This window comes from Arthrobacter sp. GAS37 (assembly GCF_044908325.1).
Lineage (GTDB): Bacteria > Actinomycetota > Actinomycetes > Actinomycetales > Micrococcaceae > Arthrobacter > Arthrobacter ramosus.
This window is the reverse complement of sequence record NZ_JBIYDB010000012.1, coordinates 1-55,866: the sequence shown is the minus strand read 5'-3', so window position 1 is coordinate 55,866 and position 55,866 is coordinate 1. Positions and strand designations below refer to the sequence as shown.

The 55,866-nt window shown below is 64.6% G+C and carries 54 protein-coding genes (1 of these 54 only partly in view); 32 read left to right on the top strand and 22 right to left on the bottom strand.

Going from position 1 to position 55,866, the window contains the following annotated elements; genetic code table 11:
• A protein-coding gene (locus ABH924_RS12040) for a hypothetical protein (protein ID WP_404499075.1) crosses the window boundary here: on the top strand, positions 1–598 show its 3' portion. The gene continues 86 nt to the left of window position 1, outside the view; the window shows 598 of its 684 coding nt (coding positions 87–684); its start codon lies beyond the left edge, outside the window; the stop codon is at positions 596–598.
• Positions 599–990: 392 nt separating this feature from the next.
• On the top strand, positions 991–1,443 hold the full coding sequence (locus tag ABH924_RS12035; RefSeq protein WP_404499073.1) for an Hsp20/alpha crystallin family protein: 453 nt from the start codon (positions 991–993) through the stop codon (positions 1,441–1,443).
• A 19-nt stretch (positions 1,444–1,462) separates the two neighbouring features.
• Here the strand turns inward: ABH924_RS12035 and ABH924_RS12030 are convergent, their stop codons facing one another.
• Positions 1,463–2,947, bottom strand: a complete 1,485-nt coding sequence (locus ABH924_RS12030) for an MFS transporter (RefSeq protein WP_404499071.1) — start codon at positions 2,945–2,947, stop codon at positions 1,463–1,465.
• Between the two features lie 103 nt (positions 2,948–3,050).
• Here ABH924_RS12030 and ABH924_RS12025 point away from each other — a divergent pair, with 103 nt between their 5' ends.
• The gene (locus tag ABH924_RS12025) at positions 3,051–3,278 is read left to right on the top strand and encodes a hypothetical protein (RefSeq protein ID WP_234753686.1); all 228 of its coding nucleotides are present in this window, start codon (positions 3,051–3,053) and stop codon (positions 3,276–3,278) included.
• Positions 3,279–3,287: 9 nt separating this feature from the next.
• On the opposite strand, the gene ABH924_RS12020 is transcribed toward ABH924_RS12025, so the two are convergent.
• From ABH924_RS12020 to rhaI, 4 genes are read right to left on the bottom strand one after another with little or no spacing between them, the layout of a single operon-like run.
• Complete coding sequence (locus ABH924_RS12020) at positions 3,288–3,689, bottom strand: hypothetical protein (protein ID WP_234753687.1); 402 nt, start codon at positions 3,687–3,689, stop codon at positions 3,288–3,290.
• Positions 3,652–5,241 (bottom strand): rhamnulokinase family protein, encoded by a 1,590-nt coding sequence (locus tag ABH924_RS12015; RefSeq protein WP_404499069.1) that lies wholly within the window; start codon positions 5,239–5,241, stop codon positions 3,652–3,654. The genes ABH924_RS12020 and ABH924_RS12015 overlap by 38 nt, the downstream gene beginning before the upstream one ends.
• Positions 5,238–7,277, bottom strand: coding sequence for a bifunctional aldolase/short-chain dehydrogenase (locus ABH924_RS12010; protein ID WP_404499067.1), 2,040 nt, complete (start codon positions 7,275–7,277; stop codon positions 5,238–5,240). Before ABH924_RS12010 ends, ABH924_RS12015 begins: the two co-directional genes overlap by 4 nt.
• A gap of 3 nt (positions 7,278–7,280) precedes the next feature.
• Positions 7,281–8,447, bottom strand: coding sequence for an L-rhamnose isomerase (rhaI, locus tag ABH924_RS12005; RefSeq protein ID WP_404499065.1), 1,167 nt, complete (start codon positions 8,445–8,447; stop codon positions 7,281–7,283).
• A gap of 198 nt (positions 8,448–8,645) precedes the next feature.
• Between rhaI and ABH924_RS12000 the strand changes: the two genes are divergently transcribed.
• The gene (locus ABH924_RS12000; RefSeq protein WP_404499063.1) at positions 8,646–9,662 is read left to right on the top strand and encodes a LacI family DNA-binding transcriptional regulator; all 1,017 of its coding nucleotides are present in this window, start codon (positions 8,646–8,648) and stop codon (positions 9,660–9,662) included.
• Here the strand turns inward: ABH924_RS12000 and ABH924_RS11995 are convergent.
• Complete coding sequence (locus tag ABH924_RS11995) at positions 9,659–10,294, bottom strand: TetR/AcrR family transcriptional regulator (protein WP_404499061.1); 636 nt, start codon at positions 10,292–10,294, stop codon at positions 9,659–9,661. The two genes, ABH924_RS12000 and ABH924_RS11995, sit on opposite strands and share 4 nt — an antisense overlap.
• Before the next feature lie 134 nt (positions 10,295–10,428).
• On the opposite strand from ABH924_RS11995, the gene ABH924_RS11990 reads away from it, so the two are divergent.
• The 4 genes from ABH924_RS11990 to ABH924_RS11975 are packed head-to-tail and all read left to right on the top strand — an operon-like array spanning position 10,429 to position 15,877.
• A complete protein-coding gene (locus tag ABH924_RS11990) occupies positions 10,429–12,345 on the top strand; it encodes a primary-amine oxidase (protein WP_404499175.1) in 1,917 nt (638 codons plus the stop codon).
• Positions 12,342–13,856, top strand: coding sequence for an APC family permease (locus ABH924_RS11985; protein WP_404499059.1), 1,515 nt, complete (start codon positions 12,342–12,344; stop codon positions 13,854–13,856). The genes ABH924_RS11990 and ABH924_RS11985 overlap by 4 nt, the downstream gene beginning before the upstream one ends.
• A 27-nt stretch (positions 13,857–13,883) precedes the next feature.
• A complete protein-coding gene (locus tag ABH924_RS11980) occupies positions 13,884–14,414 on the top strand; it encodes a hypothetical protein (RefSeq protein WP_404499057.1) in 531 nt (176 codons plus the stop codon).
• A gap of 53 nt (positions 14,415–14,467) precedes the next feature.
• Positions 14,468–15,877, top strand: a complete 1,410-nt coding sequence (locus tag ABH924_RS11975; protein ID WP_404499055.1) for an aldehyde dehydrogenase family protein — start codon at positions 14,468–14,470, stop codon at positions 15,875–15,877.
• A gap of 59 nt (positions 15,878–15,936) precedes the next feature.
• Here ABH924_RS11975 and ABH924_RS11970 read toward each other — a convergent pair whose 3' ends face one another.
• Positions 15,937–17,088, bottom strand: coding sequence for a low temperature requirement protein A (locus ABH924_RS11970; RefSeq protein ID WP_404499053.1), 1,152 nt, complete (start codon positions 17,086–17,088; stop codon positions 15,937–15,939).
• Position 17,089: 1 nt separating this feature from the next.
• Entirely contained in the window at positions 17,090–17,560 is a 471-nt protein-coding gene (locus tag ABH924_RS11965; protein WP_404499051.1) for an META domain-containing protein, read from the bottom strand.
• Between the two features lie 275 nt (positions 17,561–17,835).
• On the opposite strand from ABH924_RS11965, the gene ABH924_RS11960 reads away from it, so the two are divergent.
• Positions 17,836–18,060: a hypothetical protein gene (locus ABH924_RS11960; protein WP_234753697.1), complete on the top strand. Its 225-nt coding sequence runs from the start codon at positions 17,836–17,838 to the stop codon at positions 18,058–18,060.
• Positions 18,061–18,168: 108 nt separating this feature from the next.
• Positions 18,169–18,435 carry a hypothetical protein gene (locus ABH924_RS11955; RefSeq protein ID WP_404499048.1) on the top strand — a complete coding sequence of 89 codons (267 nt, stop codon included), beginning with the start codon at positions 18,169–18,171 and terminating at the stop codon, positions 18,433–18,435.
• 608 nt (positions 18,436–19,043) lie between these two features.
• Here ABH924_RS11955 and araA read toward each other — a convergent pair.
• The 4 genes from araA to ABH924_RS11935 form a co-directional block, all read right to left on the bottom strand.
• Complete coding sequence (gene araA / locus ABH924_RS11950) at positions 19,044–20,564, bottom strand: L-arabinose isomerase (RefSeq protein ID WP_404499046.1); 1,521 nt, start codon at positions 20,562–20,564, stop codon at positions 19,044–19,046.
• 35 nt (positions 20,565–20,599) lie between these two features.
• Positions 20,600–21,304, bottom strand: coding sequence for an L-ribulose-5-phosphate 4-epimerase (locus tag ABH924_RS11945; protein WP_404499044.1), 705 nt, complete (start codon positions 21,302–21,304; stop codon positions 20,600–20,602).
• Positions 21,301–23,025 carry a ribulokinase gene (gene araB, locus ABH924_RS11940; protein ID WP_404499042.1) on the bottom strand — a complete coding sequence of 575 codons (1,725 nt, stop codon included), beginning with the start codon at positions 23,023–23,025 and terminating at the stop codon, positions 21,301–21,303. Before araB ends, ABH924_RS11945 begins: the two co-directional genes overlap by 4 nt.
• A 120-nt stretch (positions 23,026–23,145) precedes the next feature.
• On the bottom strand, positions 23,146–24,156 hold the full coding sequence (locus ABH924_RS11935; protein ID WP_404499040.1) for a LacI family DNA-binding transcriptional regulator: 1,011 nt from the start codon (positions 24,154–24,156) through the stop codon (positions 23,146–23,148).
• Positions 24,157–24,294: 138 nt separating this feature from the next.
• Here ABH924_RS11935 and ABH924_RS11930 point away from each other — a divergent pair, with 138 nt between their 5' ends.
• The 3 genes from ABH924_RS11930 (at position 24,295) to ABH924_RS11920 (ending at position 26,835) form a co-directional block, all read left to right on the top strand.
• Complete coding sequence (locus ABH924_RS11930; protein WP_404499038.1) at positions 24,295–25,350, top strand: zinc-dependent alcohol dehydrogenase family protein; 1,056 nt, start codon at positions 24,295–24,297, stop codon at positions 25,348–25,350.
• Between the two features lie 114 nt (positions 25,351–25,464).
• On the top strand, positions 25,465–25,821 hold the full coding sequence (locus ABH924_RS11925; protein ID WP_404499036.1) for a trehalase-like domain-containing protein: 357 nt from the start codon (positions 25,465–25,467) through the stop codon (positions 25,819–25,821).
• A 15-nt stretch (positions 25,822–25,836) separates the two neighbouring features.
• Positions 25,837–26,835: a zinc-dependent alcohol dehydrogenase family protein gene (locus tag ABH924_RS11920; RefSeq protein ID WP_404499034.1), complete on the top strand. Its 999-nt coding sequence runs from the start codon at positions 25,837–25,839 to the stop codon at positions 26,833–26,835.
• Positions 26,836–26,974: 139 nt separating this feature from the next.
• Here ABH924_RS11920 and ABH924_RS11915 read toward each other — a convergent pair whose 3' ends face one another.
• Positions 26,975–27,337 (bottom strand): SPW repeat protein, encoded by a 363-nt coding sequence (locus ABH924_RS11915; protein WP_404499032.1) that lies wholly within the window; start codon positions 27,335–27,337, stop codon positions 26,975–26,977.
• A 179-nt stretch (positions 27,338–27,516) separates the two neighbouring features.
• Positions 27,517–27,912: a hypothetical protein gene (locus ABH924_RS11910; RefSeq protein ID WP_404499030.1), complete on the bottom strand. Its 396-nt coding sequence runs from the start codon at positions 27,910–27,912 to the stop codon at positions 27,517–27,519.
• Positions 27,913–27,967: 55 nt separating this feature from the next.
• Here ABH924_RS11910 and ABH924_RS11905 point away from each other — a divergent pair, with 55 nt between their 5' ends.
• From ABH924_RS11905 to ABH924_RS11895, 3 genes are read left to right on the top strand one after another with little or no spacing between them, the layout of a single operon-like run.
• A complete protein-coding gene (locus ABH924_RS11905; protein WP_404499028.1) occupies positions 27,968–28,972 on the top strand; it encodes a sugar ABC transporter substrate-binding protein in 1,005 nt (334 codons plus the stop codon).
• An 8-nt stretch (positions 28,973–28,980) separates the two neighbouring features.
• Positions 28,981–31,098 (top strand): ATP-binding cassette domain-containing protein, encoded by a 2,118-nt coding sequence (locus ABH924_RS11900; protein WP_404499026.1) that lies wholly within the window; start codon positions 28,981–28,983, stop codon positions 31,096–31,098.
• Positions 31,099–31,108: 10 nt separating this feature from the next.
• Entirely contained in the window at positions 31,109–31,984 is an 876-nt protein-coding gene (locus ABH924_RS11895; RefSeq protein ID WP_404499024.1) for an SDR family oxidoreductase, read from the top strand.
• Positions 31,985–32,038: 54 nt separating this feature from the next.
• Here ABH924_RS11895 and ABH924_RS11890 read toward each other — a convergent pair whose 3' ends face one another.
• Positions 32,039–34,534 carry an ATP-dependent Clp protease ATP-binding subunit gene (locus ABH924_RS11890; RefSeq protein ID WP_404499023.1) on the bottom strand — a complete coding sequence of 832 codons (2,496 nt, stop codon included), beginning with the start codon at positions 34,532–34,534 and terminating at the stop codon, positions 32,039–32,041.
• 171 nt (positions 34,535–34,705) lie between these two features.
• Here ABH924_RS11890 and ABH924_RS11885 point away from each other — a divergent pair, with 171 nt between their 5' ends.
• From ABH924_RS11885 to ABH924_RS11865, 5 genes are all read left to right on the top strand, one after another.
• Positions 34,706–35,170, top strand: coding sequence for a GatB/YqeY domain-containing protein (locus ABH924_RS11885; RefSeq protein ID WP_404499021.1), 465 nt, complete (start codon positions 34,706–34,708; stop codon positions 35,168–35,170).
• Between the two features lie 28 nt (positions 35,171–35,198).
• Positions 35,199–36,062: an HNH endonuclease gene (locus ABH924_RS11880; protein WP_404499019.1), complete on the top strand. Its 864-nt coding sequence runs from the start codon at positions 35,199–35,201 to the stop codon at positions 36,060–36,062.
• Between the two features lie 185 nt (positions 36,063–36,247).
• Positions 36,248–36,619, top strand: a complete 372-nt coding sequence (locus ABH924_RS11875) for a YegP family protein (RefSeq protein ID WP_404499017.1) — start codon at positions 36,248–36,250, stop codon at positions 36,617–36,619.
• 114 nt (positions 36,620–36,733) lie between these two features.
• Positions 36,734–38,326 carry an AMP-binding protein gene (locus tag ABH924_RS11870; RefSeq protein WP_404499015.1) on the top strand — a complete coding sequence of 531 codons (1,593 nt, stop codon included), beginning with the start codon at positions 36,734–36,736 and terminating at the stop codon, positions 38,324–38,326.
• 2 nt (positions 38,327–38,328) lie between these two features.
• Complete coding sequence (locus ABH924_RS11865) at positions 38,329–38,526, top strand: hypothetical protein (protein WP_404499013.1); 198 nt, start codon at positions 38,329–38,331, stop codon at positions 38,524–38,526.
• A gap of 285 nt (positions 38,527–38,811) precedes the next feature.
• On the opposite strand, the gene ABH924_RS11860 is transcribed toward ABH924_RS11865, so the two are convergent.
• Positions 38,812–38,988 (bottom strand): CsbD family protein, encoded by a 177-nt coding sequence (locus ABH924_RS11860; RefSeq protein ID WP_236818202.1) that lies wholly within the window; start codon positions 38,986–38,988, stop codon positions 38,812–38,814.
• 145 nt (positions 38,989–39,133) lie between these two features.
• Between ABH924_RS11860 and ABH924_RS11855 the strand changes: the two genes are divergently transcribed.
• A complete protein-coding gene (locus tag ABH924_RS11855; protein WP_404499011.1) occupies positions 39,134–40,105 on the top strand; it encodes a magnesium transporter CorA family protein in 972 nt (323 codons plus the stop codon).
• Positions 40,106–40,138: 33 nt separating this feature from the next.
• On the opposite strand, the gene ABH924_RS11850 is transcribed toward ABH924_RS11855, so the two are convergent.
• Entirely contained in the window at positions 40,139–40,270 is a 132-nt protein-coding gene (locus ABH924_RS11850; RefSeq protein WP_404499009.1) for a phosphodiester glycosidase family protein, read from the bottom strand.
• 97 nt (positions 40,271–40,367) lie between these two features.
• Here ABH924_RS11850 and ABH924_RS11845 point away from each other — a divergent pair, with 97 nt between their 5' ends.
• Positions 40,368–40,541 (top strand): hypothetical protein, encoded by a 174-nt coding sequence (locus tag ABH924_RS11845; RefSeq protein ID WP_404499007.1) that lies wholly within the window; start codon positions 40,368–40,370, stop codon positions 40,539–40,541.
• Between the two features lie 1,126 nt (positions 40,542–41,667).
• The gene (locus tag ABH924_RS11840; protein WP_404499005.1) at positions 41,668–42,252 is read left to right on the top strand and encodes a histidine phosphatase family protein; all 585 of its coding nucleotides are present in this window, start codon (positions 41,668–41,670) and stop codon (positions 42,250–42,252) included.
• 47 nt (positions 42,253–42,299) lie between these two features.
• On the opposite strand, the gene ABH924_RS11835 is transcribed toward ABH924_RS11840, so the two are convergent.
• The 5 genes from ABH924_RS11835 to ABH924_RS11815 form a co-directional block, all read right to left on the bottom strand.
• Positions 42,300–43,415, bottom strand: coding sequence for an AI-2E family transporter (locus ABH924_RS11835; RefSeq protein ID WP_404499003.1), 1,116 nt, complete (start codon positions 43,413–43,415; stop codon positions 42,300–42,302).
• A 66-nt stretch (positions 43,416–43,481) separates the two neighbouring features.
• Entirely contained in the window at positions 43,482–43,934 is a 453-nt protein-coding gene (locus ABH924_RS11830; RefSeq protein WP_234753722.1) for a DUF1003 domain-containing protein, read from the bottom strand.
• A 49-nt stretch (positions 43,935–43,983) separates the two neighbouring features.
• Positions 43,984–45,153 (bottom strand): glutamate--cysteine ligase, encoded by a 1,170-nt coding sequence (locus tag ABH924_RS11825; RefSeq protein ID WP_404499001.1) that lies wholly within the window; start codon positions 45,151–45,153, stop codon positions 43,984–43,986.
• A 99-nt stretch (positions 45,154–45,252) separates the two neighbouring features.
• Entirely contained in the window at positions 45,253–45,456 is a 204-nt protein-coding gene (locus ABH924_RS11820; protein WP_234753724.1) for a hypothetical protein, read from the bottom strand.
• Between the two features lie 94 nt (positions 45,457–45,550).
• Positions 45,551–46,156 (bottom strand): DUF1326 domain-containing protein, encoded by a 606-nt coding sequence (locus ABH924_RS11815; RefSeq protein ID WP_234753725.1) that lies wholly within the window; start codon positions 46,154–46,156, stop codon positions 45,551–45,553.
• Between the two features lie 291 nt (positions 46,157–46,447).
• On the opposite strand from ABH924_RS11815, the gene ABH924_RS11810 reads away from it, so the two are divergent.
• From ABH924_RS11810 to ABH924_RS11775, 8 genes are all read left to right on the top strand, one after another.
• The gene (locus ABH924_RS11810) at positions 46,448–47,326 is read left to right on the top strand and encodes a xanthine dehydrogenase family protein subunit M (RefSeq protein WP_234753726.1); all 879 of its coding nucleotides are present in this window, start codon (positions 46,448–46,450) and stop codon (positions 47,324–47,326) included.
• A gap of 5 nt (positions 47,327–47,331) precedes the next feature.
• Positions 47,332–47,856, top strand: coding sequence for a (2Fe-2S)-binding protein (locus ABH924_RS11805; RefSeq protein WP_404498998.1), 525 nt, complete (start codon positions 47,332–47,334; stop codon positions 47,854–47,856).
• On the top strand, positions 47,853–50,246 hold the full coding sequence (locus ABH924_RS11800) for an aerobic carbon-monoxide dehydrogenase large subunit (RefSeq protein ID WP_404498996.1): 2,394 nt from the start codon (positions 47,853–47,855) through the stop codon (positions 50,244–50,246). The genes ABH924_RS11805 and ABH924_RS11800 overlap by 4 nt, the downstream gene beginning before the upstream one ends.
• 1 nt (position 50,247) lies before the next feature.
• Complete coding sequence (locus ABH924_RS11795; RefSeq protein WP_404498994.1) at positions 50,248–51,189, top strand: XdhC family protein; 942 nt, start codon at positions 50,248–50,250, stop codon at positions 51,187–51,189.
• Positions 51,173–52,117: an AAA family ATPase gene (locus tag ABH924_RS11790; protein WP_404498992.1), complete on the top strand. Its 945-nt coding sequence runs from the start codon at positions 51,173–51,175 to the stop codon at positions 52,115–52,117. The genes ABH924_RS11795 and ABH924_RS11790 overlap by 17 nt, the downstream gene beginning before the upstream one ends.
• The gene (locus ABH924_RS11785) at positions 52,110–53,354 is read left to right on the top strand and encodes a VWA domain-containing protein (RefSeq protein WP_404498990.1); all 1,245 of its coding nucleotides are present in this window, start codon (positions 52,110–52,112) and stop codon (positions 53,352–53,354) included. Before ABH924_RS11790 ends, ABH924_RS11785 begins: the two co-directional genes overlap by 8 nt.
• Positions 53,355–53,458: 104 nt before the next feature.
• A complete protein-coding gene (locus ABH924_RS11780) occupies positions 53,459–54,982 on the top strand; it encodes an aldehyde dehydrogenase family protein (RefSeq protein ID WP_404498988.1) in 1,524 nt (507 codons plus the stop codon).
• An 81-nt stretch (positions 54,983–55,063) separates the two neighbouring features.
• Positions 55,064–55,651, top strand: a complete 588-nt coding sequence (locus ABH924_RS11775; protein WP_404499173.1) for an adenylate kinase — start codon at positions 55,064–55,066, stop codon at positions 55,649–55,651.
• The last annotated feature ends 215 nt before the right edge of the window (positions 55,652–55,866 follow it).

Genomic DNA, 55,866 nt, shown 5'->3' with positions numbered 1-55,866 from the left:
GTCCAGGGCCAGCGAACGGCGGCACCGCCGTCGGGTGGAGCTCTATCAGCTCCAGAACCGCGCGGCGCAAGCGGAGCAAGCCAGCCAGACGGAAGTCCTGCGGCTGCAAGAGGCACACGACGCCGTGAACCGGCGATGGCTCGAATACGAACTCGACGTCGGAAAACTCATCGATTTTCCGGTCATGTCGGATGTCCGCGAACCGCTCACCGTAGCGTTTCTTCGCGCCAAACGGGAGGCTGACGGCTTGCGTCCGGCAACTCCGGGAGAAATCACGACGGCGGTCCGGCTGGCGGAGTATCGCGCGGCCGTCCGCAGCTTCGAACTGGCGTTCGATGTGGCAGAGCGGGAAGCCAGACGCATCAAGGACAGCAATTTCACCGAGCCCGAGCGCCAGCGGCTGGCGACCGCCAGAAAGCTGCTCAGGATTGCTTCGGATAATGCAGCGACGCCGGCAGAGCGGCAGACAGCGTACAAGCGCGCCCGGCGCGAATTGGACGGTCTGATCGTCCTGCCCGAAGCCACCATCGCAGCGTTGGAGGAGAAGATCGCCGGAATGCTCGACGCGCCAAAGGCTCCGGACTTCCATCAGAGCTGACAGGCGCCGTTCTCAGTGTTTGACACGATGAATGATCACGTACTTGTGATGCTTCCTGTGTCGGGTCTTGGAACGACGTGGAGTCAGTCCTAGAGGGGGTAAACCAAGGGCTTTCCGCTTGGCTGACAACCGAATATTTGCGTAGATCAGAAAAACGAAGAAGCCCAGTGCTGGGATGATCAGCACGAATATCCACGGTAAATTGCCCACGGCGCGCCTCCTATGCTCAGTTTCCGACCGAGCCTGGCGGACGTCAAGATTGCCCGATTCGGTCGTTGTTACCCAACTCCGCTGAGACCAAGGGCTATCCACGGGACCACGCTAGGCGTAGCTTTCTTCTCATCCCGGCAAGTCTGAATTGACCCGCAGCCGGCACCTATCAGGAGGACATCATGGACAACTTTCTCCGTCGCGGCGGACTCGAAGTCCCCGAGCCCGTCCGACGCTTCCTTCAAGGCGAATCCGACCCGTCGCTCCGCATTGAGCAATACCAAGAGGGGGAAACGCTCGTCGTCAGAGTGGATCTGCCGGGAATCGACCCCGAGTCCGACGTCGACATCAGCGTCGCCGACGACACCCTGCATATCGAGGCGCGGCGCGAGGAGGATGCCGAACGCATGGACAAGAAGGGCTACCGGAGCGAGCTCCGCTACGGCGAACGGTCCCGCAGCATTCCGTTGCCCCGCGGAGTGAGCCAGGACGGCATTGTCGCGACGTACGAGGATGGCGTCCTCGAAATCCGTATCCAGGTCCCCGAACAGTCAGAGCCGCAGACCACGAAAATCCGTGTGGTCCGCAAGGGGGGCCGCGAAGCCAACCAGTCTCCGGAGGAGCCAGGGAACTAGCTCAGCCGCGGACGAAAGCCTAAGGGGCCCCGCCCCGCCCGTTTGCTCGCCGCACTTTTTGGAGCCGCGGGGCGGGCCCCTTGTCCTGGGGAGCGGTAGCGTCCAGGGCCGTGGCGGGCATCGCGAGGACAGCGACGACGGTGAGCGCGGCGCTCACAAGCACGGCGAGAAATACTGCTGCAGAGGCAAATACAACTGCCTGCGAGCTCTTCCCGCCACCGGGGCTGCCAGCGTAGATCGCGTTGGCCACGGCTCCGAAAACTGCTACGCCAAGCGAACTGCCGATGGATCGTGCGAAGAGGTTGGTTCCCGTCACGACTCCGCGCTCGTGCCATTCGACGCTGGATTGGGCTGCGATCAGGCTAGGGGTTGCAAGAAGCCCGAGTCCGAGCCCGGCGACAAAGCAGCTGCTTGCGACGAGCACGAGGTTCGGCGTGTATGCCGTGATGGCGAGGGCCGCCGAACCGATGACGGTGACCGTGATCCCGATCAGCGCGGTTGCCCGGAAGCCGATCCGAAGGTAGAAGCGGCCCGACTGCGAGGCGCTGATCGGCCAGCCGATTGTCAGGGCGGCCAGGGATAGGCCCGCAGTGAGTGGCGACACCGAAAGGGCGCCTTGAAGGAAGGTCGGAACGTACGAGGTGAGGCCAAGCACGATTGCTCCGGCCCCGAAGGAGATCAGTGCGGTCGTGGCGAGAAGGCGTCTCGAAACGACCCACGGCGGAAGAACAGGTTCAGCCGCTCGTCTCTCGACCACGACGAAGGCAACTAGCAAAACCGAACCAATGGCGAACACTGCGATGCTGATCGGAGAGTCCCAGGCCCATGCCTGGCCACCTTCCAGGGCGCCGAGGATGGTCAAGGTTAACGTGACCGTGAGAAGAGCGGCTCCAAGATAATCGACGCGGTGCCTTACCCGTTCGATGTTCTCCTGGAACCTTTGAACCAGCATCCACGCAGCCACGATGCAGAGCGGAACGTTGACCAGGAAGATTCCGCGCCAAACTCCAAGCGAGGAGAACACCCCGCCCAGAGTTGGGCCGACAACCGACGACGTCGCCCAGACGCTGGCGAGGTAGCCTTGCACCTTCGCGCGCTCGGCCAGGGTGTAGATATCGCCGGCGATGGTAATGGCCACAGGCAGGACCGCGCCGGCACCCAAGCCCTGCACCACGCGGAAGGCAATGAGCGCAGGCATGCTCCACGCCAACCCGCAAAGGATCGATCCGAACAGGAAGAGTCCAATGCCAGTGAGAATGATCGGCTTCCGACCCGCCATGTCGGAGAGCTTCGCGTAGACCGGAACCGAGACGGCCTGCGCGAGCAGGTAGGCGGAGAAGAGCCACGGGAACGAGGCGAACCCGCCGATTTCATGGACGATCGACGGCACCGCGGTGGCCACGATGGTGGCATCGATCGCGACGAGGCCGCTCGAGAGCATCAGGGCTATGAGTATCGGGCCCCGTTTGGAACGGAAGCCTACGCCGTCACTTTGAGTTGCCATGTTTGGCCTGTCTTTCCCCTAGACCCCGGCGTATCCTAATTACGTTCCCGGCACGGGCCTCGGCCGGCACTATTCTCTGAACCCACTCAGTTAGGCGTCATCCATGGAGATGAACATCAGGGACCACTGGGACATGCTCAGCCCCGAAACGCAGCATTGGCTAACCGACAACCCCGGATGCGTGGTCCTACCGCGAACGATCACGGAAATAATCCATCAGGAAACCGGCATCACTCCGGATGCCGACCGGCACAGCCAAGTCAGCCTCTCTCCCGAGGATCTGAGCTTCATCCTGGCCAAGGCCGAAGGGGGCCCGGTCCGGCCGAAGTGATCGACCCGGTCATTCGTCGCCGTCGTCATCCGCTGGCGCCGGTGGATTTACTGCCCCACGTAGCGGTCCCACTGCCCCGTCCGTGCCGTAGTCGCCTTCGGCGTACTGTCCGATTTCCGACTCCGCTGTACGCCCCGGAACGGCTCCCGCGTCGCCGAGGTCGGCTTCTGCGTAGCGCCCGGATTCCTTGGCCTTCTTACCCAACGGTTCGGGCAAGCCGCCTTGACTACCAGCTGCGCCGTAGTCGCCTTCGCTGTATTGGCCTTCTTCGTCTTCGGAGTGCCGCCCGGGCTCCGTTCCCGTCTTGCCGTAGTCTCCCTCGACGTACCGGCCCCGGAGTTCCGGTTCCTCGGGAGTTCCGCTCTTCTCTTCGTCAGTGGGTTCTTCGACGCCGCTGCTGCTGTCGGTCATGATCTTGCCTTTCCCGCAACCAACTTTGCGTCTCTTCGGCGCCTTCTAAGTCTAGCGAAGGGCTTTGCGGCACAACAGGCGTTGTTAGCCTCTGGAGGCTCTTCGGCTCGTAGCTCTCAAGCTGGACGCTGGCCCTCAGGAGTGCCCGGAGTTCGGACAGGCCTCCGGTAACGGCTCCTGCGGCCCGGGCCTGAACCAGTACGTTCCCGAGCGCCGTGGCTTCCACGGGGCCGGCAACAACCGTCTTGCCAGTGGCATCAGCGGTGAGCTGGCACAGCAGCCTGTTCTGCGAGCCGCCGCCGACGATGTGGATCACCGACGTCTGCTTCCCGGAGAGTTCTTCGGCGCGCGCCAGGGTCCTGGCGTAGGCGGCCGCGAGGCTGTCCAGGATGCAGCGCACGACGGCGGCTGGCCGGTCCGGGAGGACGGCACCGCCGGCGCGCACCGCGGATCGGATGCGGTCCGGCATGTTGTCCGGGGCGATGAACGCCGGGTCGTCGGCGTTGATTTGGGGGCCGCCGGCGGGAAGAGCCGCCGCGGACTCCAGGAGCGGGGTTAGTTCCTGTCGATGCCCTTCGGCGGCCCAGGTGCGTTGGCATTCGCTGAGCAACCACAGGCCACCGACGTTGCGCAGGTACCTGATGGTGCCGTCGACGCCCCGCTCGTTGGTGAAGTTGGCCAAGCGGCTTGCTTCATCGAGGACCGGGCTGTCCAATTCCACACCCACGAGGGACCAGGTGCCGGAGGAAATGTAGGCGAAATCTTCTTGCCGGGCGGGAACGGCTGCCACGGCCGAGGCGGTGTCGTGCGATCCCACGGCAACCACAGCAGTCTCCGCCGGCAACCCTGTCCGGGCCGCGATCTCCGGCAGGAGCGTGCCTGCGGTCTCGCCTGGCTGGATGATGGCCGGGAACAGGTTTTTGGGTAAGCCGAGTGCCTTGAAGAATTCGCTGGCCCACTCCCCCGCGACGGCGTCAAAAAGCCCGGTGGTGGAAGCATTCGTGGCCTCGGTACGGCGTTGCCCGCTCAGCTTGAACGCAATCAAGTCCGGGATGAGCAACGCCTGGACGCCGCGCAGTTCACGTTCAGTGGCGAGCTGGTAGAGCGTATTGAACTGAAGGAACTGCAGTCCGGTGGTGGCATAGAGCCGTGCCGGATCCAGCGCCTTGTGGACGTCCGCGACGGCGGTGCGGCCGCGCTCGTCGCGGTAGCTGAACGGCTGGGTACGCAGGGCACCGGAGGCATCCACGAGTCCGTAGTCGACAGCCCACGTATCGATGCCGATGCTGGTGATCCGCTCCCCGCTTGCGGCGGCCGTTTCAGCGGCCGCCGCAAGTCCCTTGAGCACCTCGTCGAACAGGGCGTCGAAGTCCCAGTGGAGTCCGCCGTCGAGCTCTAGGAGGCCGTTGGGGAAACGGTGCACTGTTTCGAGCGAGACTGATTTTCCGGACGCAGGCCGCCCGCCGGTGACCCGGCCGAGCATGACGCGGCCCGAGGACGCTCCGATATCGACCGCGGCGAAAACGCCGCCGGCATTGGCCTGTCCGTTCATCGCAGGAAGGCCGCTGCGACGCCCGCGTCCACCGGGATGTGCAGGCCCGTGGTGTGCGAGAGTTCGTTGCTGGTGAGCACGGCGGCCGCGTTGGCCACGTGCTCGGGCAGGACTTCGCGCTTGAGCAGGGTGCGCTGGGCGTAGTACTTGCCCAGCTCCTGCTCGTCCACGCCGTAGACGGCGGCGCGCTTGGCGCCCCAACCGCCGGCGAAGATCCCGGAGCCGCGGACCACGCCGTCGGGGTTGATGCCGTTGACGCGGATGCCGTACTCGCCCAGTTCCGCGGCCAGCAGGCGAACCTGGTGGGCCTGGTCTGCCTTGGTGGCGGAGTAGGCGATGTTGTTCGGACCCGCGAACACCGAGTTCTTCGAGGAAATGTAGACGATGTCCCCGCCCATGCCCTGGTCGATCATGACCTTCGCCGCGGCCTTGGAGACCAGGAAGGAGCCCTTGGCCATGACGTTGTGCTGCAGGTCCCAGTCCTTTTCCGTGGTTTCCAGGAGCGGCTTGGAGATGGACAGGCCGGCGTTGTTCACCACCAGGTCCAGTCCGCCGAAGGCGAGGACGGCGGCGTCGATGGCTCCCTGCACCTGGGCTTCGTCGGTGACGTCTGCCTGGATCCCGATGGCGACGTCCGCGCCGCCGAGTTCGGCGGCGACAGCCTGCGCGTTGTCCAGGTTGAGGTCCGCGATGACCACGCAGGCCCCCTCCGCGGCGAGGCGGGTCGCGATCGCCTTGCCGATGCCCGACGCCGCGCCGGTCACCAAGGCGATGCGCGTGGCGTGGGACTTGGGCTTGGGCATCCGTGCGAGCTTGGCTTCCTCGAGGGCCCAGTACTCGATCCGGAACTTCTCGGATTCCTCGATGGGCGCGTAGGAGGAAATAGCCTCGGCGCCGCGCATCACGTTGATCGCGTTCAGGTAGAACTCTCCGGCGACCCGTGCGGTCTGCTTGTCCTTGCCGTAGGAGAACATCCCGACACCGGGGACCAGGACGATGGCAGGGTCCGCGCCGCGCAAGGCCGGGCTGTCTTCCTGGGCATGGCTGTCATAGTAGGCCTGGTAATCCTCGCGGTACGCGGCGTGGAGTTCCTTCAGGCGTGCGATGCTTTCCTCGATGCCGGCGTCGGCGGGCAGGTCCAGGACGAGGGGCTTGACCTTGGTGCGCAGGAAGTGGTCCGGGCAGGAGGTGCCCAGCGCCCCAAGGCGGGGATGCTCGGCGCCTTCGAGGAATTCCAGGACACGCGGATCGTCGCTGAAGTGGCCCACCTGCGGCTTGTCGGCCGACGCGAGGCCGCGGATAGCGGGAGCCAAAGCGGCTGCCTTGGCGCGACGCTCGGCTTCCGGCAGCGCGGCGTAGCCGGGGAGTTTGGCGCCGAAAGGTGCAGCCTTGCCGTTCTCCGCGATGTAGCGTTCGGCCTGCTCGATGATCCAGAGCGAGTTGACTTCGGTTTCCTCGCTCGTTTCGCCCCATGCGGTGATGCCGTGTCCGCCCAGGATGGTGCCGATGGCCTGCAGGTTGGCTTCCTTGACCGCTGCGATGTCCAGTCCCAGCTGGAATCCGGGCCGTCGCCAGGGAACCCACACGACCCTATTACCGAAGATCTTGGACGTCAGCGCTTCGCCGTCCACCGCCGTCGCGATCGCGATGCCCGAGTCCGGGTGCAGGTGGTCCACGTGCGCGGCGTCGACGAGTCCGTGCATGGCGGTATCGATCGAGGGCGCGGCGCCGCCCTTGCCATGCAGGCAGTAATCGAAGGCAGCCACCATGTCGTCTTCGCGCTCGACGCCGGGGTAAACGGACTTGAGTGCCTGCAGCCGGTCCAGGCGCAGCACAGCCAGGTTAGCCGCCTTCAGCGTGCCCAGGTCCCCGCCGGAACCCTTGACCCACAACAGCTCGACGTCCTCCCCGGTGACCGGGTCCGTCTCCGTGCCCTTCGCCGAGGTGTTCCCTCCGGCGAAGTTCGTGTTCCGCTTGTCCGCACCGAGGCGGTTGGAACGGGTGATCAGTTCCTCAACAGTCTTGTTGTTGCTCATGCTCTATGCGCCCCATCCGGCTTGCTGGCCGCCCACGCGGTCCTCGTTGATTTTCTTCTGGTAGCCGCTGGCCTTGAACGCCGTCATCGGATCCGCGGGCAGGCCACGCGATTCGCGCCACTCGGCCAGGACCGGCCGGACATCGGTATAGAAGGCGTCGTTGAAAATGCCGTTGGCGGCCAGGACATCGCCTTCGCGTTGCGCTTCAGTGAGCGCGTCCGTGTCGATGAGCAGCGCGCGGGCCGTCATTTCCTGGACGTTGAGCACGGACCGTATCTGGCCCGGGATCTTCTCCTCCAGGTTGTGGCATTGGTCCAGCATGAGGGCGACGCCGGACTCTTTACCGAATCCGCCGCCGCGGATGACCTCGTGCATGATGCGGAACAACTGGAAAGGATCCGCAGCACCGACGATCAGGTCGTCGTCGGCGTAGAAGCGCGAGTTGAAGTCGAAGGAACCAAGCTTGCCGAGGCGCAACAGCTGCATGACGATGAACTCGATGTTGGTGCCGGGTGCATGGTGGCCGGTGTCCAGGCAGACGAATGCCTTCTCCCCCAGCGCGAGGGTCTGCGCGTAAGAAGTACCCCAGTCCGGAACGTCGGTGTGGTAAAAAGTCGGCTCGAAGAACTTGTATTCCAGCACCAGGCGCTGGGTTTCGCCGAGTCCCGCGTAGATCTCCTGCAGCGATTCCGCGAGGCGGTCCTGGCGGCCGCGCATGTCGTCCTGGCCGGGATAGTTGGTGCCGTCGGCCAGCCAGATCTTCAGGTCCCGGGAGCCGCTGGCATGCATGATCCCGATGCATTCCAGGTGATGATCGATCGCCCGGCGGCGCACAGCTGCGTCAGAGGACGTCAGGGAGCCGTACTTGTACGCGTCGTCCTGGAACGTATTGGAGTTGATGGTCCCCAGCCCGACGCCAAGGTCCTCCGCGTACTCGCGGAGTGCGGAGTAATCGTCCACCTTGTCCCACGGGATGTGCAGTGCCACGGTCGGTGCAAGGCCCGTTAGTTCGTGGACTTTCGCGGCGTCGGCCAGCTTCTCTTGGATGGTCCGCGGGGTGCCGGGCGTGCCGAACACCTTGAATCGCGTGCCCGAGTTGCCGTAGGCCCACGAGGGAACCTCGATGGCCAATTCCCCGAGGCGGCCCAGGGCCGTTTCCGTGGTGTTCATGATTGTTCCTTCTGTTGCCTGTGCGTCGTCTTCGAACAGTGGCGTTCAATTTTTTTCTTGAATCGATTCATTCAAGAACCCACTCACACGGTAGAGCCTGCTTCGGTGGCGTGTCAACAGGCAAACCCCGGGATCGACAGTCGAACCACGTAATATTGATGAAACGGTTTGATTCGATTCATCAATGGGAGGTTCAGCGTGCCAAGCGGCCCGGGAGCAAAGCTGACAGACGTCGCTGCCCTTGCGAGAGTTTCGGTCGGCACAGTGTCGAATGTCCTCAACCGGCCGGACCAAGTGTCGTTCGACAAGAGGACCCGCGTTCTTGCCGCCATCGAGGAGCTGGGATTCGTGCGCAACGAATCAGCCCGCTCGCTGCGGTCCGGATCCACCAGGAGCCTCGGCATGCTGGTGTTGGATGTGCGCAACCCCTTCTTTACAGATGTCGCTTTGGGCGCCGAGAACGTCGCCGAAGACCACAAGCACTCCTTGATCCTGGCCAACAGCGCCGAAGACGCGGGCCGCGAGCAGGCCTATCTGGACCTGTTCGAGCAGCAACGTGTCCAAGGAGTTTTGATCACTCCCTTCGGACAAGTTCTTCAACGGCTCGAAAGAATGCGCGACCGGGGCATCCCCTCAGTGCTCGTCGACAGGCTCGCGAGCACGGATCAGTTCTGCTCGGTCTCAGTGGACGATGTCGCCGGCGGCGCCACTGCCCTGGAGCATCTCCTCAGCGCCGGTGCGGTACGCCCGGCATTCGTCGGCGGCCCCTTCACGCTGCAGCAGGTCGAGGACCGCTACCGGGGCGCAGCCGACGCGGCAGCGCGTGCGGGAGTCCCGCTTCAACTATTCGAAACGCCGGATCTGAAATTCGAGCGCGGGCGCCGGATTGGCGATCTCATGGGGAATCTGCAGCCCGACAAGCGCCCGGACGCCGTGTTTGCCGCCAACGATCAATTGGCCCTGGGGCTCTTGCAATCCTTCGCTGCGAACGGGCTACGCGTGCCCGAGGACATTGCCATCGTCGGTTTCGACGACATCGACTTCGCCTCCCAGTCGAGCATCCCGCTCAGCTCCATCAGTCAGCCGAGGCAGCTGATAGGCGAGCGTGCCGCCCAGCTCCTCTTCGAGGAAATCGACGACGAACCCGGCCACGTGCACAGCCAAGTGGTGTTCACGCCGGAACTCGTGGCGAGGCAGAGCACAGTCCGCCGCTAAGCGGAACCTTTCGAACCTGCCGTTGGCACGAGAGCGCCCTTTTCGGATGAAATGAGCGATATATAGGTCTCCAGTTGGGACCGCAACTGATCCGCCGAGTGGTGTTCCGGCGTCAGTGTGGCCGTGATTTGGGCACCGAGCGCGAACGTCATGATCACGCCAACGATGTCGTCGTCGTTCAGTCCCTCCTTCAGTTCGCCAAGCTCCCTGGCTTCACGGAGCTTGTCGAACAGGGCCTCACGCCATTGCTCCATCGAGGAATCATGCAAGGCGGCCTTCGCCGGGTCCGTCAGTGCGCGCTGCCAGAAGGCGATCGCGATTCGCGCCTCGTTGAGCCTTTCGGCATCGAGCGGCAAAATTTCATGGCAATAGCTGCGCAAGGCAGACAGGCCCCGCTGGCCGGCAGTGGAGTCGCTCATGCGGGTATTCGTCTGGTTGAAGACGTGGCCGAAAGCAAACGTCAAGAGATCGTCCTTTGTAGGGAAATACGGCTTGAGCGCGCCGTTGGCAAAGCCTGCTTCCGTTGCTATCTCGCGCATGGTGGCTCCCTCGATCCCCCTGCTGGCGATGATCCGCCACGTGGCTTCGACAAGTTCCACCCGGCGCTTGTCGTGGTCTACGATCTTCGGCACGCTTTCCCCAAATCTTTTTTTCTACAACCGTTGTGACTCAGATTACACGATGCTATTCTCTACACACATAGAAAATAAATCGCCACTCACAAAGGCCTTCCATGAGCACAACTTCCTCTCCAGAAATCGCCGAAATGGCTGCGTTTGCCGGACTGTCTCCATATGCCTTGACCAGTGCCGAAGACATCACGGCCGTCAGGGGCATTTTGGCCGACGCCGGACTCTTCGACGAATCCATCCGGATCGCCTACCTTGGCCTGCTTGAGCCACCGCGGAATGCGGAGGCTGTGGACCGCAGGTTCAGGGCGTTCCTGCATAGCGTTTCATCCGGTGCGGCACAGGACGTCACGGTCTCTGTGACACATCAGGAAGTCGTCTCCAAGGTCGAACTCGACACCTCTGTGACGGGCGAGCTTCCCGTCATCGAAGAAGAATTCGAGGTGGTTGAAGAGATCCTCGCCCAGGACGAGCGATGGCTCAAGGCCTTGGCCGACCGGAATCTCGATGTCAGCAAAGTCAGGGTCGCTCCCCTGTCAGCCGGGGTCTTCGAGTACCCGGAAGAGAAAGGCCGCCGGATTCTGCGCGGCTTGGCTTTCGTCCAGCAATTCCCCGAGGACAGCGCCTGGGCGCATCCCGTGGATGGGCTGGTCGCCTACGTCGACGTCGTGAGCAAGACCGTCGACCAGGTCCTGGATTTCGGGGCCGTCCCGGTGCCGGCAGAACACGGCAATTTTACGGACCCTGAGCTGACCGGAGCGATGCGCACCACCCAGAAGCCGATCCACATCACCCAGCCGGAAGGTCCGAGCTTCACGGTCCACAATGGAAACCACGTCGAGTGGGAGAAGTGGAGCCTGGACATCGGCTTCGATGTGCGGGAAGGCGTAGTCCTCCACAATGTAGCGTTCGACGACGGCGATCGCCGTCGCAGCATCCTCAAGCGCGCCTCGATCGCCGAAATGGTGGTCCCGTACGGCGACCCCTCCCCCGTGCGCTCCTGGCAGAACTACTTCGATACCGGCGAATACCTGGTGGGCCAATACGCCAACTCGCTTGAGCTCGGCTGCGATTGCCTCGGCGAGATCACCTACCTCAGCCCGGTAGTCAGCGATTCGTTCGGCCGGCCACGGGAAATCCGCAACGGAATCTGCATGCACGAAGAGGATTGGAGCATCCTCGCCAAGCACAGCGACCTCTGGAGCGGAGTGAACTACACGCGCCGGAACCGCAGGCTCGTCATCAGTTTCTTCACCACCATCGGCAACTACGACTACGGCTTCTACTGGTACCTCTACCTCGACGGCACCATCGAGTTCGAAGCCAAGGCCACCGGCGTCGTCTTCACGAGCGCCTACCCCGGAAAAGGCTACCCGTACGCCTCGGAGCTCGCCCCCGGCCTTGGGGCACCCTTCCACCAGCACCTTTTCAGTGCCCGCCTGGACTTCGCCATCGACGGCCTGAGCAACAGGGTCGAGGAAGAGGACGCCGTTCGCGTACCCATGGGAGAAGGCAACGAGCGCGGCAACGCCTTCGCGCGCCGTCGGACTGTGCTCAAGAGCGAATCGGAGGCTGTGCGGGAGTCCGACATGGCGGCTGGACGGGCCTGGATCATTTCCAATCCCGAATCACTCAACCGCCTGGGCGACCCTGTGGGGTACAAACTCCATGGACAAGGGCACCCCATGCTCCTGGCCGACCCCGAATCTTCCATCGCCCAACGTGCAGCCTTCGCTACGAAGGACCTGTGGGTGACACGCTACGACGAGAATGAGCGCTACCCCAGCGGCGACTTCGTCAACCAGCACTGCGGAGGAGCCGGATTGCCGTCCTACATTGCCCGCAACCGGGACATCGACGGACAAGACATCGTCGTGTGGCACACCTTCGGGCTGACACACTTCCCCCGCCCCGAGGACTGGCCGATCATGCCCGTCGACACGGTGGGATTCAAACTGCGCCCCGAAGGCTTCTTCGATCGGAGCCCCGTCCTCGACGTCCCGCCGTCGAAACCCGCCGAAGGCGGCCACTGCCACATGGAGGCCCAGAAATGAGTTTAACAACCGGGAAAGAAACCACTGAGGTGGGCCACACGCACCACCATCGACGCCGCCTCGGCGTCCCCGCGGTGACTTTCATGATCATCGCCGCGTCGGCTCCGCTCACCGTCCTCGCCGGCGGGGTCACGACGACGTTTGCCGTCACCGGGGTCACCGGCGTGCCGCTGTCCTTCCTGCTGCTCGGCGGAACCCTCGCCGTGTTCGCCGTCGGCTACGCGGCAATGAGCCGATACGTCGTCAACGCCGGCGCCTTCTATTCCTACGTGGCGCAGGGTATCTCCCGGCCGGTCGGCGTCGGGGTTTCCATGGTGGCTTTGATGGCCTACAACCTGATGCAAGTCGGCATCTATGGCCTCTTCGGCTTCACTGTCTCGAGCCTGATCAACGAACGCTTCGGCGCCACTGTCCCGTGGTGGATTCCGGTTCTGGTCTGCATCGCCGTCGTCGCATTCCTCGGCGTGAACCGGGTGGACCTGTCGGCGAAGGTCCTCGGAGTGCTCGTCGGCCTGGAGTTCCTCGTGGTGATCGTCTACGACGTCGTGTCCTTCGTCGTGGCACCCGAGGGAGTCAGCGGAGCGCCGCTCACTCCGCAGAGCCTGTTTGTACCGGGCGTAGGGGCGGTCCTCTCCTTCGGCATCGCGGCGTTCATGGGGTTCGAGTCGGCCGCGATCTACAGCGAGGAAAGCAAGGACCCGAAGCACACCGTCGCCCGGGCCACATACACCGCCGTCGCCATCATCGCCGTGTTCTACGCTGTTTCCTCCTGGGCCATGGCCGTTGGCACAGGACCGTCCGCGGTGGTCGACGCTTCCGCAAAACAAGGACCGGACCTGATGTTCGGCTTCCTCAGTGACCACGCCGGTGTACTTCTCGCCGACCTGGCCCGCCTGCTTTTCGTCACCAGCCTGTTCGCAGCCCTCGTCAGCTTCCACAATGCCGCAGCGCGTTACTTCTTCTCCCTCGGCCGGGAGCAAGTCCTTCCCCGAAAGCTGGGTGCTGTACGGCGGCACAGCGGCGCCCCCTACGCCGGGTCGATCGCCCAGACGGTGATCGCCGTCGTGGTCACAGTAGCGTTCGCCATTGCGGGGACCGGATCGTCGCTGGGTGATCTCTACCCTGTCCTGACCATGTTCACGTGGCTGACGAACGACGGCGCGATGGGACTTGTCCTCTTGATGACCGTTGTTTCGCTGGCCGTCATTGGATTCTTCCGCAAGAACAGGCATGACGCCGGAATCTGGACCCGCGTGATCGCCCCTGCCCTGGGGTTCGTGCTCTTGGCGGCGATCTTCGTTCTGATCGTGGTCAACTTCAACGTGCTGCTGGGCCAAAACGAGACCAACGCCCTGACATTCATCCTGCCGGCCACGATCATAGTGCCCGGATTGGTGGGGGTCGCTTGGGCATTCCGGCTCCGCCGGAGCAACCCCGCCGTGTATCGGCGGATCGGACACGGCGAAGAGGGGCCGGCGGCCGTCCACCTCGGGGACGACGAAGACTTGTAGCGCCGGGACTGATGATCGGTGAACAACATGCACACAATCCTTTCGATGGTCATGCTGGCCTGCTGCGCCTTGGGGATCTGGAGCCCGATGCGCGAAGGCCTGTTCAGGAACCTCAGCCAGTGGGGACCGATGGCACTCATGCTGGTGGCGATGGCGGATACGACCGTCGGGCCGGGCATTGTTCCGGGCGTCGTGTGGGGCCTGCTGCTGCTTCTCACTTCACCGTTACCGCTCGTGCTCCTGCCCAAGGATCGGCGCGGCGGCATGGAAATACACCGCTCCTTGTCCATGGTGGCCATGTTCGCCATCCTCGTCACGACCCTTCCCTCCGCCGCCTCATCGAGTTCAGTACACCCAACACACGGGCATTCAGGACTTGGCGGAGCGAACCCGGTCCTGGCAGTTGCCCTCGCGGCATCGGTCATCGCCTACTCGATCGTCTTGGCGGCCCGAGCGCTTCGACGAAACGGCCGTGGACACGGTCGTCACCCGTCCGCATCGCTTGAGGCCATCTCTTCGGCTGGCGCCTTGGGCGCAATGATCCTGATGGCCGTCTGACCCCAAGTACCTTGTCCTTCGAAACCAATACCAACTCAGAGTGGAGTAAACCCTTGGAAAGCTACGACGCCCTCCTGGCTTCAATCACCCCGACCACCGGCGAAACCCGGACCATCCTCGACCCTGCCACCGGCACCGCTGTCGGCGAGGCTCCCGTTCACACCGTCGAGGACCTTGAACGCGCCATCGCCGCCGCCCAAGCGGCCCAGCCTGCGTGGGCTGCGCTGGGCCACGACGCCCGGTCCGCCGCGCTCCTCAAGGCCGCCGACGCCGTCGAACGCTCCGCCGAAGAACTCGCCCACCTGCTCTCCCGCGAGCAAGGCAAGCCGCTCAACGGCCCCAACGCCCGCTTCGAAGTCGGCGCCTGCGCCGCCTGGCTGCGCGCCACCGCCGGCACGCCCCTGGACCCGGAAACCGTGGTGGACGACGGCGAAACCCGCGCCGAACTGCACTACCGGCCCATCGGCGTCGTCGGCGCCATCGGCCCCTGGAACTGGCCCATGATGATCACCATCTGGCAGATTGCCCCCGCCCTGCGCATGGGCAACGCCGTCGTCGTCAAACCCTCCGAATACACACCCCTGTCCGTCCTCGCCCTGGCGGCCGTTATCAACGAAGAACTCCCCGAAGGCCTCCTGACCGTGGTGTCCGGCGGCCGCGACGTAGGCGCACGGCTGGCCGAACACCGCGCGATCGGCAAGGTCATGTTCACCGGCTCCACCGCCACCGGCAAGGCGATCATCCGCTCCAGCGCGGACACGGTCAAGCGCCTCACCCTCGAACTCGGCGGGAACGACGCCGGCATCGTCCTGCCCGACGCCGACCCCAAGGCCATCGCCGAAGGCCTCTTCTGGGGCGCCTTCATCAACACCGGCCAGACCTGCGCCGCGCTCAAGCGCCTCTACGTCCATGACTCCCTCTATGAGGCAGTGTGCTCCGAGCTCACCGCCGTTGCCGCCGCGATGCCCATGGGGGTTGGCCTGGACGAGGCGAACGTGCTGGGCCCGCTTCAGAACCGGGCGCAGTACGACATCGTCGCCCGCCTCGTGGACGCCGCCCGCGATTCCGGCGCCCGGATCCTGCTCGGCGGCAACCCCGACGACGGCCAGCCCGGCTACTTCTACCCCACCACCCTCGTGGCCGACATCGACAACGACAACCCGCTCGTGGCCGAGGAACAGTTCGGCCCGGCCCTGCCCATCATCCGCTACAGCACGGTCGACGAGGCCATCGCCAAGGCGAACGCGCTCGACGTCGGACTCGGCGCCTCCGTCTGGTCCTCCGATCCCGCGGGCGCCCGCGATGTCGCCGCGCGGCTCGAGGCCGGCACGGTCTGGATCAACAAGCACGGCGCCGTCGACCCGCGTATCCCCTTCGGCGGCGCCAAGCAATCCGGCTACGGCCTCGAATTCGGCGTCGAAGGCCTCAAAGCCCTCGGCGTGCCGCAGATCATCAACGGGTAGGCCAGACCCAACTGGATCGCAGTTGTTGTCGTTTTGAGGCCCCAGAACGACAACAACTGTCAGCCAGTTGGGGTTTTGCGGCGTCGCCTTTGAATCTCGACGTAGGCAGTGACAAGGAGCAGGACAATCACGGCGAGGGCCAAAACGGCAGCGCCGGGAACCGCAGCGCTCACCGGTATGAGCAAGATGGCGATCACCACTGTGGGCACAGCCCATGGCAGTACTGCGCGCAGAGGCTGACCGTAGCGAAGCGACACGATCGCATTGCACGCATAGAAGAGGGCCAGGCCTCCGCCGAGCGAAATCCCGGAACCGAGCGGCAAGTGCTCGAAGGGTGCTGGAATGGCGGGGGGGGGGGGCCCCCCCCCCCCCCCCCCCCCCCCCCCCGCCCCCACCACCAGAAGGAACGGCATGAACAAGGTGGTCTGAAGTATCCCGGCAAAATCGGACCGGGCTTGTAAGCGCTCGAGCCCCGCGGCGATGGTCCCGGTGCCGTACTGGAAGAACGCCCAGCCGAGCAAGGCAACAACGAGGAATCCTAGCCCGCCGACCAGTCCGGCGCCCGGCCCCCAATCATTAGACACCTCAGTAACGATCGTGAATATGGACTCGCCGAGGACAATGATGACGAACAAACCAAGCCGCTCGGAAGCGTGCTCGATGTTGATGCCACCGATGCCCCGGTCAGGCCAAAGTCGGGCGCTAACCGCCACCATGCCAACCTCGACGACGATCGCGGCAGCCCACAGAATGACAGCGATGTGGAGCGGCAAGGAGGCCGAGATGAGCCAGAGGACGGCCGTGCCGCCGTTGTAGATCCAAATGCGCCACGGAGTTTCGGAGGAATTTTCGCGGTGCTGGTACAGCCACAAGATCAGCAGGACAAGGCGTATGGCGGCATTGGCCAGCGAAAAGGCCCAGGCCCGTTCGCCAAAGGCCCCGGGCGCCGCGGCGGCCATGACGCTCGCCGCTGCCATGGCAGCGAGCATCGCGATGCCGAGCGCCCGGGACGACAAACCGGGCAGCAGGTTGACGACGGAAACAATGTTCACCCAAGCCCACCACGCCGGAAAGAAAAGCAGGACGAAGGTACCGAATTCTGCCCATCCAGGATCGCCGTGGAGACCCCGCGCAAGTTGCCCGACGAAGGCCACAAAGACGAGGCCGAAGAACAGTTCCATCCAGTGCACGCGGCGAGGGTCACGGGCCACCTTACTTGCCTTTGAAAGTGAGCGTGTCGGTGCCGCTCTTCCAGTTGAGCGTGCCTTGGCTGAATGACATTTCAATAGGCCTGTTCAGGAAATCCACAAACCACTGTTGCTGCGTCCCGGCATCGCTGATGCACCCCATGGCGCCGATCCCAAGTTCCCCCACTACCAAGGTGTTCCCCGTGATTGTGGCCGGTCCGCTGACCGGGGAGCAGGGAGTTTTCGCGGTGACGTAGAGGGAGCCATTCACGGAACTCAATTGCACCGTGAGTCCCCCTGATGCCGCCCAGGGCAGCTCAACGCCGTCGGCTGTTCCGGCGATACTGACGTACGCCCGGCAGGGAGCCGATGGCAGGAATGCTGCGCAAGTCTCCCGCGGAGGCGTAGTCGTCACGCGGGACGCGCGGACGGTCTCAGGAGGCGTGGGTCCGGCTGTTCCCTGCTCGCGCCCTTGCGTGGACGCACACGAAGTCATGGCCGTTCCAATGAGAAGCAGGAGAATCAGCTTTCGTTGCAAACAACTTTTGCGCTTCATTGTGCCCCCCTGGTAGATGAACGCTTCAGCGGTGCCCCGCGGCTGTCAGGAGTCTATGCCCGGGCTGAGGCAAAAGGCCCGCCATTACTCCAGTTCCTCTCGCTGCGCCTCTGCGACGGCACCCACAAGGCCTGAGATAATGGCATTTGTAATGCATGAATACGCTTTGCAAACAGCGTCCTACGGGCAGGAAAAGTTGGGGGCAAGTAAAGGCAATGGATTCGGAACCCGCACAGCCAGAGGTCAACCCGCGATTCAGCAACACCCGGAAACAGAATACCGAGCTTGCTATCCAACAACTCCGGGACGGCGGGTTCACCACCATTCAGATAGATGAATTCGTCGAGACGCTGCACCGTATGGAGGCCGACGAGTCGATACTAGCGCCCCTGACAAATGCCCTGTTCGCCATGAACGTCTCAGTCCAGTGGCTGATGTAGCGACGATTCTCCCCCTCACCTGCCTCCCGTCTCCTGGACGGCACTGAACCTCGGCTGACTTTGTTGAATTGCTCAGAAGCCAAGCGACATCCCGGTCCGAAGACCGGGATGTCGCGCTTCTTTGCAGCACTGCGGACTGAACCTCTTTTGGCGGCCGCCGCCTGGTGGGACGATTTTGATATGAGCGAAAACGAAGACCAAAAGCTCGCGTCCCCGGCTACCGGCCATTACCTTCCCAGGGAAAAAGGCATTCCCGCGGAGGAATATGAACACCCGACCACTCACCAGATGCGCATCATAGGTCAGCGGCGGACCGAAGCGGAAGCCAAGCTTGAGCGGCAACAGCGCGAGGCTCGGAGCAAATTCCACGAATAAGGAGACCGCTTAGGCAGCCGGCGCCGAGTCGCAGTCTTCGCCTGGTGCCCGCCTGGTGACTGGAACTCTCGGACGTTCAGTGGGCCAAGACGTGAGCCGAGACCAGGGACCCGATCGTGCGTCCAACGCAGCGAGCGGAAGCACGCTGTGGATAATGTAGTCGCACGCCGCCGGGCCTATCATCACCAGATCCTCGCACAGCTCTCCGCGGTGTCCGGGAGCGATGCCGGCCGCCCGAAGGCTGGCCCTAAACGTCCTGGCTCTCACGGGTTCCGCAGCTTTAAGTCCGCACCAGCTGATGTACAGACCGTACAGTTCTTCGAAGCTGAGGCCGTCCTCTCCGGAATTCCGGGAGACGCACTCATTGAGGAAATTATCCAGCGGTACTTTCGTCATCGTTGCCCCCTGCGCCTTGGCAGCTCAACGGCTGCGTTTCCATAGCTACAGCTAACAATGTGATCCAAAACAAGGAACCTACCTGAATACACAGAAACTTAAGGGCGTCGGTTGCCCTTGTCAACTAGATATTCAGGCTTGATGGCGCGGCAGGACCGCATCCCGCCCATGGGGGTATGGGCTTCCCTCGGCGAGCCGGAATTCCTCGCCGTTCACAGTCCGCCGGCGAGTTTGTAGTAGGCGGCGTTCCAGGCCAGTTCCTTCTTGAACTGTTTGATGGTGGTGCCGTCGTCGATGGTGAGCAGTTCGGTCCGGGCGATCTCGGAGAAATCCTCAAGCACGTCCATGCCCACCTGCGTGGAGAGCACGGTGTGGTGGGCGGCGCCCGCGGTGAGCCACGCGGCGGCGGAGGTGGCGAAGTCGGGCTTGGGCTCCCACAGGGCCCGGGCGACGGGGAGGTTGGGCAGCGGTTCTGGGAGGTCGACGACGTCGACGGCGTTCGCGACGAGGCGGAAGCGGTCGCGCATGTCTGAGAGTGCGACGACGACTCCGGGCCCGGCGTCGGTGTCGAAGACCATGCGGACGGGGTCTTCCTTGCCGCCGATGCCCAGCGGGTGGATTTCCACGCGCGGCGTGGCCGCGGTCAGGGAGGGGCAGACCTCGAGCATGTGCGCGCCGAGGATCTTCTCCTGCCCCGGGGTCAAGTGGTAGGTGTAGTCCTCCATGAGGGAAGCGCCGCCCGGCAGCCCGGCGCCCATGACCTTCGCGGCCCGGACCAGGATCGCGGTCTTCCAGTCGCCTTCGGCGCCGAAGCCGTAGCCGTCGGCCATGAGCCGCTGCACGGCCATCCCGGGAAGCTGCCGCAGCGCGCCCAGGTCCTCGAACGACGTCGTGAACGCGGCCGAGCCGTTCGCTTCCAGGAAGGACCGCAGACCGAGTTCGATCCGGGCGCTGTAGCGCAGCGAGTCGTGCCGGGCACCGCCGGCGCTCAGTTCGGGGGCGACCTCGTAGAGGCGCTCGTACTCCGCGACCAAAGCGTCGACGTCGGACTCCGGCGCGCCGTGGACGGCGTCAGCGAGTTCGTTCACGGACCAGGTGTTGACCGAGACGCCGAAGCGCAGCTCGGCTTCGGTCTTGTCCCCTTCGGTGACGGCGACGTTGCGCATGTTGTCCCCGAAACGGGTCAGCTTCAGGGACCTGACGGCGGCCCAGCCCGCCGCGGCGCGCTGCCAGGCACCCACCTGGCGCGTGACCTCGGGGTTGGAGACGTGCCCGACGACCGTCTTGCGCGGCACGCCGAGGCGGGACTGGATGTAGCCGAATTCGCGGTCGCCGTGGGCCGCCTGGTTCAGGTTCATGAAATCGAAGTCGATGTCCGCCCACGGCAACTCGACGTTGGCCTGGGTGTGCAGGTGCAAGAGGGGCTTGCGGAGCAGGTCCAGGCCCTGGATCCACATTTTGGCGGGGCTGAAGGTGTGCATCCAGGCGGTCACGCCGATCACGGCGTCATCGGAGTTCGCCTCGAGCGCGGTGCGGCGGATCGCGTCCGCATCCGTCAGCACGGGCTTCCAAACGAGCTTGACGGGAACAGCGGAGGACGCGTTCAGAGCGGCGGCGATCTCCTGCGACTGGGCGGCGACCTGCTTCAGGACGTCCTCGCCGTAAAGGTGCTGGCTGCCGGTCAGGAACCAGACTTCGTAGTGGTCGAGGGAGGTGTTGTTGGCGATGGGCATGGGTTTCTCCTTGAAAAGTTCATTGGTGCCGCTGGTCAGCGGCCGTACACGTTCTGGTAGCGGTCGTAGAGGGACTCGATCTGGCCGGCGTCGATGGGAAGCGGCTCACCGAGCTGCCGGGAAATATGGACCGTACGGGCCACTTCCTCGCACATCACAGCGGCCTTGACGGCGGAGCGGGCATCCTTGCCGATGGTGAACGGGCCGTGGTTCTGCATGAGCACCGCCGGTGAATGGGAGGCACGGAGCGTGTCAACAATGCCGCGGCCGATCGAATCGTCCCCGATCAGCGCGAACGGGCCCACCGGGATGGTGCCGCCGAATTCGTCCCCCATCATGGTCAGCACGCACGGGATCGGCTCCCCGCGCGCGGCCCAGGCCGTGGCGTAGGTGGAGTGCGTGTGGACGACGCCGCCGACGTCGGGCATGTTCCGGTAAACATAGGCGTGGGCGGCGGTGTCCGACGACGGCGACAGCGTCGGGTTGCCCCATTCACCGTCGATATCGCCCGCCACGGGAACCCCATGGAGGTTGGTGACCACCATGGACCCGGGCGTCAGCGCATCGTAGGGAACCCCGGACGGTTTGATCACCATCAGCTCATGGCCGGGGACGCGCGCAGAGACATTGCCCGCGGTCCAGACCACGAGTTCGTACCGTGTCAGTTCCGTGTGCAGCGCGCAGACCTCCCTGCGGATCCGCACGATGGCTTCAACGGTGTTTACCGTCGTCGCGCTCATGCGGATGCACCAACGGCAAGGAGTGTTTTGCTGGCATTGCGTTGGATTTTCTTGAGCCGGTGCATGACCTCGTTTGCTCCCCTGCCGAAGTAATCGTGGAGGGTGCGGTATTCGCGGAAGAGTTCCTCGTAGGCGGCGACGTTTTCCGGGATCGGCGTGTAGACCGCGCCCGGTTCGGATCCCATGGCGGCGGCGGCCTCCCGGATGTCCGGATACTCCCCCGCGGCGACGGCGGCGTGGATGGCCGAACCCAACGCGGGGCCCTGGGAGGAGCCGATCGTCGAGAGCTGCAGGCCGGTGATGTCGGCGTAGATCTGCATTAGCAGCGTGTTCTTCAGGAGCCCTCCGGCCACGATGAATTCCTTCACCGGGACGCCCGAGTCGCGGAAAGCGTCCACGATGGTGCGGGTGCCGAAGGCCGTGGCCTCCAGCAGCGCCCGGTAGATGTCCTCCGGGCGCGTTGCCAACGTCTGGCCGACCATAACACCGGAGAGTTCGTGGTCCACCAGGACGGAGCGGTTGCCCGAGTGCCAGTCCAGGGCGATCAGCCCGTGTTCGCCGATCTTCTGGGTGGCGGCGAGTTCGGTGAGGTATTCGTGGATGCCCAGGCCTGCCGCCTCGGCAGTTGCGTGGTATTCGGGCGGGACGCCGTACCGGGTGAACCAGCCGAAGATGTCGCCGACCCCGGACTGGCCGGCTTCGTAGCCCCAGAGCCCGTCCACGATCCCGCCGTCGACCACCCCGCACATGCCCGGCACTTCGCGCAGGACCTCGGCGTTCATGACGTGGCAGGTGGAGGTGCCCATGATCGCGACGAGCTGTCCCGGTTCGACGGCCCGGGCCGCCGGGGCCGTGACGTGGGCGTCCACGTTCCCGACGGCGGCGGCGATGCCCTCCGGCAGGCCCGTCCACGCGGCCGCTTCGGCCGTCAGGTAACCGGCGGCATCGCCCAGCCGGCCGATCGTGTGTTCGAGCTTGCTGCTGACGAAGTCCTTGAAGTCCGGGTTCAGGGCGGCGAGGAACTCCTCGGACGGGTATGCGCCGTCCTGGTAGATGCCCTTGTACCCTGCGGTGCAGGCATTGCGGACGTAGTTTCCGCACAGTTGCCAGACGATCCAGTCCGCGGCCTCGACCCAGTGGTCCATCGCGGCGTACGCGTCCGGGTCCTCCTCCAGGAGCTGGAGGCCCTTGGCGAACTCCCATTCGGAAGAAATGAGCCCGCCGTAGCGCGGCAGCCACGACTCACCCCGCTCGGCGGCGAGTGCATTGATGCGGTCCGCCTGGCCTTGGGCCGCGTGATGGCGCCACAGTTTGACGTAGGCGTGCGGCCGGTTGGCGAAGCCGGGGAGTTCGCTCAGCGGGGTGCCGGCTGCCGTGACCGGCACCATGGTGCAGGCCGTGAAGTCGGTCGCGATCCCGACGACGGCGGCCGGATCGATCCCGGCCTCGCGCACCGCTGCGGGAACCGCGTGACGCAACACGTCCCTGTAGTCTTCGGGCACCTGCAGCGCCCATTCCCCCGGAATCCGGGCAGCCGTTCCATCAGGTACATCCGCCAGATCGGCCGGCAAAGCCCCGGTGATGACCGCGTGCGGATAGTCGAACACGCCGCTGCCCAGTTCCTTGCCGTCCCGGACCCGCACCACCACGGCCCGGCCCGAGAGCGTGCCGTAGTCCACGCCGATGACATAGTGTTCGTTGCCGTCCGCTGCGACGTCCATGAAAAATCCTCCAATAACCAGCCCGCAGCCTTGCGGACTGGTTCAATTGTGAGCGCTAACAATTCCGGCGTCAAGGTGTGGTCGTCAAGGGCCGGCTGGCCCGCGTGAATCAAAAGGTGCTCAGGCGCGGGCGGAAGTGCTTCGGCGGACCACCAGCTCAGGCTCCACTACGGTGGTGCCGATGTTTTCCCCGTCCTCGATGCCGCTCAGCATGAGGTCCATGCAGCGCCGCCCGAGTTCTTCGAAGTCCTGGCGCACCGTGGTCAACGGCGGCGTGAAATAGCCCGATTCGGGCTGGTCATCGAAACCCACCACTGAAACGTCCTCAGGCACCCGGACGCCGGCCTCGTTGAACGCACGCAGCAGGCCCAAGGCCATCTGGTCATTCCCTACAAAAAGCGCAGTGGCAGTCTTTTCGCCGGCGAGCTTCCTGCCGATGTCGTATCCGCTGCCCGCGCTCCAGTCCCCCTCCACGAGCAAGTCATCCTCAAGCCCGGCAGCGCGCAGGGCCGCGCTCCACCCTTCGGCCCTGGCCACACCGTCGATCCAGTCCTGCGGGCCGGCCACGTGCCCGATCCGGCGATGTCCCTGCTCAATCAGATGCCTGACGGCCAATTCCGCGCCGCGCCTCTGGTCCACCATGGCTCCCCCCACGGAAGCTCCGCCCAAAGAACCCACGGCCACCACGGGAACCCCGGGGTTCACTTCGGCCAACGCCAGCAGGGTTTCCGAATGCGGCACGATCACCACGATCCCGTCCACGGACTGGTCCAGGAAATGCCGGACCGCATCAAGAATCGCCTCCCGGCTGACCGCCCTCAAAGCTGCGATGCTGACGAAATACCCGGCATCCTTCGCGGCCTGTTCAACCCCTAGCAGCGTATTTGCCGGGCCGTATTGCGCCAGCTCGCTTGCCAAGACGCCGATGGTCTGTGAACGGCGGGTCACGAGGCTCCGCGCAGCAGTATTGCGCCGGTAGCCCAGCTCGGCGATGGCCGCCTCGACGCGCTCCCGGGTGCCCTTGCTGACGTTGGGGTGGTCGTTGATCACCCGGGACACAGTCTGGTGCGAGACTCCCGCCCGTTCCGCCACGTCCTCAAGCCGTGGCAAGCGCCCGCTGGTATTTGTCATGGAGCTATTCTGCTCGACGCGGAGGTCAAGCGGCGAGCTGCCGCGCCTCACCCGGCTGAGCTACCGGTCAGTACAAGACCACGGTCATGCCGGGGATAGACTCGATCCAAGCCCACCAACCACCATTTGAGGAGCCCCATGCGCGCCACCATCATCCACGGCCCAGGCGACATCCGCGTTGAAGACCGTAACTACCCCACGGTCCAGCTGCCCACAGACGTCATTGTCAAAGTCACCGCCTCCTGCGTCTGCGGATCGGACCTGTGGCCGTACCGCGGCGTGAAGCCTACTCACCAGCCTTCGGCCATCGGACATGAATTCATCGGCACGGTGGAAAGCAAGGGCGACGACATCACAGCCTTGGCGGTCGGCGACTTCGTCATCGCTCCCTTCCTGGTCAGCTGCGGCGCCTGCCCGCAATGCTTGAACGGCGTCACGGTGGCCTGCGATCATTTGGCAGGTTGGGGCGGCAAAGATGACAGCGGGCACGCGATCGACGGCGGCCAGGGCCAGGCCGTGCGGGTACCACTCGCAGAGTCCACCCTCGTCAAAGTTCCTGGGGTCACGGAACCCGACGACGCTCTCCGGGCGAGCTTGCTGACGCTCTCCGACGTGATGGCGACCGGCCACCACGCCGCCCTTGCGGCGAAGGTCGGCCCCGGCAGGACCGTCGTCGTCGTCGGCGACGGCGCAGTGGGGCTCTGCGGCGTGCTCGCAGCGAAGCGGCTCGGAGCCGAACGAATCATCGCGATGTCCCGGCACGCCGACCGCCAGGCGATTGCCCTCGAGTTCGGGGCCACGGACATCGTCGCCGAGCGTGGCGGCGACGGCGTAGCCAAGGTCCGCGAGTTGCTTGGAGGCGTTTTGGCCGACTCCGTCCTGGAGTGCGTCGGGACCAAGGAGTCCATGGATCAGGCACTGCACAGCGTCCGCCCGGGCGGCGCCCTCGGCTTTGTTGGTGTCCCGACGGGCGGAGCCGAAGCCCCGCTGCGCTACTTGTTCGACACGAACATTTCGATTGCCGGCGGAATGGCTCCGGCCCGCACGTACATCCCGGAACTGCTCGCGGACGTGCTTGACGGCAAGATCAATCCGGGCCGGGTCTTCGACACCGTGATGCCGCTCGAGGAAGCGCCCGAGGCCTACCGCGCCATGGACGAACGGCGCTCCATCAAGGTCCTGCTCACCCCCTGAGGGCACGGACTGAACCCGGAGATTCAGGCCGGATGGGTGGACTGTGGCGTGGGCGCGGGAACGGCGAGAGAATCCATATAGGAAGCCTGGCCTGAACCCAAAGGAGTGAACAAAATGATCACTGGTGCCGAAGCGCGCCCGGTGGTTAATCACGAGGGGTATTTGCCCATCGAGGATCATGGACTTATCGGCGACGGGTCCACGTGCGCTTTGGTGGGGCGCGACGGGGCAATTACCTGGCTTTGCCTGCCGGAATTCGACAGTCCCCCGTTCCTGGCCGGGATCCTTGACGCGGATTCGGGCGGCCGTTTTGAAATAGCCACTGTCCATACTCTGGCATCTTCCCAGCGCTACACCGAGGATTCCTGCGTGCTGGTCACGTCCCTTGTGTCCGATCGTGGCGTGCTGCAGGTGACGGACGGACTCACGCTGCGTGCGAACGCCGGCTCCACCGCGCAGAATCAGCGCTAGCTGCGAGGCAACCCGATGCGTGCATGGTGGGTCCGGGAACCAGGCTCGATTGAATCCCGGCCGCTTTTTTGGGGCGAACGGCCCGATCCGCAACCGGGGCGGCGGGAGCTCCTGGTCGGCGTCCGAACGTGTGGTGTCTGCCGCACGGATCTGCATCTGGCCGAGGGCGATCTCGCACCTCGCAGGCCGAACGTTGTACCCGGCCACGAAGCGGTGGGAATAGTCAGCGAAACCGGTGAAGGGTGTGTGAGGTTCCGGCGCGGTGACAGGGTCGGAGTGGCCTGGCTAGGGGGAACCTGCGGGAGCTGCCAGTATTGCCGCCGTGGCGACGAGAATCTCTGCCTCTCCCCCACCTTCACCGGATGGGACAGGGACGGCGGCTATGCCGAACAACTCACGGTGTCGGAGGATTTCGCCTACGCCATCCCGCAGCAATTTTCGGACGAGCAGGCGGCCCCTCTATTGTGCTCCGGCATCATCGGGTACCGGGCGCTCAAACGGGCCGAGCTTCCGCCAGGTGGCCGGCTGGGCATCTATGGTTTCGGAGGATCTGCCCATCTCACGGCGCAGATGGCGCGCCACCAGGGGGCCGAGGTCTACGTGATGACCCGTTCGGAGGCGGCCCGCGAACTGGCGCGTGAACTGGGCGCCGTGTTTGTGGGAGACGCGTACGATTCCCCGCCGGACCGGCTCGACTCGGCGATACTTTTTGCCCCCGTCGGGGACCTCGTTCCTGTTGCCCTCAAAGCGCTGGACCGTGGCGGGACCCTCGCCATTGCAGGCATCCACGTGAGCGACATACCGCCCTTGAACTATGCCGCCGATCTCTTCAATGAGCGTCAGCTCCGTAGTGTTACCGCCAATACGCGGGCGGACGGCGAAGAGTTCTGGTCCCTGGCAGCGGAGATTCCGCTGGCTCCCACCACGATGGCGTATCCATTGATCGAGGCCGATAGGGCGTTACAGGATTTGGCCGCCGGGCGCATCACAGGGGCAGCCGTCCTGAAAGCCTGAGCTGCGTATTTCACGGGTCACGGTCGGGATGGCGGAGCAAACGATACCGGAGCAAGAGACGGCGATCGGCGGGTCCGATGACGGCCCGCCGGTCGGTATTACCGCTGTTCAGCGTTTCAACACGTCAGCGCTCAGCACGTCAGTGCGAAGGGCTGACCATGTGATGCCGGTGTTCCTCGGTGCTGGGCTTGATCGCCATCGCGGTGACGACGAGCGCCACCAGGCCAGTGATCCAGGATGTCCAGGCGACTCCGGCTTGCGTGGAGTAAGAGCCTAGCCACGGAGAAAGGAACAGCAAGGCACCGAAGGCTGCCTGCACCCACTCCATAACCGGCGTTCCGGGCATGGCCAGATTGATGACACCGCTAACGATCAGCAAAGCGCCGAACACGACCATCAGGGCAGCCGACGAGCCGGCCGCCATGGTCCAGATGACCGACAAAGCAGCATAGAGACCGGCGACAACCGTGACCCAATCCTGCCATCGCGTCCATTTCTTCATTGAACCCACCTCTGTTATGTGGACTGCATCCCGGGGCATCGAGCATGTACTCCGGTATTGATGTAACAAAATCCGCACGCAGCTACTTCCCGAAGAACGCATGTGGGATTGGTCTGCCGTCGTCGAATCCTGCCGCGCACGAAGCCTTGCTAAGAGCGGACTTCCGGTCTACAACGTAGTCATAGAGCAACATCGACGAACATGTCCGGCGTCGCCGGCACGTCCGTCCAGAGAGGACCCCGTGATATCGAGTCGCTGGTCGTAAAGTCGCCAGTCAGCTCGGTGCTGACATATCGACGTCCGTTGGTGAGAACCGCCGTGGCCTCCGGCGTGGACCTGCGTCCGGCGCCAACGCCCAGGTTCCGGCCCGACCCCGCCAGGTCGCTTGCAGTCGAAACCAACGGAAGGAAAGAAATGTTAAACATGAGGGTCCCGGCACGAGGCGCCGGAACCGCCTTCATTGCAACCCTCGCTATCACGGCACTCGCCGCCTGCTCGAGCACGAGCACATCGCCTTCGCCGAGCGCCACGAGTTCCGGAGGAGCCGTACCGCAGATCTCTGCGGATGCGTTCACGGCCGATTTCTCGGCGATGAAACAGCTCACGTCGCTCGCTTCACAAGGCAAAGGGATGGTCGGCGTTCTGTTGCCGGACACCACCACTTCCGCGCGATACGTCACTTTCGATGCCCCGTACCTGAAGAAGGCCTTCGAAACCGCGGGTCTGGACTCATCCAAGTTCAAGATCGACAATGCGCAGGGCAGCGCAAGCACGATGCAGACGCAGGCCGAAGCTGACATCACGGCCGGAGCATCCGTGCTGCTTGTCGACGCCCTCGACTCCGGTTCGGGCGCAGCGATCGAGGCGGCGGCCAGCGCGCGCGGCGTCAAAGTGATCGACTATGACCGGCTCGTCAAAGGCGGGGCAAAGGATCGCACCTACGTGAGCTTCGACAACGTCAAGGTTGGTCAGCTGATTGGCCAGGGCGAGATCACGTGCATCGCAGACTGGAAAGTCACCAAACCTAACATCCTGATCATGGATGGCGATCCGACCGACAACAACGCGAAGCTGTTCGCCGAAGGCTATAACGGCGTACTCAAGACGCACTTCGACAATGGCGAATACGTCAACGTAGGAGAGCCGGCAGGTACCTGGACACCGTCAGTGGCACAGACGACGTTCGCCCAGCAGTACACCGCCCACCCGAACATCAACGCGGTGGTCACGCCTAACGACGACAACGCCAATGCTGTGATCGCCTACCTGCAGAGCAAGCAAATTCCTGCCAAGACTTTCCCGACGACGGGGCAGGATGCGTCCTTGTCCGGCCTGCAGAACATCCTGAAGGGGTTCCAGTGCGGAACGGTGTACAAGCCGATCTACTTTGAAGCCCAGGCGGCCGCCGCAGCAGCGCTCTACCTGCGGGCCGGCGTGACCGTTCCGTCAACCCTCGTAAACGGCAAGACCACAGACGACACCGCGAAGTCCGACGTCGGATCGGTCCTGCTGACCCCGCTGTGGGTGACCACGAAGAACATGGCGGACACGGTGGTCAAGGACGGTGCCGTGACGAGTTCTTCGCTGTGCATCTCGCAGGTGAAGGACGCGTGCACTGCGGCAGGTATCCAGTAGTTCGAACAATGAGTGAGTTGATAACCCCGGACCCGGTCGGCGCCGGTCCCCTGCTCCGGCTGGAGGCCATCGACAAGAACTTCGGGCCGGTGCAGGCACTCGTCGACATCACCCTTGAGGTGCCGACCGGCAAAGTAACTGCGCTTGCCGGCGACAACGGCGCGGGCAAATCGGTATTGATCAAATGCGTCGCCGGCATTCACACCCCCGACGACGGGCAGCTGTTTTGGGAAAACAAGCCAGTACGGTTGAACTCGCCGCACGAGGCCGCTGCGCTCGGCATTGAGACCGTGTACCAGGACCTGGCCCTGTGCGACAACCTCGACATCGTGCAGAACCTGTTCCTCGGCCGCGAACGCCTGCGCCGTTTTCTCCTCGATGAAGAGAGCATGGAGATCACGGCCCGGGAGACGCTCGCGAGCCTGGCCGTGACCACCGTGCGATCCATCCGGCAACCCGTCGCATCGCTGTCCGGCGGGCAACGCCAGTCCGTGTCGATCGCGAAGTCGGTGCTGTGGAACTCCAAGCTCGTCATTATGGACGAACCGACGGCAGCTCTCGGCGTCGCACAGACCGAGGTTGTCCTTCATCTCATTCGCCAGCTCGCAGACCGCGGCGTTGCCGTCATCGTCATCTCGCACAACATGAACGACGTGTTCGAGGTCGCAGACCGCATTGCCGTGCTCAGGCTCGGGCGGCTTGTTGACGTTCGGCCCGCCACGGAAATGGACCGGCAGATCGTGGTCGACCTGATGACCACGGGGTTCTCCGATCGGGCAAGGCCGGAGCTCGCGCCGTCACCGCCGTCGAAACGCCCGCTCACTGCCGCCAAGGGGCCGCTCCCCTCCGCGGCAGTTGCCCTCCAGGACGAGCCGACCACCGCAGCCGCGGCGCGGAAGGCCGCACTGGCGTTGAACCCGGACATCACCGCGACGTCGCTGCCCGAATACTTCCGTGCGGCCCTGGCGCGGGTCCGGGGCGGCGAGAGCGGAGTGCTGCCGGTTCTCGCGGGCCTGTTGCTGATCTCTGTACTGTTCCAATCGCTCAACCCGAACTTCCTGACGCCCGGCAACATGGTGAACCTCCTCATCCAGGGTTCAGTTTTCATGCTGCTGGCCATGGGCCAGGTCTTCGTGCTCCTGCTCGGCGAAATCGACTTGTCCATCGGGTACGTCGGCGGTGTGGGAGGCGTCATCATGGCCGAACTCGTCCAGGAGTCGACAGGCTGGCCGTGGTGGGCGGCGATCGCCGTCGGGCTGATTAGCTGCGCCGGGATCGGGTTGCTTCATGGCACGATCATCACCCGTCTCGGACTCCCGTCGTTCGTCGTGACACTTGGCGGCCAGCTCGGCTGGCTTGGCGTGATGCTCATCATCCTCGGCAGCGGCGGCGTCGTGCCCATCAACGACAACGTCATCAACAACATCGCGAGCGGCAACCTCAGCCCGGTCACCAGCTGGATCCTGATGCTCGTCGTCGTCGGAGCATTCAGCACCTGGACGTGGCTGCGGGACGCCCGTCGGCGCAACACCGGACTTGTCGCGCCGCCCGCCAGTGTGAGCGCCCTGAAGATCGCAGCGGTGCTCGCCGCGGGTGTGGCCATCGTGTGGCTCTGCAATACGGACCGCGGCACCCTGGTCGAAATCAGCGGCGTGCCGTGGGTGCTTCTCGTGGTGCTCGGAGTCCTCGCCGTCTGGACGTTGCTGCTCGGGCGAACCCGGTTCGGCCGCTACGTCTACGCTATTGGCGGCAACGCCGAGGCCGCACGGCGGGGCGGCGTGAACCTTGCGCGCATTCGCACCCTCGCCTTCATGCTCGCCTCGTTCACCGCAGGGATCGGCGGAATCGTCTACGCGTCGCGGCTCCGTTCCGTCTCGACGTCGTACGACGGCGGCACGCTGGTGCTTTACGCCGTGGCGGCCGCGGTAATCGGCGGGACCAGCCTGTTCGGCGGCCGCGGCAAGGTGCTGCACGGGGTCCTGGGCGGGCTCGTGATCGCCACGATCGATAACGGCATGGGCCTGCAGGGCTACAGCGCACCCGCCAAGTACGTCGTCACGGCGCTGGTTCTCGTCGCGGCCGTGACGATCGACGCCGTCGCGCGCCGCGGGCGCTCACGGACGTAAGGAGGCAACTATGACGGACTCCGGACCAGTGCTTGTGGTCGGCGGCACCGGGATGCTGGGCAGCCAGGTGGTGTCCAGGCTGCTACGGGGAGGAAAACAAGTCCGCGCCTTGGTGCGGCCCGGTTCGGATGCGAGCCGCCTCGAGGAGCTAGGGGCCACGATCGCCCGTGGCGACATGATGGATCCCGGGTCGCTTGTGCACGCCATGGACGGCGTCGACGCTGTGATCACCTCAGCAGCGGGATACACTCACCATCGGGAGGGAGACAGCCCCGTCATCGACACGGTGGGCAACACCAACCTCGTCGATGCAGCCAGCCGCGCAGGTGTCCGCAGATTCGTCCTCACCAGCATCCTCACTTGCGATCAAACACCGGATGTTCCGCACTTCTGGCACAAGAAACTGACCGAGGATCGCCTGGAAGAACTCGGGGTCCCGTTCGTGGCGCTGCGTCCGGGCGCTTTCCTTGAGCAGATCACTCGCTTCGGCGACCCCTTCAGCGAGGGGCGGCTCACGTCGTTCGGGTCTCCGGGCGTTCCCCTGACGTACGTGCTTGCCAGTGACCTCGCCGGGTATCTTGCGGCAGCAGTCGACGCGAGCGGAGTAGAAGGGCAGCGTATCGACATCGGTTGGGACCGGCCGGTAAGCATGCAGGACATCGCCGATATCTCCGCCCGGATGCTCAGCCGACCGATCCAGCTCGTCGTCAGCCCGATCAGCCCGGTCAACCCGATGGCGAAGGACCTTGGGGCGATGATCGACTGGTTCGGGACCGGCCGCTACGTCGCCGATACCTCACGACAACGCGAAGTCTTCGGCCCACCGCCAACAGCGGAGGACGCCGTCGCGCGCCTGCTCACCAGCCTTGGGCACACGCTTGACTAAGCCGGGCCCGACGGCGACCGGACGGGGCCGCCTGTTAACCCGCCTTAGCCCGGGCTAACTCACGGCGGGCAGCGCGTCGGGGATGCGGGGCTTGGCGTTTCCGGCAAAGGTGAACTTGGCGTCGTCGCCTTCGCCGTCCACGTCGACCACCACGATGTCACCCGGGTGCAGTTCGCCGAAGAGGATCTTCTCGGAGAGCTGGTCCTCGATCTCGCGCTGGATGGTGCGGCGGAGCGGCCGGGCACCCATGGCCGGGTTGTAGCCACGGGTGGCCAAAAGGACCTTGGCGGCGTCCGTGAGCTCGATACCCATGTCCTTGTCTGCCAGATGCTGTTCCAAGCGAGCGATCATCAGGTCCACGATCTCGATGATCTCGTCCTGCGTGAGTTGCGGGAAGACAATGACGTCGTCAACGCGGTTGAGGAACTCGGGACGGAATTGCTGCTTGAGCTCTTCGGTGACGCGGGCCCGCATCCGGTTGTACCCGGTGGTGGTGTCCGTGCCGGATTGGAAGCCGGTCGCCACGCTCTTGGAGATGTCGCGGGTGCCCAGGTTGGTGGTCATGATGATTACCGTGTTCTTGAAGTCCACCACGCGGCCATGGCTGTCCGTCAGGCGGCCGTCCTCGAGAATCTGGAGCAGGGAGTTGAACAAGTCGGAGTGGGCCTTCTCCACTTCGTCGAACAGCACCACGGAGAACGGACGGCGGCGGACCTTCTCGGTCAACTGCCCGCCCTCGTCATAACCGACGTAGCCCGGAGGGGCACCGAAGAGACGCGAAACCGTGTGCTTCTCGGAGTACTCGGACATGTCCAGCGTGATGAGGGCGTCCTCATCAGCGAAGAGGAATTCCGCCAACGCCCTGGCGAGCTCGGTCTTGCCGACGCCGGTGGGGCCGGCGAAGATGAACGAACCACCGGGACGCTTGGGGTCCTTCAGGCCAGCCCGTGTGCGGCGGATTGCACGCGACACTGAATTAATCGCCTCATTCTGCCCGATAACGCGCTTGTGCAGTTCCTCCTCCATCTTGAGGAGGCGGCTGGATTCTTCCTCGGTGAGTTTGAAGACCGGGATGCCGGTGGAATTCGCGAGAACTTCGGCAATCAGCTCCTCGTCTACCTCGGAGTTGCTGTCCGTGCCGCCGGATTTCCATCTGAGCTCCCTTTCCCTGCGCTCGGCGACAAGTTTCTGCTCCTTCATGCGCAGCGAGGCGGCGCCCTCGAAGTCCTGGGCGTCGATGGCGGATTCCTTCTCCATCTTCACCTCGGCGATGCGTGCATCCATCGCTTTGAGCTCCGGCGGACGGGTCATGCGGCGGATGCGAAGCCGGGCACCTGCTTCGTCGATCAGGTCGATCGCCTTGTCCGGCAGGAAGCGGTCCGATACGTAACGCTCCGAGAGGCTCGCCGCGGCCGCCAGCGCGCCGTCGGTGATGGTCACCCGGTGGTGCGCCTCGTAACGGTCACGCAGGCCCTTGAGGATCTCAACGGTGTGGGCCACCGAGGGTTCCTGGACCTGGATCGGCTGGAAGCGGCGCTCCAACGCGGCGTCTTTCTCGATGTGCTTGCGGTACTCGTCCAAAGTGGTGGCCCCGATGGTCTGGAGTTCACCACGCGCCAGCAACGGCTTGAGGATGGATGCGGCATCGATGGCGCCCTCGGCAGCGCCGGCACCCACGAGCGTGTGGATTTCGTCGATGAAGAGGATGATGTCCCCGCGGGTCCGGATTTCCTTGAGGACCTTCTTCAGGCGCTCTTCGAAGTCGCCACGGTAACGGGAACCGGCCACCACTGAGCCCAAATCGAGCGTGTAGAGCTGCTTGTCCTTCAGGGTCTCCGGCACGTTGCCGCGGACAATCGCCTGGGCGAGGCCCTCGACGACGGCGGTCTTGCCGACGCCGGGCTCACCGATCAGCACGGGGTTGTTCTTGGTCCTGCGGGAGAGGACCTGCATGACGCGTTCCATCTCCAGCTCGCGGCCGATCACGGGATCGAGCTTGTTTTCCCGCGCGGCCTGGGTAAGGTTGCGGCCGAACTGGTCCAGCACCACCGAACCGGCGGGAGCAACCTCGGCCTGGCTCGGTCCGGCGACCATTCCGCTGGGGTCCTTGCCCTCATACCCCGAGAGCAAATGGATGACCTGCTGGCGGACCCGGCCGAGGTCGGCGCCAAGCTTGACCAGGACCTGCGCGGCAACGCCTTCACCCTCCCGGATGAGGCCGAGCAGGATGTGCTCGGTACCGATGTAGTTGTGGCCGAGCTGCAGCGCTTCCCGGAGTGCAAGCTCAAGGACCTTCTTGGCGCGAGGGGTGAAGGGGATGTGGCCGGACGGGGCTTGCCGGCCCTGGCCGATGATCTCCTGCACCTGTTCCCGGACGCCGTCGAGCGAGATGCTCATTGACTCCAGCGCCTTGGCGGCAACCCCCTCACCCTCCTGGATCAGTCCCAAAAGGATGTGCTCGGTGCCGATGTAGTTATGGTTGAGCATGCGTGCCTCTTCTTGGGCAAGCACAACAACGCGACGGGCACGGTCCGTAAATCTTTCAAACATTTCGCCACACTCCTGGCAGCCGCTTACCTTGATGCTACGTCGCTAAGGGCCTTCTTGGGGGATCGCCGGAGGCAGAATTTTAGATACCAGGCCGGCCGGCCGCATGGCTGTTCTTCACAGACGGTCGAGACCGTGAAGAATGAAAATAACCACCAAGTAGAGGGAATTACCATGAGCACCCTGAAGCAACGGCTTCATGCCGATGTCGTAGTCCACATGAAGGACCGCAACAAGACCGCGCTCACGACGGTCCGCAACGTCCTGGGCGAAATCGAGACGCGTGAGAAGTCCGGCAAGGCACCCATTGAGCTGGACGACACTCAAGTGACGGCGCTGCTGCAGAAGGAAGCCGCCAAGCGCAGGGACACGGCCCGCATTTACACGGAGGCCGGCGAGTCCGAGCGCGCTGCGGCGGAAATTGCCGAAGCAGAAGTCATCGAGGCGTACCTGCCTGAAATGCTGACCCCCGCCGAAGTCGAGGACATCGTCGACGAGGCAATCGCCGCATTGAAGGCCAGTGGCCAAGAACTTACGATCAGGCAGATGGGCGCCGTGATGAAGCCCGTCACCGCAAAGGTCGCTGGCCGCTTCGACGGTAAGGCCGTCAGCGAAATCGTCCGGACCCGACTCGCATAGAATCGCCGGAACGCAGGGAGGAGCAGCCATGGCAGCCATCATCCTGGGATGGAATCCACGGCTTTGGAACGACTGGAACTTCGAGGCTGTGATCGAGCAGGTCGCCGAAACGGGTCAATTCCTGGAGCGGTGGAACGTCGGCCAACACCGGAAGATCCAGCCAGGCAACCAAGCATGGCTTTTCCTGCAAGGCGGAGGCCCACACGGACGCGGGCTGATCGGACACGGCGTCGTCATGTCCGAAACGTATGAAGCGCCACAACGCACCGAGCCGAAGAGTATTGCGCGGTACGTGAGCGTGGCCTTCGATGCCTTGCTCCCCCTCGGCGGCCAGATCCCGACGAGTGTCCTCTCCAGCGAAGTGCCGGACGTGGCGTGGAATACCTTCCGCGGTTCCGGACGGCCCATTCCGAAAGAATCAGAACCGGGCCTTCAACGCGTGTGGCGGGAGCACGGACCAGCGGTCTCCGAGCCGTGCCAGACCGTTCCAGGAACCTACCCGGAAGGAGCCGTCAGCCGGATTGAAACGAACCGCTACGAGCGGGACCTTGAAGCCCGCCGGATTTGCCTGGCTTTCCACGGGACGTCTTGTGCCGTGTGCACTTTCTCCTTCGAAGTAAGCTACGGGGACATCGGCAAAGACTTCATCCACGTCCACCACGTGGTTCCCGTTTCACAGCTCGGCAGCGACTACCGTTTGGATCCCATAGCGGACCTCGTGCCGCTGTGTGCGAACTGTCACGCCATGGCACACCGGGGGGTGGGCACTCCTCGCACCGTGGCGGAATTGCGGCGGGCCATCGCCGCCGCCGGACACTTGCCCGGCCAAATTCTCGACGACAAGGCATTGGCAGCCCAGGACGCCGCACACCGAATCCTCGAGCAGCGGTAACCATGCACTAGCCAGCCAAGGTTCTTCCCCGTATTTTAGTTAACTACACCGTGTGGCGAGCACCACACACGCTGTGAGTCAGATGATCCATTTGCCGGAATAAACCACCGGGGCGCAATGCCGCGCCCCGGACCCGGCGAGACCTACCGGGCGTCACGCGCCGCCCGCTGTTCAGGAGGATACGCATGACCGGGATTTTTGAACTGTTCATCGACGAGGACACGAGCTTCAGATTCAGGCTCAAAGCGCCGGACGGAACCGTGGTAGCCGTCTCCAGGTCCTTTCCCGACAAGCCCGCCGCGGTGTGCGGCATCAGTGACGTCCGAGAATATGCGGGAATGGGCCTGATTACCGATCTGTGCCCGGAGGTCCCGCACCGCGGACCATCACCCACACCTCCGGTTCCCGCTGGACGTCAAACCAGTCCTTCCGCGATGCCGCCGCTTCCAGTCCCGCCGCGGCACCATAATCCGCTCCCCCAAAGAGATCGAACCGGCCGCCCTTGGCACACTCCCGCCTTGGTCGACGCATCGTGCACCGGTTTGGTTGAGGCGTAGACCCTTCTACTGGAGGGGCATCCGGCAGCGGAGGCCCTTGTCCCGGCCCGACGCCGCCGGGTGTAATGGACCCACGACGGCGACTCCCCGCCGTCGTGCGCCGAAGGAGCCGCAATGTTCACCAGCCCGTACGCTGATGTCGAGATCCCCGAAGTCACGATTTATGAGTATCTGTTCGGTGGGCTGAGCGTCGAGGATCTTGACCGGATCGCACTCGTGGACGGCACGTCCGGCGCGGAAATGACCTACCGGCAACTCGTCAGCCGAATTGACGCCACCGCAGGCTGGCTCGCGAGCCACGAGGCGGGCCCCGGGACTACTGTGGGCCTTTTCTGCCCCAACGTGCCGGCGTTCGCCGTCGTCTTCCACGGGGTCCTCCGCGCAGGCGCGGCCGTCACCACAGTCAACGCGCTGTATACCGCCGATGAAGTCGGGAGCCAGCTCAGCGACGCGGGCGCCTCCTGGCTTTTCACCGTCTCGTCCTTCCTTGAGCGTGCGGAGGCCGCAGCCCTGGCTGCCGGCATCTCGCCGGAACGGCTTGTGGTGCTCGACGGCGGCGACCCCGCTACCGCCGCGGGGCATCCCTCGCTCGCGGATGTCCTCGAAGCGGGCCTTCCCGCGCCGACGCTCAGCGTCGATCCGCACGCCGCCGCCGTCGTACCCTACTCCTCGGGCACGAGCGGCACGCCGAAAGGGGTCCTGTTGAGCCAGTACAACCTCGTGGCGAACGTCGCGCAGTCGAGCGCCTTCTTCCGAGTGACTCCCGACGACGTGCTGCTCGCCGTCCTGCCCTTCTTCCACATCTACGGCCTGACCGTGCTGCTCAACCTCGCCCTCGGCGAGCGGGCCCGGCTCGTCACAATGCCGAAGTTCGACCTCGCCGAATTCCTCCGCATTACGCAGGACCACCGCTGTACTTATCTGTTCATCGCGCCGCCCATCGCCGTCGCGCTGGCGAAGCATCCGCTGGTGGACCAATACGACCTCTCGTCCGTCCGCGCCGTTCTTTCGGGAGCAGCGCCCCTCGACGGCGAACTCGGGCACGCCGTTGCGAACCGGCTCAGGTGCACGATGCTCCAGGGCTACGGCATGACCGAGCTGAGCCCCGTATCCCACGCCATCCCGCGCGACGGCGCCGAGCGCGTCCCTCTCGACTCGGTGGGCTACACCGTGCCGAACACGGAATGCAAGCTCCTTGACCCCGCCACGGACGAAGAGATCGAAGTTCCGGCCGAAGGGCCGAGCGCTCCCGGACAGCTCCTCGTCCGCGGCCCGCAGGTCATGCTGGGGTACCTGAACCGGCCCGACGCAACCGCTGCGACGATCGACCCGGATGGCTTCCTCCGCACCGGCGACATCGCGACCGTCACGGCCGCGGGGATCGTGACGATCGTCGACCGGCTCAAAGAGCTGATCAAGTACAAGGGCTACCAGATCGCGCCTGCCGAGCTCGAAGCGCTCCTGCTTACCCACCCCCGGATTGCGGACGCCGCGGTCATCGGCATCCACGCGGACGACGGCGAAGAGGTACCGAAGGCGTTCGTCGTCCGGCAGCCGGGGGCCGAGCTCGGGGACGGGGATGTCATGGAGTTCGTCGCCGGACGGGTGGCGCCGTTCAAGCGCGTGCGATCGGTGGAGTTCGTCGATGTGATTCCCAAGTCGGCGTCGGGGAAGATCCTTCGGCGGGAGCTGCGCGCGAGGGCCTGAGGATGCACATCGGCGCCCTGGCGCTGTCCCTGGCTACGCTTGGCCCCGCGAAGCCGGCGGCACGCGCAGGCTCCCGTACCTCTGCGACAACGCTGGCATCCAGTTCAGCCAAGATCCCGACGGCGGCCTGCCTTGGCGCGCGCGATGACGCCACTTTCAGATGGTGCGCAGCCCGCGCCCGGAGCGTCTCGGGACTGTAGCTCCGCAGGTCCTCCGGGGGCACCTGGGCGTAGTATCCGGCCAGGAAGGTTTCGCTGGGCTCAAGGGAACCCACTGATTTCCCCTGCTCCGCCGGCACCGATTCGCGTGTCATGTCAGCGCGCCTCCCCTGCGGGTGCCACTCGCAAACTGGGGTTGACGATCCAGCCCCCGCGCCTCCTTCATCATGGCTGGCCGCACCGACCCCGTCCAGTGCTGGAAAAAGTATCGGAACATGACGCGGGCGCGGGCCGAATGGCCCGCGCCCTGCTATCGGCGCCTGCGGACTAGTGCTTCCTGAAGGCGCCCTTGATCTTTTCGCCTGCCAGCTTCAGATCGGCCCTGACCTGACGGGACTTGCCCTCAGCCTTCAGCCGGTCATTGCCGGTGGCCTCGCCGGCCGCTTCCGTGGCCTTGCCGTGGAGTTTCCCGGCAGCGTGATGAAACCTCTCACCCCAACCCATGATGGCTCTCCTTAGTCGGCGGCCCGCGGCAGGACACCGCAAGGCCGCACTTAATTGTAGGGACGGAACTACAGCAAAGGCACGCCCCGGCAGCGAAACCTTGCCGCTCAGGAAGCACGGATACGCGTCCCGTACCATGGGCCGGATGGTGTTCATACGGCTATACCGCGAAGGCAAACTCGAACGCGACGATGTCAGGGTCCACGAGATCGAAGCCCTGGGCCGCCAGGATGACGTGGTGCTGTGGATCGACTACACGAACCCGACGGCGGATGACCTGCTCGGCGTTGAAACCGTGTACGGGCTTCATCGACTCGCCGTCGAGGACGCCGTCCACGACTTTCAGCGGCCCAAACTGGACCGATACCCGAACCATCTGTTCCTCTCGGCCTACCAGGCGGCGTTAAAGCCTGGCACCGGGGAACTGACCGTCGTCGAGATCTCGGCATTCGTGACCCACAATGCCCTGGTGACCGTGCACGGGCCCGAGTTCGACACCGACAAGCTGACGGCGCACTGGGACGCCGAAACCGATCTGGCCCAACACGGGGTGCCTTTCCTCTTCTGGGGCCTGCTGGACATGATCGTCGACGGGCACTTCGACGCCGTCCAGGAACTCGATGGCTACATCGACGCCCTCGAAGAGTCGCTTTTCGAGGACCACTCCCCCGACCACGAGCTGCAGCGGAAGACCTTCGAACTCCGCAAGAACCTCGTCCGGCTCCGCCGCGTCGTCCTGCCCATGCGTGAAGTCCTCAACACCCTCCTCCGGCGGGAAGACCTGGTCGGCTGCAGCCCGGCGATGCAGCCCTTCCTGCAGGACGTCTACGACCACGTGCTGCGCGCCTCGGAATGGACGGAATCGCTCCGCGACCTGGTCACCACCATCCTGGAAACCCACATCAGCATCCAGGGGAACCAGATGAACCTCGTCATGAAGAAGGTCACCAGCTGGGCTGCGATCATCGCGGTCCCTACAGCCGTGACCGGCTTCTTCGGGCAGAATGTGCCCTTCTTCGGCTTCCAGAGCGATTACGGCCTCTGGCTGTCCAGCGCCCTCATGGCCGGCGGTTCAATATTCCTGTACCTGGCGTTCAAGAAGCGGGACTGGATCTAGCTGGTACTCCCTGGCGCATGGAGGGCCCCTGTCCTACTGCTCGTCCTTTCGGGCCGGAAGCACCAAGAGCGCGTCCCCGACCGCGCGTTCCGATCCGCCCGACGGGCTGTTCTGCACCTTCCCTTCGGCAACGGCTGTTGTTGAGCCGCCGCCGTCCAGGTTCATGGCCTGAACCGAGCAGTCCGGCGTCGATTTTCAGCTTCGTGCCGACAGGAGCGAGTGCGCGGAGCCGTGCGACGTCAGTTCCGGTGGCCTGGATGGTGTGTCCGCCCGCAGGGACGGCCGCGCCACGGGTTTCGGCGATGGAGCTAACGGCGTCGTGGCTGTCCACCATCACTTCAAGGCCCGGACCGGCAGGCGTGGACTGCCCGAACTCCGGCGTGAACGTGACGAGCTCGTTGGAGTTCGTGCAGGTGACGTCCTGGAGCGGAGCTGAGGTAGGCAGGTCGTTGGCGCCGCCGCAGTTGCGGATCAGGCCAGGTACCCGGTTGATGCCGTCCAAAGGCGCTTCCCCGGAGGAAGAGGATATTTTCCCCGCCCAGGTCAGTCGCTGGATGCTGGTGGCATTTTTCTTTCCGTCAATGACGAGGGCCGGGCGGTCCGCTACGGCTTCGCTGAGAGTCTTGCCTCCGTAGACCCCGGCCCCGGCAGGGTCGCCTTCGGCACCGGCCTTCGGGTCGAAGACGAAGAAGCCTGCGTTCACAGCGGCGAGGGCGTGGGCGTCGGAGGCCAGCTGGCTGGTGGTCTCCCGCTTCTCCAGATCCGGGCCGAACGAGGCGGCGAGCTGGCCCTGGTACTTCCCTGGGTCGATCGTGATGACGTCGAGATTCCACGGTCCGCGCGTCTTCGTGCTGGTCTCGGAGTCGCCGTCCCAACCCGTGTAGATCACTGAGGAGGCAAAACCGGCGGCCTTGATCTTGGCGACGACGGAGGCGCCGTCGGCCTGCGCGCCGAGATGGCCGGCGCGGACCCGGTAGCCCAGATCGCCTCCTGCGTCGGCAAGCTGCGGCGACTGGACATGTTCAACGCGGGCATCGACGCCGGCGGTCTTGAGCTTGTCGGCCGTGTGCTGCGCAGTGACCTGGCTTGAGAGCGCCGACGTCGGAGCGTCCGGGTCCGGCGAATCAGCCGGGATGGCCACTTCGGCGGTCCAGAAAAGCGAAGAGTCAGCTCCGCCCCGGCTGATTTTGGTGAGCGTGACGCCGGGGGCGAGGGTTGTCATTGTCCGGTTCTCTGGGAGGTCAGCGGCGCCAAGGTTGAGGTGGGCACCCTGACCCGTGCTGTTGCCACTTTTCAGGACATCGTCCGCGTGAGTGGGGCCCACGGGGCTGAGGAGCGCTGAAAAGACGGCCAGAACGAGCCCGCCAGTGAGGGCACTGCGACGTTTTAGGGAGGCATTCATGGGTCCACCGTATAAAGACTGGACCGTCGCCCGGGCCGGTTTTCCGGTTTCGCGAACCCTGTTGACCGAACCTTCATGCCACGTTCACTTGCAGTCGAAAGGCCGACCCAAGAAGCAGCATTGGCTCCCCACGGAACTATCCCAAGGCAGAATGGAAGGCATGCCCCTTACTACGTTCGCCCTCGTCCGCCACGGTCAGACAGACTGGAATGCGCAGCGCCGGCTGCAGGGATCCACCGATATTCCGCTGAACGACGTCGGCCGCGGCCAGGCCCGCAACGCCGTCGCCGTCCTGTCCGGTTACGAGTGGGACGTCATTGTTTCGTCACCGCTGAGCCGGGCCGCGGAAACCGCCGAGCTGATCGCCGCAGGGCTGGGGCTCAGTGTGGACCGGCGCGTGCCGGAGCTCACCGAGCGCCGCTTTGGAGCTGCGGAGGGCCTGCAAGCAGGACCTGAATTGGACGCGCTGCGTATTCCTGGTGGCTTCCGCGGCGCGGAAAGCGAGGAGGAGGCAGCCTCCCGCGGTCTGGCCGCGCTGGAGGCGCTGGCCGAAGAGTTCCACGGCCGCCGCGTCCTTGTTGTCGCCCACGGGACGCTCCTCCGCTTGAGCCTCGGCCGCGCCGTCGCCCGCACTCTGGACAGCATCGACAACGCCGTGCTCAACCTCGCCCACCACCATGCCATAGACGGCTGGCAGCTCGAATACTTCAACGGTGAACCCGTCATGGCTGCCGTTCCCGCCTGAGCAGAACCCAGCCCACGGCATATCCACCAGGAAAGCCCCGGTCTTGTTCAGGCCACGGTTCCTTCGGCGGGGCCGATACCAGCGGAGACCGCATCGCCGCGCCCGGTCCACGTCTTGATGGCCGTCCACGCGACGGCGGCCGTCGGTACGGCCAGCAAGGCACCGATAATGCCTGCGAGCATCGTGCCGACGGCCAAGGCCAGCAAAATGGCCAGTCCATGGATACTCAGGACCTTGCCCATCAAAACGGGTTGAAGGAAATGGTGCTCAAGCTGGTGGGCTGCGACGAGGACAGCGAGGACGATGAGGGACGTCACCGGACCGTTCGAGATCAGGGCGACACCCACAGCCAGGGTGCCGGCCGCAGTGGAACCAATGATGGGAATGAACCCGCCGATAAAGACAAAAACACCAAGGGGCAGGGCTAGAGGGACACCGAGGATGGCGAGCATTGTCCCTATGATGACGCCGTTCACTGCTGCGATGAGAGCAGTGCCCCGAACATAGCCTCCCAGAACCGTGGCGCTTCGTTCCGCAGCCAGGTGGGCCTTCCCTCGGTGGGCCGCCGGAAGGAATCCGAAGAGGAAGTTCCTGATCTTCTCGCCGTCCTTGAGGAAGAAGAACAAGATCACCACCATAAGAACCAAGCCAGCCAGGATTTCACCGACCGTACGGGCGCCGGTCAGCGCTTCGGCACCGAAGCTACTGCTCGTGAAGAAGCGCTGGATGGAATCGGCCACGGAGCGGAGTTGCTCGTCGCTGACTTTGAAGGGTCCGTTGTTCAGGAATTGGTGCAATTGGTCTATGCCGGCGGTGAATTTCACGGCAAGCTCCTTGGATTGCGCCCTGATAAGAAAGACGATTCCGGTGATGACTCCGCCGAAGACTGCAAGGATCCCCACGAACGACGCTGCGACAGCGAGGGCCCGCGGCCACCGGTGAGCAGTCAGCCAACGCACAAGGGGCGAGATCGCCGAGGCAAGAATGAGCGCGATCGTGACCGGGATCATGACCAGAGGCACGCTGGTCATCGCCCACAAAATCACCGACGCCAGAGTGATGACCAGGAGCATCTGCCCTGAACGGATCCCGGCGCGGCCCAGGCCGTCGGACCAGATCGCTGACATCGTGGGCTTGTTCGGCGAATTGTTGCTTTCAGTCATTGGGTTCCTTCCTGGTCCTGTTTCCGGCAGTGAATGCCCCGCCGAGGTGCATAAAGACGTGGTGCATTAAGAACGGTCTGAGCCCTTGCCCACAGGTGTAGCGATCCTGACGTTCCCTGCGGCTGCAAGCACCTGCAGTTCCCGGAGGATCTCCAGTTGCTGACTGTTGATGGCCATGAGCAGATCGATCTCCTCTTTGGATTTCACGTTGGTGTCATGATCGTGCCGGGACATCACCGCGGCAATCGCATCCTGACGCTTGGCGGCGATGAGAAGGATGGCTCCCTGCAGCCCTGCCAGCATCGAGAGGAAGAGATTCAACAAAATGTACGGATACGGATCCCAGGCGTTGTTCGCCAACGCCCAGCTGTTGATAGCTGCCCAGAGGATCATGAACCCGACAAAGCCGCCGACGAATGGCCAACTGCCCATCCCGTTCCGCATGACATCCGCGGCGCGTTGACCCTTCGTGAGTGATTCCTTGTGGTTTTCGTGCCAGGTCGTTCCCGTATCGCTCATGCCCCACCCTAACGGCGCACTCCGATGGAGCCGCAATTTTGCCCGACGGCTAGCTCGCAACGAGCGCGGCAGTCCCTGCGTCTGACCTGAGGTACGGTTCGCCGGTGTGCTGGTGATCAACGGGTTCGAGGTGGGTGACGCCCGTTGCATATGCGACGACTCCGGCGAGACTGCCGTTGCGTTGGTGGGCTTGCCGTTGCCGGGCGGCTCCCGTGCCTTGGCTGAAGATCCTCTGCAATCCCTCCTTGGCGTAGAGTCCGTCCCCGGTCTCTTCGAGGGCATCGCGGACGTGGGAGTGCAGTGCGGCGAGGACATGCCTTGCGGTGTCGGGCTTGTGCGTTTTCGGGTCGAGCAGCTCTCCGTGCAGGCCGAACCGGCTAGCCCGCCACGTGGCCTGGCGCAGGACAGCGGCAGAAACCATGTCCGGACGCTGTCCGGATTTCCATTCCCTGGCGGCAGTGTCCACCAAGGCACGCACCAAGGCCGCAATCAGCACGGTATCCCGGGCATCGAGGCAAACATCCGAAACGCGGATCTCGACTGTGGGGTGCCGGGCGGACAGGCGAGCATCGAAATCCGGGCTCATGACCACCCCCGTTCCCGACAGCTCCGCCACCAAGGAGTGATAAGCCGCGGCAGATCCGAAGACATCGGTGGGACCGGCGCTGGACCATCGGTTCCAGGCTTGGGTCCGGAAACTGGCGTAACCGCTGTCGGCCCCGTTCCAGAACGGTGAATTCGAGCTAAGTGCAGTCAGCACGGGAAGCCAGGACCTGATCCGGTCCAGCACTGCGACGCCTTCCTCATCCGAATCAACGGAAACATGGACGTGATATCCGCAGGTCAGCTGCTCTCTGGCAGTCAAAGCGAACTTTTCCAGGAGTGCGTCGTAGCGCTCGGTGTTTGTTGCATGCGGAGTGACCGCCAGCGGCGACGTCGCGAGGGCGGCAATTCTCGCGCCCGCCTTCCGGGCAAGCGAATCGGCATAAGAGCGTCCAGCACGTATTTCAGCGGCGAGTGCACCCAGGCTGCTGTGCGGCGAGGTGATGACTTCGACTTGCTCCTGCTGAAGCTCGATCGCCAACGTCGGGCGGAAAGGAGGAGCCACCCCATGGGGACCGGCGCTATGAAGGCGCAATACATCGCCAGCGATAGGCACGGGGCTGCCGTTGACAGGATCGACGATCAAGAATTCTTCTTCAACACCAAAAGTACGCACTTGCCAAGTGTGGGCCACAAAAAGGCCGCCAGCGACCACAAGTCGCAGGACCTCTAAAATCAAACGTCTCTTGTCAGTTCCGAGGGGGCGCGATTGCTGTCATCTGGCCGGCGTCACGACGTCCTCCAGCATTGACCTGTCGAAGAAGCGGATCTCGCCCGTTGCCTCGAAAAACACGGGAACTACCGATGTGTTCGCGTCCTTCGAAGTTTCGTAGATCTCCGGCGCACTGCCGTGTTTTCTCGCTATGGTTCCTACTAACTCGGTGCCGCGAACCCGGACGGTTCGATACTTATAGCTCATGTGGACCCCTATCGTCAGCCACGGCAAACGCTACTCCTGTGAGGCACAGTCGGCCTTCACAGGACCGCGGTCCTGTAAAGGCCAGGAGCGGCACCTAGGCTGACCATGCAAAGGGAGCCGAGAAGGAGTTTTTTCCGGCGTTATCCCACGTCATCCCGAACACGTCCACGCGGGCCGTGCTGGACGTGCCGGCCGCCAGGGTGTCCGCCGGGAATCCTATCCCGCTGATTTTCACTCCGAGTCCGGTGGCATCCAGCGGAGACACGAAGTCCTCCACAACCATGTCGACAGCGCTGCCAATGCGGACCTGGTGCGAACGCCCGTCCTCGGTGTAGGCGATTTCGAGGGACTCCATTCCCGCCATTTCACCGATCAACGGTGTGAGGCCTTCCATCGGTCCGCCCAGCTGGCCACCGAAGACGGCACCGAGCGCTTCCGCCTGCTCGGTTGAGGCGGCGGCATCCATCAGGACACCGAGCTTCCATCCCCCGTCGCTCATGAGGGCGGGCGTATCCGCGACGACGCAGACGGTCAGGCCACCGACATCGACACCATTCACCTCACCGGTGTCCACATGAAAGGCCAAGGCCACGTTGCAGCGATCGTTATCCGCCGGCGCGGTCAGCCCTGATGTGGAACACGGGCAGACCATGTCGCAATTGCAATTCTCAAAATACGTACCCTCGACGTGCCACGACATCCGGGGCTCCTTTCGGCGAGGCATCCCCAGGAAAAGTCTCCTCGCGGCCCAGAACAGTGTCAACGCTCTCAGCATCGCTCACGGATCCATGGGTCGTACCTCGACCGGCCACAGCCTATGACGACGGGCGGGACGTCACGAAAAGGACACTGCTTGGAGAATTCTTTTACAAGTCAAAACGGCCGTGATCTTGCCCCCTTGACCATGTTGACACCCACAATGACCCGGGCAAGACTGATCATAGGTCCGCGTCCTACGACCTGCAGGACGTCTGGCCCTAAGGGGTGGACAATGCAGATTCCGGCTCCATTTGATTATGAGCGCGCGAGCGACGTCGCAAACGCGCTGGCCCTCCTCGAACGCCATGGTCCCGAGTCGCGCATCATCGCAGGCGGACATAGCTTGCTGCCGATGATGAAGCTTCGCCTGGCGCGGCCCGAGTGGCTGATCGACATCAACGACCTGGCGGAACTGGAATTCATCCGCCGGGAAGGTGACCAGTTGCGTGTGGGCGCACTAACCCGCCACACAGCGCTCCTCGAGTCCACCGACGTCGCCGAGCTCTTTCCGATAATTCGCGACGCCGAGCAGGTGATCGCGGACCCTGTGGTCCGCAACCGCGGCACGATCGGCGGCTCGCTCTGCCAAGCGGATCCGGCCGAAGACCTGTCTACTGTCTGCGACGTCCTGCGTGCCCAGGCCGTGATCCGCGGGCCCGACGGCGAACGGATCGTCGCCATGTCCGACTTCCACCGCGGCCCCTACGAGACGGCCGTGGCTCAGAACGAGCTGTTGTACGAAGTCCGCTTTGCGATCCGCCCGCGCTCGGGCAGCGCCTATGAAAAGGTGGAACGCCGGGTCGGTGACTGGGCAGTCGTCGCGGCCGGGGCCGCCGTCGGGCTTTCTTCGGACGGCACAGTGGAAGAGGCCGCAATCGGGCTGACAGCGGTCGGACTGGACGGCACCGTCCCCGAAGCCGAAGCCGTGCTTCGCGGACAGCAGCCGCATGAAGACCTGTTCGTCGAAGCCGGACGCATCGCAGCCGCCGCCTGCCACCCGGTCGACGACCAGCGTGGACCCATCGACTACAAACGGCATCTGGCCGACGAACTCACCCGCAGGGTCCTGCGCCGTGCTTGTGCACGCGCCGCAGGTGCACAGGAAGGCTGAAAGCAATGCAGATCAGCATGACGGTCAACGGGGACAAGGTGACCCGGGAGATCGAACCCCGCGTGTTGCTGGTCCACTTCATCCGCGAAAACCTTGGATTGACCGGCACGCACTGGGGATGCGACACCAGCAACTGCGGAACCTGCGTCGTGTTGATGGACGGCCAGCCGGTGAAATCGTGCACCGTGCTGGCAGCCATGGCCGATGGACACGACATCCGGACCGTCGAGGGGCTGGCCGTCGGCGGCACGCTCGATCCCGTGCAGCAGGGGTTCATGGAGGAACACGGCCTGCAATGCGGATTCTGCACGCCGGGCATGATGCTCACCGCCAGGGCCCTGTTGGACCGCAACCCGCATCCCGACGACGCCGAGATCCGCCAAGCCATTTCCGGCCAGATTTGCCGGTGCACCGGTTACGCGACCATTGTCCGCTCGGTGCAATGGGCGGCAGCCCACCCACTCGGCGCGGACGCCGGGACGGGCGACGGCGGTGCCGGAGGGACCACCGAAGAAGAGGTGACGGCATGACCACCGTCCAGGAGCATGCACCCAACCCTGCGGCCGGAGACCCGGGCCGCCCGATCGGGTTCGGCCGCCTCCAGCGCAAGGAGGACCCGCGGTTCGTCCGCGGCAAGGGCCATTACCTCGACGACATCGTGCTGCCCGGCATGCTGCATGGAGCCATCCTGCGCGCACCCGTTGCGCATGCCCGGCTGGTTTCAATAGATACCACCGAAGCGTTGGCACATCCCGGGGTCCTCGCCGTCATCACCGGCAAGGACCTGCAGGCTCTCAACCTTGCGTGGGCGCCTACCCTGTCGGCGGACGTCCAGGCAGTGCTCGTCACGGACAAGGTCCGGTTCCAGGGCCAGGAGGTCGCTTTCGTCGTCGCAGAGGACCGTTACGCCGCGCGCGACGCCCTGGAGCTGATCGACGTCGAATACGACATGTTGCCGCCGGTGATTGATGCCCGCCGCGCCCTCGACCCCGGCGCGCCGGTCATCCGTGACGATATCGAGGGCCGGACGGACAACCGGATCTTCGATTGGGAGATCGGCGATGCGGCTGAAACTGAGGCGGTTTTCGCCAATGCCGACGTCGTCGTGGCCCAAGAGGTCGTGTATCCGCGCGTGCACCCGGCACCCATGGAAACCTGCGGCGCCGTCGCGGACTTCGACCCGGTCGACGGCAGGCTGACCCTCTACGAAACAACCCAGGCCCCGCATGCCCACCGGACGCTGTATGCGATAGTCGCCGGCATTCCTGAGCACAAGATCCGGATCGTCTCCCCCGATATCGGCGGGGGCTTCGGCAACAAGGTGGGCATCTATCCCGGCTATATCCTGGCCGTCGTCGGCTCGATAGTCACCGGCAAGCCGGTGAAATGGGTGGAGGACCGCTCGGAAAACCTGATGTCGACGTCGTTCGCCCGCGACTACATCATGCAGGGCGAGATCGCAGCCACCAAGGAAGGCAAGATCCTGGCAGTCCGGACCAACGTCCTGGCAGACCACGGCGCCTTCAATGCCACCGCGCAGCCCACCAAGAACCCGGCCGGTTTCTTCTCCATCTTCACCGGGAGCTACGACCTGAAGGCGGCCTACTGCAAGGTCACGGGTGTCTACACCAACAAGGCCCCAGGCGGCGTGGCCTATGCTTGTTCCTTCCGCGTGACGGAAGCGGTCTACCTGGTGGAGCGCATGGTGGACATCCTGGCCCGGAAACTGGAGATGGATCCGGCAGAGCTCCGGCTGAAGAATTTCATCAAGCCGGAACAATTCCCTTACGCCAACAAGACCGGCTGGGTCTACGACTCGGGCAACTACGAGCCTGCCATGCGCTTGTCCATGCAAATGGCCGGCTACGAGGATCTCCGGCGCGAGCAACTCGAAAAGCGGGAGCGCGGCGAACTGATGGGCGTCGGCGTCTCCTTCTTCACCGAGACCGTCGGCGCCGGACCGCGCAAACACTTCGACATCGTCGGACTCGGCATGGCCGACGGCGCCGAACTCCGCGTCCATCCCACGGGCAAGGCCGTCGTCAGGATCTCGGTGCAGAGCCAGGGGCAGGGCCACGAAACCACTTTCGCCCAGATCGTGGCCGAGGAGCTCGGCATCCCGCCGGAGAGCATCGACGTTGTTCACGGCGACACAGACCAAACACCGTTCGGCCTGGGCACGTACGGCAGCCGGTCGACGCCGGTCAGCGGCGGCGCAGTGGCGCTTGTGGCGCGGAAGGTCCGGGACAAGGCGAGGTTCATTGCCGCGGCGATGCTTGAGACCCGGCCCGAGGACCTCGAGTGGGAAAAGGGCCGCTGGTTCGTCAAGGGCGATCCAAGCGCCGGCAAGACGATCGCTGAGATCGCCTTCGGCGCCCACGGAACCGTGGCCCTTCCGGAGGGCATCGATGGCAACCTCGACGCTGAGGTGACCTATGACCCTCCCAACCTGACGTTCCCGTTCGGAGCCTATATCTGCGTCGTGGACGTCGACGCCGGGACCGGCCACGTCAAGGTCCGGCGCTTCATCGCGGTGGACGACTGCGGAACCCGGATCAACCCGATGATCATCGAAGGCCAGGTCCACGGCGGGCTGACCGACGGCGTCGGGATGGCGCTCATGGAGATCATCGCGTTCGACGAGGAGGGCAACTGCCTCAGCGGCTCGTTCATGGATTACCTCATCCCCACGGCGATGGAGGTCCCGGATTGGGAGACCGGGTTTACCGTCACGCCGTCGCCGCACCACCCCATCGGCGCCAAAGGGATCGGCGAATCCGCCACGGTCGGCTCCCCGCCGGCCATCGTCAACGCCATCGTGGATGCTTTGAAGCCATATGGAGTTACGCACATGGATATGCCGTGCACACCGGCCCGGGTGTGGGAGGCCATGCAAGGCCGGGCCAGGCCCCCGGTGTGACATGCCCCTGCACGGAGAAGCCCTGGCGGCGAGGGCGCAGGAACTTGTAGAACGCCGGGAACCGTTTGTGCGTGCCACGGTGGTGCGCGCGCAGCACCCCACCAGCGCGCATGCCGGGGACACTGCCCTTGTGCTGGCCAACGGGGAAATCGACGGGTTCCTTGGCGGCACCTGCGTCGAGGCCTCGGTGCGCGAATACGGCCTGCAGACGCTGTCCAAGCACGAACCCCTCCTGTTGCGCGTCGTCCCCGGCGAACCGTCCCGCACCCGCGAGGAGGGCGCCGTGGAGGTCGCAAACCCCTGCCTCAGCGGCGGGGCGGTGGAGATCTTCCTCGAGCCGCAGATGCCCGCTCCCCGGGTGGTCGTGGTCGGCGCGACCCCCGTGGCACAGGCCTTGGGCGCCTTGGGTGCCATCCTCGACTTGGACATGGAACTCACCGACGGAACGGCCGCGGAACCGCGGGCCGACGACGCCGCCCTTATCGTCGCGTCGCAGGGCCGGGACGAGGAGCCCGCGTTGGAGGCCGCACTCCGGCTAGGGGTGCCATACGTCGCCCTGGTCGCCAGCCGCACGCGCGGCGCCGCCGTCCTGGCCTCACTCGACGTCGACGACGACCAGCGCGCGCGGGTGCACAGCCCGGCCGGGCTGCTGCTGGGCGGCCGGACGCCTGCTGAGATCGCGCTGTCGATTCTGGCGGAGCTTGTGTCCGTGCGCCACCTTGGCCGGGCTGTAGACACCACGACGCCGGAGACTGCGGCGGCGGATCCAGTGCCGGCGAACGCCGAGCCCGCGAGTGCCGTAGACCCCGTCTGCGGCATGAGCGTCGCGGCTGTGGAGTCTACGCTGCACGCCGAGTACGCCGGGACGACGTACTACTTCTGTTCCGCTGGATGCAGGAGGGCCTTCCTCGCCGATCCGGAACGCTATGCCACTGCCTCGTGAGCCCCGGACCGCCGGACCGGTGCGGGCAGGTGCGGAAGACGAGGTGCGCCGTCTTGTCCCGGACGTTTCCGCGCTCATGTCCGCGCTCGACGACGGCGACTACCTTGCCGACGTCGGACTGGCGACCGCATTGTTCCTGTCCATCCGCTTGCCCCAACCCATCCTGCTGGAGGGAGAGGCCGGCGTCGGGAAGACCGAGGCGGCGAAGGCGCTGGCCAAGGTGCTCGACACTCCCCTGTATCGCTTGCAGTGCTACGAGGGCATCGACGTGGGCGAGGCTCTGTACGAGTGGAACCACCAACGCCAACTCCTGGGCATCCGCTTGGCTGAAGTCCGGGATGTCCGTGTGGAGGAGGCCGACCTTTTCGGGGAACAGTATTTGTTGCGCCGCCCGCTGCTGAAGGCGATCGAGCACCCCGGCCCGCGTCCTGCCGTCCTGTTGCTGGACGAGATCGACCGGGCCGACGCGGAGTTCGAGGCCTTCACTTTCGAGCTGCTCGCCGAGGCCGCCGTGACGATTCCGGAGCTGGGCACCATCCGCGCCACGCACCCGCCCGTCGTCGTCCTGACCTCCAATCGGACCAGGGACTTGCACGACGCATTGACCCGGCGCTGCCTGTACCACTGGATTGACTACCCCCGGCCGGAGCGCATCGCCGCGATCGTTCGCCGCAGGGTGCCCGGGAGCGCCGATCCGCTCGCCCTGGATGCCGCAGCGGCCATCACGAGGCTGCGGTCCCTGGACATGGCCAAGCCACCGGGTATCGCGGAGGCAATCGACTGGGTGTCGGCCCTCACGGTGCTTGGCGTCGAACGACTGGACCCGGCTGCGGTGAAACAGACCTGGGGCTCGGTCCTGAAGAATCGCGACGATCTGGACATTGCGTGGGCCCGCGGCCCGGCATGGGTGGCCGGCGTCCATGACTGAGTATGCGCCCAGGGATGGTCGGGCCGGCGTCGATGCTGCGGCGTTGGCGGTTGGCTTCAGCACGGCGCTGCGCCGTGCCGGGCTGCCGAGCTCCCCGGACCGCGCGGCCTGGCTGGCCCAGGCCCTCAGGATCGTTCCCCCTGCTGCCCGTGAGCCGCTGTACTGGACGTGCCGGGTGGCGCTCGTCTCCTCGCACGAACAACTGCCGGTATTCGACGCCGTCTTTTCGGCCGCATTCGACGGGATGCTCGATCCGGCAGACACCCGCGGCGATGCCAACAGTGCACCGCCGATCGGCGCGGAGGAGCGCACCCGGGCGGCTCCAAGCGAACGACCGCCGGCTCCTGCCGACGGTCGCGTCCCGGCGTCGCGGGCACCCGTCGCCGCCCCCGGCCTAGCGAACGACGACGAATCCAACGCACCCGGGTTCGAGGCAATCCTGGCCATGGCTTCCCCTGACGAGCATCTGCATGAGAAGTCCTTCGCCGAGCTCACCCCCGAAGAAGCTGCCCGCGTGCGCCAGCTGGTGCGGCGTATCGTGCTGGCCACCCCGGAGCGCCGAAGCCGCCGGACACGCCAATGGGCACACAGCGGTGCAAAGCTCGACCTCCGGCGCACCATCCGCGCCGCTCGGCGCACCGGCGGCGACGCAAGCTCCTTGGTCTATGCCCGCCGTCGTCAGCGTCCGCGCCGCCTGGTGTTCCTGTGCGATGTATCGGGCTCCATGGAATCGTACACACAAGTCTTCCTTGCCCTGCTACAGGGCGCAGTGGCCGGTGCCCAGGCCGAGGCGTTCGTGTTTTCCACCCGGCTGACCAGGCTCACCCGGCAGCTTTCGAACCGGAACGCAGATAAAGCCCTGGCCCTGGGAGCCGCCGCCGCCCCGGACTGGGCAGGCGGCACCCGGCTCGCGGAGAGCCTCCGGCGCTTCATCGATGGCCACGGACGCCGCGGCTTGGCGAGGGGCGCGGTCATTGTGGTGCTCTCCGACGGTTGGGCCCAGGACGCGCCGGAACTGGTGGACGCCCAGATGGCGCGGCTGCGGCGGCTCGCCTACCGGATCGTCTGGGTCAATCCGAGGAAGGCCCGCACGGACTACCAACCGTTGGCGGGCGGCATGGCCGCTGCACTGCCCTACTGCGATGCCTTCATCAGTGGGCACAACTACGCAGCCTTGACGGAAGCCGCAACCGCCATTCGCGCCGGGCGGTCACGCCCGGCAAGGAAGCAGGGGTAGCGCAACGTCAGTAGGTCCGCGGGCCCCATTGCAGCCTGGTCGCAACCTTTGAACCCCTAGCATGGGGGCCAGGACGAAGACGTCTGTTTTCCAGAGGAGTGACCATGACTGTTTATGTACAGCCCGGCCAAGAAGGATCCAAGGTCCAGTTCAAGGACCGCTACGAGAACTGGATCGGCGGAGAATGGGTGGCTCCAACTACCGGCCGATACATCGAGAACGTCTCCCCGGTGAACGGGAAGCAATTCACCGAGGTGGCTCGCGGCGCTGCTGCGGACGTTGAGCTCGCCCTGGACGCCGCGCACAAGGCTGCACCGGCGTGGGGCAAGACATCAGCTACTGAGCGCGCTGCAGCGCTGAACAAGATCGCCGACCGGATCGATGCCAACCTCGAGATGCTGGCCGTCGCCGAAACCTGGGACAACGGCAAGCCCATCCGCGAAACCCTGAATGCGGACATCCCGCTCGCGGCAGACCACTTCCGGTACTTCGCAAGCGCTATCCGGGCACAGGAAGGCCGGCTATCCCAGCTGGACGAGGACACCACGGCCTACCACTTCCACGAGCCGCTCGGCGTGGTGGGGCAGATCATCCCGTGGAACTTCCCTATCCTCATGGCCGTTTGGAAGATGGCTCCCGCGCTGGCGGCCGGCAACGCGGTGGTTCTGAAGCCCGCCTCCAACACCCCGGCCTCCATCCTGGTCCTGGCGGAACTCATCGCGGACCTTCTGCCCCCGGGACTGCTGAACATCGTCAACGGCTTCGGCTCGGAAGTGGGAAAGCCGCTGGCCTCCAGTCCGCGGATCCGCAAGATTGCCTTCACCGGCGAGACCTCCACCGGGCGCCTTATCAGCCAGTACGCCAGCGCCAACCTGATCCCCGTCACGCTGGAGCTCGGCGGCAAGAGCCCGAACATCTTCTTCAACGATGTTGCCGAATCCAACGACGCCTTCTACGACAAGTCGCTCGAGGGCTTCACCCTGTATGCCTTCAACCAAGGCGAAGTCTGCAGCAGCCCGTCCCGCGCCCTCGTCCAGGAAGGTATCTACGATTCCTTCATGGCCGACGCCGTGGCCCGGACCATCAAGATCATCCAGGGCAACCCTCTGGACACCAACACCCAGATCGGTGCCCAGGCCTCGGTAGGCCAGATGGAGAAGATACTCTCCTACATCGACATCGGGCTCAAAGAGGGCGCTAAGATCCTGGCCGGCGGTGCACCGACGGAGCTTGACGGGGACCTTGCCGGCGGGTTCTACGTCCAGCCCACTATCTTCGAGGGCGAGAACAAGATGCGGATCTTCCAGGAGGAAATCTTCGGCCCGGTCGTCTCCGTTGCGCGCTTCACGGACTACAACGACGCCATCAGTATCGCCAACGACACGCTCTACGGCCTCGGCGCCGGTGTCTGGTCGCGCAACGGCAACGTTGCCTACCGTGCAGGCCGGGAAATCCAGGCTGGCCGGGTGTGGGTCAACAACTACCACGCCTACCCGGCCGGCGCTGCGTTCGGCGGCTACAAGTCCTCCGGCATCGGCCGCGAGAACCACGCCATGATGCTGGACCACTACCAGCAGACCAAAAACCTCCTGGTCAGCCACTCCGAAAACAAGCTCGGATTCTTCTAAGGCCTGATCGACGAGCACAGCAAGTTTTCAACAACTGCAAGCTTTCAACAACTGCACCGAAGGGCTACTTGAATGACGAGAATGCTGATTATTGGCCCGCCCGGTTCCGGCAAAGGCACGCAGGCGGAACGGATCTCCGAACGCCTCGGCGTCGTTGCGATCTCCACCGGAGACATCTTCCGCGCCAACGTGAAGGGCGGGACGCCCCTTGGCATCGAAGCCAAGAAGTACATGGACGCCGGAGATTTCGTGCCGGACAGCGTGACGAATGAAATGGTGCGCGGCCGCCTCAGCGAGGACGACGTCGAAAACGGCTTCCTGCTGGACGGGTACCCCCGCACCACATCACAGGTGGACTACCTCGATGAGATCCTCGCCACCGGTGAGCAGGAGCTTGACGTTGTCCTGCAGCTGACCGCCGATGACGACGAACTGGTCCACCGCCTGCTGGGCCGCGCCAAGGAGACCGGCCGCAGCGACGACAACGAAGCCGTTATCCGCCACCGGCTGGACCTTTACCACGAGCAGACCGAAGCCGTAGTGGCCAAGTATGCAGAGCGCGGCATACTGAGAAAGGTTGATGGCCACGGCGGGATCGAGGATGTCACCGACAAGCTAATGGGCGCCATCGAAAGCCCAGGCAGGGTGTCCATCGCCGGCGGACGGTAGTTCCGGAACCACCGGCATCAGTGATCCCGGAACAGTAATCGGCCCTGTCGGATTCCCTCAACGGAATCCGGCAGGGCCGACCTGTGGTGCCTATTTCTTCAGTGACTGCGCGATCTGGGTCATGATGGTGGGGTCGGAGAGGGTGGTGGCGTCGCCGGGTTCGCGGCCTTCGGCGACGTCTTTGAGGAGGCGGCGCATGATTTTGCCGGAGCGGG

What these genes read in the sequence shown, in the direction of transcription:
- ABH924_RS11810 (WP_234753726.1), top strand. Translation starts at nt 46,448, where the DNA reads ATGCAGATTCCGGCTCCATTTGATTATGAGCGCGCGAGCGACGTCGCA.
- ABH924_RS12020 (WP_234753687.1), bottom strand. Translation starts at nt 3,689, where the DNA reads ATGACCGACAGCAGCAGCGGCGTCGAAGAACCCACTGACGAAGAGAAG.
- ABH924_RS11930 (WP_404499038.1), top strand. Translation starts at nt 24,295, where the DNA reads ATGCGCGCCACCATCATCCACGGCCCAGGCGACATCCGCGTTGAAGAC.
- ABH924_RS11850 (WP_404499009.1), bottom strand. Translation starts at nt 40,270, where the DNA reads ATGAACCTGGACGGCGGCGGCTCAACAACAGCCGTTGCCGAAGGGAAG.
- ABH924_RS11820 (WP_234753724.1), bottom strand. Translation starts at nt 45,456, where the DNA reads ATGAGCTATAAGTATCGAACCGTCCGGGTTCGCGGCACCGAGTTAGTA.
- ABH924_RS11880 (WP_404499019.1), top strand. Translation starts at nt 35,199, where the DNA reads ATGGCAGCCATCATCCTGGGATGGAATCCACGGCTTTGGAACGACTGG.
- ABH924_RS11955 (WP_404499048.1), top strand. Translation starts at nt 18,169, where the DNA reads ATGTCGCGCTTCTTTGCAGCACTGCGGACTGAACCTCTTTTGGCGGCC.
- ABH924_RS11890 (WP_404499023.1), bottom strand. Translation starts at nt 34,534, where the DNA reads ATGTTTGAAAGATTTACGGACCGTGCCCGTCGCGTTGTTGTGCTTGCC.
- ABH924_RS11875 (WP_404499017.1), top strand. Translation starts at nt 36,248, where the DNA reads ATGACCGGGATTTTTGAACTGTTCATCGACGAGGACACGAGCTTCAGA.
- ABH924_RS11960 (WP_234753697.1), top strand. Translation starts at nt 17,836, where the DNA reads ATGGATTCGGAACCCGCACAGCCAGAGGTCAACCCGCGATTCAGCAAC.
- ABH924_RS12010 (WP_404499067.1), bottom strand. Translation starts at nt 7,277, where the DNA reads ATGAGCAACAACAAGACTGTTGAGGAACTGATCACCCGTTCCAACCGC.
- ABH924_RS12030 (WP_404499071.1), bottom strand. Translation starts at nt 2,947, where the DNA reads ATGGCAACTCAAAGTGACGGCGTAGGCTTCCGTTCCAAACGGGGCCCG.
- ABH924_RS11965 (WP_404499051.1), bottom strand. Translation starts at nt 17,560, where the DNA reads ATGACTTCGTGTGCGTCCACGCAAGGGCGCGAGCAGGGAACAGCCGGA.
- ABH924_RS12015 (WP_404499069.1), bottom strand. Translation starts at nt 5,241, where the DNA reads ATGAACGGACAGGCCAATGCCGGCGGCGTTTTCGCCGCGGTCGATATC.
- ABH924_RS11895 (WP_404499024.1), top strand. Translation starts at nt 31,109, where the DNA reads ATGACGGACTCCGGACCAGTGCTTGTGGTCGGCGGCACCGGGATGCTG.
- ABH924_RS11990 (WP_404499175.1), top strand. Translation starts at nt 10,429, where the DNA reads ATGGCTGCGTTTGCCGGACTGTCTCCATATGCCTTGACCAGTGCCGAA.
- araA (WP_404499046.1), bottom strand. Translation starts at nt 20,564, where the DNA reads ATGCCCATCGCCAACAACACCTCCCTCGACCACTACGAAGTCTGGTTC.
- ABH924_RS11855 (WP_404499011.1), top strand. Translation starts at nt 39,134, where the DNA reads ATGGTGTTCATACGGCTATACCGCGAAGGCAAACTCGAACGCGACGAT.
- ABH924_RS11945 (WP_404499044.1), bottom strand. Translation starts at nt 21,304, where the DNA reads ATGAGCGCGACGACGGTAAACACCGTTGAAGCCATCGTGCGGATCCGC.
- ABH924_RS11905 (WP_404499028.1), top strand. Translation starts at nt 27,968, where the DNA reads ATGGTCGGCGTTCTGTTGCCGGACACCACCACTTCCGCGCGATACGTC.
- ABH924_RS11925 (WP_404499036.1), top strand. Translation starts at nt 25,465, where the DNA reads ATGATCACTGGTGCCGAAGCGCGCCCGGTGGTTAATCACGAGGGGTAT.
- ABH924_RS12035 (WP_404499073.1), top strand. Translation starts at nt 991, where the DNA reads ATGGACAACTTTCTCCGTCGCGGCGGACTCGAAGTCCCCGAGCCCGTC.
- ABH924_RS11805 (WP_404498998.1), top strand. Translation starts at nt 47,332, where the DNA reads ATGCAGATCAGCATGACGGTCAACGGGGACAAGGTGACCCGGGAGATC.
- rhaI (WP_404499065.1), bottom strand. Translation starts at nt 8,447, where the DNA reads ATGAACACCACGGAAACGGCCCTGGGCCGCCTCGGGGAATTGGCCATC.
- ABH924_RS11800 (WP_404498996.1), top strand. Translation starts at nt 47,853, where the DNA reads ATGACCACCGTCCAGGAGCATGCACCCAACCCTGCGGCCGGAGACCCG.
- ABH924_RS11865 (WP_404499013.1), top strand. Translation starts at nt 38,329, where the DNA reads ATGCACATCGGCGCCCTGGCGCTGTCCCTGGCTACGCTTGGCCCCGCG.
- ABH924_RS11830 (WP_234753722.1), bottom strand. Translation starts at nt 43,934, where the DNA reads ATGAGCGATACGGGAACGACCTGGCACGAAAACCACAAGGAATCACTC.
- ABH924_RS11980 (WP_404499057.1), top strand. Translation starts at nt 13,884, where the DNA reads ATGCACACAATCCTTTCGATGGTCATGCTGGCCTGCTGCGCCTTGGGG.
- ABH924_RS12025 (WP_234753686.1), top strand. Translation starts at nt 3,051, where the DNA reads ATGGAGATGAACATCAGGGACCACTGGGACATGCTCAGCCCCGAAACG.
- ABH924_RS11900 (WP_404499026.1), top strand. Translation starts at nt 28,981, where the DNA reads ATGAGTGAGTTGATAACCCCGGACCCGGTCGGCGCCGGTCCCCTGCTC.
- ABH924_RS11780 (WP_404498988.1), top strand. Translation starts at nt 53,459, where the DNA reads ATGACTGTTTATGTACAGCCCGGCCAAGAAGGATCCAAGGTCCAGTTC.
- ABH924_RS11840 (WP_404499005.1), top strand. Translation starts at nt 41,668, where the DNA reads ATGCCCCTTACTACGTTCGCCCTCGTCCGCCACGGTCAGACAGACTGG.
- ABH924_RS11870 (WP_404499015.1), top strand. Translation starts at nt 36,734, where the DNA reads ATGTTCACCAGCCCGTACGCTGATGTCGAGATCCCCGAAGTCACGATT.
- araB (WP_404499042.1), bottom strand. Translation starts at nt 23,025, where the DNA reads ATGGACGTCGCAGCGGACGGCAACGAACACTATGTCATCGGCGTGGAC.
- ABH924_RS11835 (WP_404499003.1), bottom strand. Translation starts at nt 43,415, where the DNA reads ATGACTGAAAGCAACAATTCGCCGAACAAGCCCACGATGTCAGCGATC.
- ABH924_RS11985 (WP_404499059.1), top strand. Translation starts at nt 12,342, where the DNA reads ATGAGTTTAACAACCGGGAAAGAAACCACTGAGGTGGGCCACACGCAC.
- ABH924_RS11815 (WP_234753725.1), bottom strand. Translation starts at nt 46,156, where the DNA reads ATGTCGTGGCACGTCGAGGGTACGTATTTTGAGAATTGCAATTGCGAC.
- ABH924_RS11935 (WP_404499040.1), bottom strand. Translation starts at nt 24,156, where the DNA reads ATGACAAATACCAGCGGGCGCTTGCCACGGCTTGAGGACGTGGCGGAA.
- ABH924_RS11885 (WP_404499021.1), top strand. Translation starts at nt 34,706, where the DNA reads ATGAGCACCCTGAAGCAACGGCTTCATGCCGATGTCGTAGTCCACATG.
- ABH924_RS11920 (WP_404499034.1), top strand. Translation starts at nt 25,837, where the DNA reads ATGCGTGCATGGTGGGTCCGGGAACCAGGCTCGATTGAATCCCGGCCG.
- ABH924_RS11860 (WP_236818202.1), bottom strand. Translation starts at nt 38,988, where the DNA reads ATGGGTTGGGGTGAGAGGTTTCATCACGCTGCCGGGAAACTCCACGGC.
- ABH924_RS11790 (WP_404498992.1), top strand. Translation starts at nt 51,173, where the DNA reads ATGCCACTGCCTCGTGAGCCCCGGACCGCCGGACCGGTGCGGGCAGGT.
- ABH924_RS11915 (WP_404499032.1), bottom strand. Translation starts at nt 27,337, where the DNA reads ATGAAGAAATGGACGCGATGGCAGGATTGGGTCACGGTTGTCGCCGGT.
- ABH924_RS11785 (WP_404498990.1), top strand. Translation starts at nt 52,110, where the DNA reads ATGACTGAGTATGCGCCCAGGGATGGTCGGGCCGGCGTCGATGCTGCG.
- ABH924_RS11775 (WP_404499173.1), top strand. Translation starts at nt 55,064, where the DNA reads ATGCTGATTATTGGCCCGCCCGGTTCCGGCAAAGGCACGCAGGCGGAA.
- ABH924_RS11795 (WP_404498994.1), top strand. Translation starts at nt 50,248, where the DNA reads ATGCCCCTGCACGGAGAAGCCCTGGCGGCGAGGGCGCAGGAACTTGTA.